The sequence below is a fragment of the Puniceibacterium sp. IMCC21224 genome (assembly GCF_001038505.1).
Lineage (GTDB): Bacteria > Pseudomonadota > Alphaproteobacteria > Rhodobacterales > Rhodobacteraceae > Puniceibacterium.
Map to the genome: position 1 here is coordinate 1 of NZ_LDPY01000004.1, position 54,865 is coordinate 54,865.

At 59.2% G+C, this 54,865-nt stretch carries 64 protein-coding genes (1 of these 64 cut by a window edge); 26 read left to right on the forward strand and 38 right to left on the reverse strand.

The window, feature by feature from the left end; genetic code table 11:
• Positions 1 to 1,149 (reverse strand): adenylosuccinate synthetase (locus tag IMCC21224_RS22955; RefSeq protein WP_047998119.1); only part of this gene is annotated, 1,149 nt, incomplete at its 3' end.
• 147 nt (positions 1,150 to 1,296) lie between these two features.
• Between IMCC21224_RS22955 and IMCC21224_RS22960 the strand changes: the two genes are divergently transcribed.
• The gene (locus IMCC21224_RS22960; protein WP_197089313.1) at positions 1,297 to 1,860 is read left to right on the forward strand and encodes a hypothetical protein; all 564 of its coding nucleotides are present in this window, start codon (positions 1,297 to 1,299) and stop codon (positions 1,858 to 1,860) included.
• 289 nt (positions 1,861 to 2,149) lie between these two features.
• Here the strand turns inward: IMCC21224_RS22960 and IMCC21224_RS22965 are convergent, their stop codons facing one another.
• Together IMCC21224_RS22965 and IMCC21224_RS22970 are read right to left on the reverse strand one after the other, a co-directional pair.
• Positions 2,150 to 2,437: a DUF3892 domain-containing protein gene (locus tag IMCC21224_RS22965; RefSeq protein WP_047997947.1), complete on the reverse strand. Its 288-nt coding sequence runs from the start codon at positions 2,435 to 2,437 to the stop codon at positions 2,150 to 2,152.
• Between the two features lie 102 nt (positions 2,438 to 2,539).
• Positions 2,540 to 2,803 (reverse strand): DUF3892 domain-containing protein, encoded by a 264-nt coding sequence (locus IMCC21224_RS22970; RefSeq protein ID WP_047997948.1) that lies wholly within the window; start codon positions 2,801 to 2,803, stop codon positions 2,540 to 2,542.
• Positions 2,804 to 2,922: 119 nt separating this feature from the next.
• Between IMCC21224_RS22970 and IMCC21224_RS28045 the strand changes: the two genes are divergently transcribed.
• From IMCC21224_RS28045 to IMCC21224_RS22985, 3 genes are all read left to right on the forward strand, one after another.
• Entirely contained in the window at positions 2,923 to 3,102 is a 180-nt protein-coding gene (locus IMCC21224_RS28045) for a hypothetical protein (RefSeq protein ID WP_156178416.1), read from the forward strand.
• 122 nt (positions 3,103 to 3,224) lie between these two features.
• Positions 3,225 to 3,566 (forward strand): helix-turn-helix domain-containing protein, encoded by a 342-nt coding sequence (locus tag IMCC21224_RS22980; RefSeq protein ID WP_047997950.1) that lies wholly within the window; start codon positions 3,225 to 3,227, stop codon positions 3,564 to 3,566.
• On the forward strand, positions 3,563 to 4,447 hold the full coding sequence (locus IMCC21224_RS22985; protein ID WP_053079180.1) for an ImmA/IrrE family metallo-endopeptidase: 885 nt from the start codon (positions 3,563 to 3,565) through the stop codon (positions 4,445 to 4,447). Before IMCC21224_RS22980 ends, IMCC21224_RS22985 begins: the two co-directional genes overlap by 4 nt.
• A 328-nt stretch (positions 4,448 to 4,775) precedes the next feature.
• Here the strand turns inward: IMCC21224_RS22985 and IMCC21224_RS22990 are convergent, their stop codons facing one another.
• The 15 genes from IMCC21224_RS22990 to IMCC21224_RS23055 all read right to left on the reverse strand — a co-directional run bounded on the left by IMCC21224_RS22990 (position 4,776) and on the right by IMCC21224_RS23055 (position 16,361).
• Positions 4,776 to 5,855, reverse strand: a complete 1,080-nt coding sequence (locus IMCC21224_RS22990) for a type IV secretion system protein (protein WP_047997951.1) — start codon at positions 5,853 to 5,855, stop codon at positions 4,776 to 4,778.
• Between the two features lie 6 nt (positions 5,856 to 5,861).
• Positions 5,862 to 6,266, reverse strand: coding sequence for a hypothetical protein (locus IMCC21224_RS22995; RefSeq protein ID WP_047997952.1), 405 nt, complete (start codon positions 6,264 to 6,266; stop codon positions 5,862 to 5,864).
• A complete protein-coding gene (locus IMCC21224_RS23000) occupies positions 6,263 to 6,451 on the reverse strand; it encodes a hypothetical protein (RefSeq protein WP_047997953.1) in 189 nt (62 codons plus the stop codon). The genes IMCC21224_RS22995 and IMCC21224_RS23000 overlap by 4 nt, the downstream gene beginning before the upstream one ends.
• Complete coding sequence (locus tag IMCC21224_RS23005) at positions 6,448 to 7,434, reverse strand: ATPase, T2SS/T4P/T4SS family (RefSeq protein ID WP_047997954.1); 987 nt, start codon at positions 7,432 to 7,434, stop codon at positions 6,448 to 6,450. Before IMCC21224_RS23005 ends, IMCC21224_RS23000 begins: the two co-directional genes overlap by 4 nt.
• A gap of 4 nt (positions 7,435 to 7,438) precedes the next feature.
• On the reverse strand, positions 7,439 to 8,818 hold the full coding sequence (locus IMCC21224_RS23010; RefSeq protein ID WP_047997955.1) for a TrbI/VirB10 family protein: 1,380 nt from the start codon (positions 8,816 to 8,818) through the stop codon (positions 7,439 to 7,441).
• Entirely contained in the window at positions 8,815 to 9,510 is a 696-nt protein-coding gene (locus IMCC21224_RS23015) for a TrbG/VirB9 family P-type conjugative transfer protein (RefSeq protein ID WP_047997956.1), read from the reverse strand. Before IMCC21224_RS23015 ends, IMCC21224_RS23010 begins: the two co-directional genes overlap by 4 nt.
• A 2-nt stretch (positions 9,511 to 9,512) precedes the next feature.
• Positions 9,513 to 10,169: a virB8 family protein gene (locus tag IMCC21224_RS23020; protein WP_047997957.1), complete on the reverse strand. Its 657-nt coding sequence runs from the start codon at positions 10,167 to 10,169 to the stop codon at positions 9,513 to 9,515.
• A 14-nt stretch (positions 10,170 to 10,183) separates the two neighbouring features.
• A complete protein-coding gene (locus IMCC21224_RS23025) occupies positions 10,184 to 10,993 on the reverse strand; it encodes a type IV secretion system protein (protein WP_047998122.1) in 810 nt (269 codons plus the stop codon).
• On the reverse strand, positions 10,993 to 12,147 hold the full coding sequence (locus tag IMCC21224_RS23030) for a lytic transglycosylase domain-containing protein (RefSeq protein ID WP_197089314.1): 1,155 nt from the start codon (positions 12,145 to 12,147) through the stop codon (positions 10,993 to 10,995). The genes IMCC21224_RS23025 and IMCC21224_RS23030 overlap by 1 nt, the downstream gene beginning before the upstream one ends.
• The gene (locus IMCC21224_RS28310) at positions 12,137 to 12,304 is read right to left on the reverse strand and encodes a hypothetical protein (protein WP_009815545.1); all 168 of its coding nucleotides are present in this window, start codon (positions 12,302 to 12,304) and stop codon (positions 12,137 to 12,139) included. Before IMCC21224_RS28310 ends, IMCC21224_RS23030 begins: the two co-directional genes overlap by 11 nt.
• Complete coding sequence (locus IMCC21224_RS23035; protein WP_047997958.1) at positions 12,301 to 14,676, reverse strand: type IV secretion system DNA-binding domain-containing protein; 2,376 nt, start codon at positions 14,674 to 14,676, stop codon at positions 12,301 to 12,303. Before IMCC21224_RS23035 ends, IMCC21224_RS28310 begins: the two co-directional genes overlap by 4 nt.
• A complete protein-coding gene (locus IMCC21224_RS23040) occupies positions 14,666 to 14,944 on the reverse strand; it encodes a type IV secretion system protein VirB3 (RefSeq protein ID WP_008282962.1) in 279 nt (92 codons plus the stop codon). The genes IMCC21224_RS23035 and IMCC21224_RS23040 overlap by 11 nt, the downstream gene beginning before the upstream one ends.
• Positions 14,937 to 15,221: a TrbC/VirB2 family protein gene (locus IMCC21224_RS23045; protein WP_047998124.1), complete on the reverse strand. Its 285-nt coding sequence runs from the start codon at positions 15,219 to 15,221 to the stop codon at positions 14,937 to 14,939. Before IMCC21224_RS23045 ends, IMCC21224_RS23040 begins: the two co-directional genes overlap by 8 nt.
• Before the next feature lie 107 nt (positions 15,222 to 15,328).
• Positions 15,329 to 15,949: a lytic transglycosylase domain-containing protein gene (locus tag IMCC21224_RS23050; RefSeq protein ID WP_047997959.1), complete on the reverse strand. Its 621-nt coding sequence runs from the start codon at positions 15,947 to 15,949 to the stop codon at positions 15,329 to 15,331.
• A 43-nt stretch (positions 15,950 to 15,992) separates the two neighbouring features.
• Positions 15,993 to 16,361, reverse strand: coding sequence for a hypothetical protein (locus IMCC21224_RS23055; RefSeq protein WP_047997960.1), 369 nt, complete (start codon positions 16,359 to 16,361; stop codon positions 15,993 to 15,995).
• A 201-nt stretch (positions 16,362 to 16,562) separates the two neighbouring features.
• On the opposite strand from IMCC21224_RS23055, the gene IMCC21224_RS28665 reads away from it, so the two are divergent.
• From IMCC21224_RS28665 to IMCC21224_RS29055, 3 genes are all read left to right on the forward strand, one after another.
• Entirely contained in the window at positions 16,563 to 16,823 is a 261-nt protein-coding gene (locus IMCC21224_RS28665) for a hypothetical protein (protein WP_047998125.1), read from the forward strand.
• Positions 16,824 to 16,947: 124 nt separating this feature from the next.
• On the forward strand, positions 16,948 to 17,205 hold the full coding sequence (locus tag IMCC21224_RS23065) for a helix-turn-helix transcriptional regulator (RefSeq protein ID WP_047997961.1): 258 nt from the start codon (positions 16,948 to 16,950) through the stop codon (positions 17,203 to 17,205).
• Between the two features lie 169 nt (positions 17,206 to 17,374).
• Positions 17,375 to 17,602, forward strand: coding sequence for a hypothetical protein (locus IMCC21224_RS29055; RefSeq protein WP_047997962.1), 228 nt, complete (start codon positions 17,375 to 17,377; stop codon positions 17,600 to 17,602).
• A 120-nt stretch (positions 17,603 to 17,722) separates the two neighbouring features.
• Here the strand turns inward: IMCC21224_RS29055 and IMCC21224_RS27475 are convergent, their stop codons facing one another.
• Positions 17,723 to 18,478: a hypothetical protein gene (locus IMCC21224_RS27475; protein WP_231582197.1), complete on the reverse strand. Its 756-nt coding sequence runs from the start codon at positions 18,476 to 18,478 to the stop codon at positions 17,723 to 17,725.
• 280 nt (positions 18,479 to 18,758) lie between these two features.
• Between IMCC21224_RS27475 and IMCC21224_RS23080 the strand changes: the two genes are divergently transcribed.
• Positions 18,759 to 19,424 (forward strand): L,D-transpeptidase, encoded by a 666-nt coding sequence (locus IMCC21224_RS23080; RefSeq protein WP_047997964.1) that lies wholly within the window; start codon positions 18,759 to 18,761, stop codon positions 19,422 to 19,424.
• A gap of 370 nt (positions 19,425 to 19,794) precedes the next feature.
• On the opposite strand, the gene IMCC21224_RS23085 is transcribed toward IMCC21224_RS23080, so the two are convergent.
• The 7 genes from IMCC21224_RS23085 to IMCC21224_RS23115 all read right to left on the reverse strand — a co-directional run bounded on the left by IMCC21224_RS23085 (position 19,795) and on the right by IMCC21224_RS23115 (position 24,281).
• Positions 19,795 to 20,385, reverse strand: a complete 591-nt coding sequence (locus IMCC21224_RS23085) for a L,D-transpeptidase (protein ID WP_047998126.1) — start codon at positions 20,383 to 20,385, stop codon at positions 19,795 to 19,797.
• Positions 20,386 to 20,493: 108 nt separating this feature from the next.
• The gene (locus IMCC21224_RS23090; protein ID WP_047997965.1) at positions 20,494 to 21,051 is read right to left on the reverse strand and encodes an isoprenylcysteine carboxylmethyltransferase family protein; all 558 of its coding nucleotides are present in this window, start codon (positions 21,049 to 21,051) and stop codon (positions 20,494 to 20,496) included.
• Positions 21,044 to 21,952 (reverse strand): cation diffusion facilitator family transporter, encoded by a 909-nt coding sequence (locus tag IMCC21224_RS23095; protein WP_047997966.1) that lies wholly within the window; start codon positions 21,950 to 21,952, stop codon positions 21,044 to 21,046. Before IMCC21224_RS23095 ends, IMCC21224_RS23090 begins: the two co-directional genes overlap by 8 nt.
• Positions 21,942 to 22,712 (reverse strand): transglutaminase family protein, encoded by a 771-nt coding sequence (locus IMCC21224_RS23100; protein ID WP_047997967.1) that lies wholly within the window; start codon positions 22,710 to 22,712, stop codon positions 21,942 to 21,944. Before IMCC21224_RS23100 ends, IMCC21224_RS23095 begins: the two co-directional genes overlap by 11 nt.
• Positions 22,713 to 22,798: 86 nt before the next feature.
• Complete coding sequence (locus IMCC21224_RS23105) at positions 22,799 to 23,416, reverse strand: cation transporter (protein WP_047997968.1); 618 nt, start codon at positions 23,414 to 23,416, stop codon at positions 22,799 to 22,801.
• A gap of 113 nt (positions 23,417 to 23,529) precedes the next feature.
• Complete coding sequence (locus IMCC21224_RS23110) at positions 23,530 to 23,886, reverse strand: YnfA family protein (protein ID WP_047997969.1); 357 nt, start codon at positions 23,884 to 23,886, stop codon at positions 23,530 to 23,532.
• Entirely contained in the window at positions 23,853 to 24,281 is a 429-nt protein-coding gene (locus IMCC21224_RS23115) for a helix-turn-helix domain-containing protein (protein WP_024099356.1), read from the reverse strand. The genes IMCC21224_RS23110 and IMCC21224_RS23115 overlap by 34 nt, the downstream gene beginning before the upstream one ends.
• Before the next feature lie 178 nt (positions 24,282 to 24,459).
• Here IMCC21224_RS23115 and IMCC21224_RS23120 point away from each other — a divergent pair, with 178 nt between their 5' ends.
• The 11 genes from IMCC21224_RS23120 (at position 24,460) to IMCC21224_RS28315 (ending at position 32,096) form a co-directional block, all read left to right on the forward strand.
• On the forward strand, positions 24,460 to 25,068 hold the full coding sequence (locus IMCC21224_RS23120; protein ID WP_053079181.1) for an SCO family protein: 609 nt from the start codon (positions 24,460 to 24,462) through the stop codon (positions 25,066 to 25,068).
• Entirely contained in the window at positions 25,065 to 25,508 is a 444-nt protein-coding gene (locus IMCC21224_RS23125; RefSeq protein ID WP_047997970.1) for a disulfide bond formation protein B, read from the forward strand. Before IMCC21224_RS23120 ends, IMCC21224_RS23125 begins: the two co-directional genes overlap by 4 nt.
• Entirely contained in the window at positions 25,505 to 26,167 is a 663-nt protein-coding gene (locus IMCC21224_RS23130; protein WP_047997971.1) for a thioredoxin domain-containing protein, read from the forward strand. Before IMCC21224_RS23125 ends, IMCC21224_RS23130 begins: the two co-directional genes overlap by 4 nt.
• Before the next feature lie 70 nt (positions 26,168 to 26,237).
• A complete protein-coding gene (locus IMCC21224_RS23135; protein ID WP_043939878.1) occupies positions 26,238 to 26,669 on the forward strand; it encodes a copper chaperone PCu(A)C in 432 nt (143 codons plus the stop codon).
• Between the two features lie 8 nt (positions 26,670 to 26,677).
• Positions 26,678 to 27,301: an SCO family protein gene (locus tag IMCC21224_RS23140; protein WP_047997972.1), complete on the forward strand. Its 624-nt coding sequence runs from the start codon at positions 26,678 to 26,680 to the stop codon at positions 27,299 to 27,301.
• Positions 27,298 to 28,647: a M23 family metallopeptidase gene (locus IMCC21224_RS23145; RefSeq protein WP_047997973.1), complete on the forward strand. Its 1,350-nt coding sequence runs from the start codon at positions 27,298 to 27,300 to the stop codon at positions 28,645 to 28,647. Before IMCC21224_RS23140 ends, IMCC21224_RS23145 begins: the two co-directional genes overlap by 4 nt.
• Positions 28,648 to 28,667: 20 nt before the next feature.
• Positions 28,668 to 29,120: a DUF411 domain-containing protein gene (locus IMCC21224_RS23150; RefSeq protein WP_047997974.1), complete on the forward strand. Its 453-nt coding sequence runs from the start codon at positions 28,668 to 28,670 to the stop codon at positions 29,118 to 29,120.
• Positions 29,121 to 29,187: 67 nt separating this feature from the next.
• Entirely contained in the window at positions 29,188 to 29,913 is a 726-nt protein-coding gene (locus IMCC21224_RS23155) for a ZIP family metal transporter (RefSeq protein WP_043939879.1), read from the forward strand.
• A 3-nt stretch (positions 29,914 to 29,916) separates the two neighbouring features.
• Positions 29,917 to 30,393, forward strand: coding sequence for a signal peptidase II (gene lspA / locus IMCC21224_RS23160; protein ID WP_047997975.1), 477 nt, complete (start codon positions 29,917 to 29,919; stop codon positions 30,391 to 30,393).
• Between the two features lie 6 nt (positions 30,394 to 30,399).
• Positions 30,400 to 31,935: an apolipoprotein N-acyltransferase gene (gene lnt, locus IMCC21224_RS23165; protein WP_053079182.1), complete on the forward strand. Its 1,536-nt coding sequence runs from the start codon at positions 30,400 to 30,402 to the stop codon at positions 31,933 to 31,935.
• The gene (locus tag IMCC21224_RS28315) at positions 31,932 to 32,096 is read left to right on the forward strand and encodes a hypothetical protein (RefSeq protein ID WP_047997977.1); all 165 of its coding nucleotides are present in this window, start codon (positions 31,932 to 31,934) and stop codon (positions 32,094 to 32,096) included. Before lnt ends, IMCC21224_RS28315 begins: the two co-directional genes overlap by 4 nt.
• 25 nt (positions 32,097 to 32,121) lie before the next feature.
• Here the strand turns inward: IMCC21224_RS28315 and IMCC21224_RS23175 are convergent, their stop codons facing one another.
• Both IMCC21224_RS23175 and IMCC21224_RS23180 read right to left on the reverse strand, forming a co-directional pair.
• Positions 32,122 to 32,622: a murein L,D-transpeptidase family protein gene (locus tag IMCC21224_RS23175; RefSeq protein WP_047998128.1), complete on the reverse strand. Its 501-nt coding sequence runs from the start codon at positions 32,620 to 32,622 to the stop codon at positions 32,122 to 32,124.
• A gap of 61 nt (positions 32,623 to 32,683) precedes the next feature.
• A complete protein-coding gene (locus IMCC21224_RS23180) occupies positions 32,684 to 35,035 on the reverse strand; it encodes a cation-translocating P-type ATPase (protein ID WP_231582198.1) in 2,352 nt (783 codons plus the stop codon).
• Between the two features lie 216 nt (positions 35,036 to 35,251).
• Here IMCC21224_RS23180 and IMCC21224_RS23185 point away from each other — a divergent pair, with 216 nt between their 5' ends.
• From IMCC21224_RS23185 to IMCC21224_RS23200, 4 genes are all read left to right on the forward strand, one after another.
• Positions 35,252 to 37,579 carry a heavy metal translocating P-type ATPase gene (locus IMCC21224_RS23185; RefSeq protein WP_047997978.1) on the forward strand — a complete coding sequence of 776 codons (2,328 nt, stop codon included), beginning with the start codon at positions 35,252 to 35,254 and terminating at the stop codon, positions 37,577 to 37,579.
• Positions 37,580 to 38,105: 526 nt separating this feature from the next.
• Positions 38,106 to 38,504 carry a FixH family protein gene (locus IMCC21224_RS23190; protein WP_007120878.1) on the forward strand — a complete coding sequence of 133 codons (399 nt, stop codon included), beginning with the start codon at positions 38,106 to 38,108 and terminating at the stop codon, positions 38,502 to 38,504.
• Positions 38,501 to 39,937: an efflux RND transporter periplasmic adaptor subunit gene (locus IMCC21224_RS23195; RefSeq protein ID WP_047997979.1), complete on the forward strand. Its 1,437-nt coding sequence runs from the start codon at positions 38,501 to 38,503 to the stop codon at positions 39,935 to 39,937. The genes IMCC21224_RS23190 and IMCC21224_RS23195 overlap by 4 nt, the downstream gene beginning before the upstream one ends.
• Complete coding sequence (locus IMCC21224_RS23200; RefSeq protein WP_047997980.1) at positions 39,934 to 43,083, forward strand: efflux RND transporter permease subunit; 3,150 nt, start codon at positions 39,934 to 39,936, stop codon at positions 43,081 to 43,083. Before IMCC21224_RS23195 ends, IMCC21224_RS23200 begins: the two co-directional genes overlap by 4 nt.
• Positions 43,084 to 43,133: 50 nt before the next feature.
• Here IMCC21224_RS23200 and IMCC21224_RS23205 read toward each other — a convergent pair whose 3' ends face one another.
• The 10 genes from IMCC21224_RS23205 to IMCC21224_RS23250 form a co-directional block, all read right to left on the reverse strand.
• Complete coding sequence (locus tag IMCC21224_RS23205; protein WP_047997981.1) at positions 43,134 to 44,375, reverse strand: sialidase family protein; 1,242 nt, start codon at positions 44,373 to 44,375, stop codon at positions 43,134 to 43,136.
• A gap of 94 nt (positions 44,376 to 44,469) precedes the next feature.
• Positions 44,470 to 44,928, reverse strand: coding sequence for a cytochrome c (locus tag IMCC21224_RS23210; RefSeq protein ID WP_047997982.1), 459 nt, complete (start codon positions 44,926 to 44,928; stop codon positions 44,470 to 44,472).
• Complete coding sequence (locus IMCC21224_RS23215) at positions 44,925 to 46,229, reverse strand: ABC transporter transmembrane domain-containing protein (protein ID WP_007120883.1); 1,305 nt, start codon at positions 46,227 to 46,229, stop codon at positions 44,925 to 44,927. Before IMCC21224_RS23215 ends, IMCC21224_RS23210 begins: the two co-directional genes overlap by 4 nt.
• 8 nt (positions 46,230 to 46,237) lie before the next feature.
• Positions 46,238 to 46,771, reverse strand: a complete 534-nt coding sequence (locus IMCC21224_RS23220; RefSeq protein WP_047997983.1) for a plastocyanin/azurin family copper-binding protein — start codon at positions 46,769 to 46,771, stop codon at positions 46,238 to 46,240.
• 107 nt (positions 46,772 to 46,878) lie between these two features.
• The gene (locus tag IMCC21224_RS23225) at positions 46,879 to 47,595 is read right to left on the reverse strand and encodes a copper-binding protein (RefSeq protein WP_045685165.1); all 717 of its coding nucleotides are present in this window, start codon (positions 47,593 to 47,595) and stop codon (positions 46,879 to 46,881) included.
• Between the two features lie 46 nt (positions 47,596 to 47,641).
• Positions 47,642 to 49,000 carry a multicopper oxidase family protein gene (locus tag IMCC21224_RS23230; protein WP_112303191.1) on the reverse strand — a complete coding sequence of 453 codons (1,359 nt, stop codon included), beginning with the start codon at positions 48,998 to 49,000 and terminating at the stop codon, positions 47,642 to 47,644.
• 11 nt (positions 49,001 to 49,011) lie between these two features.
• Positions 49,012 to 50,475: a TolC family protein gene (locus IMCC21224_RS23235; RefSeq protein ID WP_009820147.1), complete on the reverse strand. Its 1,464-nt coding sequence runs from the start codon at positions 50,473 to 50,475 to the stop codon at positions 49,012 to 49,014.
• Positions 50,475 to 50,696: a hypothetical protein gene (locus IMCC21224_RS23240; protein ID WP_226892491.1), complete on the reverse strand. Its 222-nt coding sequence runs from the start codon at positions 50,694 to 50,696 to the stop codon at positions 50,475 to 50,477. Before IMCC21224_RS23240 ends, IMCC21224_RS23235 begins: the two co-directional genes overlap by 1 nt.
• A gap of 73 nt (positions 50,697 to 50,769) precedes the next feature.
• Complete coding sequence (locus tag IMCC21224_RS23245; protein WP_047997984.1) at positions 50,770 to 51,084, reverse strand: hypothetical protein; 315 nt, start codon at positions 51,082 to 51,084, stop codon at positions 50,770 to 50,772.
• 280 nt (positions 51,085 to 51,364) lie between these two features.
• On the reverse strand, positions 51,365 to 51,574 hold the full coding sequence (locus tag IMCC21224_RS23250; protein WP_045685143.1) for a heavy-metal-associated domain-containing protein: 210 nt from the start codon (positions 51,572 to 51,574) through the stop codon (positions 51,365 to 51,367).
• A 138-nt stretch (positions 51,575 to 51,712) separates the two neighbouring features.
• On the opposite strand from IMCC21224_RS23250, the gene IMCC21224_RS23255 reads away from it, so the two are divergent.
• From IMCC21224_RS23255 to IMCC21224_RS23265, 3 genes are all read left to right on the forward strand, one after another.
• On the forward strand, positions 51,713 to 54,220 hold the full coding sequence (locus IMCC21224_RS23255; RefSeq protein ID WP_047997985.1) for a heavy metal translocating P-type ATPase: 2,508 nt from the start codon (positions 51,713 to 51,715) through the stop codon (positions 54,218 to 54,220).
• Positions 54,221 to 54,239: 19 nt separating this feature from the next.
• Positions 54,240 to 54,659, forward strand: a complete 420-nt coding sequence (cueR, locus tag IMCC21224_RS23260) for a Cu(I)-responsive transcriptional regulator (protein WP_037929540.1) — start codon at positions 54,240 to 54,242, stop codon at positions 54,657 to 54,659.
• A gap of 107 nt (positions 54,660 to 54,766) precedes the next feature.
• On the forward strand, positions 54,767 to 54,865 hold the start of the coding sequence (locus tag IMCC21224_RS23265) for a DUF305 domain-containing protein (RefSeq protein WP_045685131.1). It continues 771 nt past the right edge of the window; only the first 99 of its 870 coding nucleotides appear in the window; it begins with the start codon at positions 54,767 to 54,769; its stop codon lies beyond the right edge, outside the window.

Genomic DNA, 54,865 nt, shown 5'->3' on the forward strand with positions numbered 1-54,865 from the left:
TGAAGTCTCACGAGACGTTACGTGAGGGTAAAGCCCGTGATGAATACTCAGCATCGTCCCCTGAGTTCCCTCGATTAGAATACGTCCCCCTCTCTCAAGGATTTTTTCAATCCGTAGGCGAACGTTTCTTACGTATTCTTTCAGTTCGCTAACTTCACCTGCCAGCCTTACAGCCGGGCCAAAGGTTTCGTTGTCACGGTTTAGGATTTTCCGTGAACTTGCGGCACCAACACCCTGGCCAGTAGTCGAAATTTTTTGCAATCCCTTTTGCTCTATCTCACGGTCCCAGTCATTGATGATCATCGCACGCGGATCGATAGATAAGCGTTCCCCATCAAGTTTTTGGTCCAAAATCTCCTTGAGAAGCTTTGGCAATGAAATGGTTGAACCTGCACCGATCATAATCTCTGCATCGGGAGTCGAGCCGGTGCCGGAAGGGAGTTGAACGAAAGTGTATTCCGGAACTGCAACTTTATGACCAGCGTTCGGTCCGCCGATCCGAACAAGCGCGGCGTAATCTGTAGCAATGGCGGCGCAGACATTACCTTTTCCTTCGCTACCGTACTGGCCGCCGACAATGACATCGACCAATTGTTCAGGATCATATGGTTTCGAAGAAAATCCGCGCCAGGCCAATGCTGCCGTTGCCAAGCTTTCAGCATCGACATGATCAGTATTGAGGCACAAGTCCGCAACGGAGGCAAGATCCTTGACGCCTCGCTCGGTGCCATGACTGGCAGCCTCTTGGTAGGTAAGATATTCTTTAAGCTCTTGTTTTCGTAACTTGTAGCGGCGTTCCAGCTCTTCATCTGCCGCGGTCAAATGAATATGAAAGACTGCCCCGCCAAACCGGTTCCGGAGTTCGGTTACCTGGCTCTCAATTCTTGCAGAATCTACGAGGAAAATCTCGACTGAACTGTCATTGTTGATGGCGTTCTCGACGGCGTCAGCGACCCATTTTCCATCGCTCTCCACGTCGAGTTTATCTCCTGCCCGCTGGAGTGCGCCTCGCTCATTCTCACATTTCATGGCTTCAAGAATATGCTTGCGTGTCGAAACACGCTTGACCTTGGGTCGCTTCTCAATTTCAGCTGAAAATAGTGATTTTCCGACGCCGATCGGCCCGGATGTGACTATAATATGTTTCAAAATGATACTCCATATCGTGCCGAAGGGTTACGGCCCTACTAAATGTTGCGCGCTATCCAAAAAAATGCAACACAGCATTAGGAAATACGTGCTACACAACACTAGGCAGTGTGGCTCAACCTTAGAGTGATTTTGGGGGCTTACAATATGAATATGATCAGCTCAGTGGTCGGGGTCCGTGTTGCAACGGGCCCAACAATAATGTTGGCGAGCGGCAAGTGGTTTGACTTTCTTGATCCACATGGGAGCGACTTTGACATTCTTGATATTGCTAATGGACTATCGAAAGTCTGCCGTTATGCGGGGCAATGCAAGGAGTTTTACTCAGTTGCTGAACACAGCATGATCGTTAGTGAACAGGTCGATGACTACGCCTTCGAAGCCTTGATGCACGACGCGGCAGAGGCCTTCATGGGCGATATCACTCGCCCACTCAAACAGTTGGTTCCCGAGTTCAAACGGTTAGAGGCGGCGATAGAGGATGCTATTTCAGAACGTTTCAATTTGCGTCCGGATTATCGAAGCGTTGTAAAGCAGGCTGACCTCCGTGTCTTAGCTGCCGAACAAATGCAGATCATGGCAGAGGGGTGCGCTGATTGGGCTAAAGAAGCAGGTATCGAACCTGCTCCCATTAGGGTCAATAATCTAACGCCTGAGAGAGCAAAGGAAGCATTTCTTTCGAGATTTTATGATCTTGCCGGGGCTCGTTAGCGTCGCAATATATCCCTTTTTGAACAGTGTTGATCAGGACTGGGGTCAGAATAAATGCGCCGGTTCGTTTGAATAACAGGCGCGTGGAGTGCCCATGGCCCGCTACCAGCTTTCCCTAAGGCGACCAAACGCAAGGGCGGGCGGCTCTGCCACGACGGCGGCCTATCTTGTCAGTGAGGGCATCGAATGCCAGGCTCGGACCCTATGATCGGAGGCCGCCTACACATACCAAGGCCGTGACGCTGTGACCGTCACTCTTGGACGGAAACGAAGAATTGTGTTTCTCCACCTAGTTACAGCGCGGCAAACTCAAGAGGTTATTCGGTTCGGCTCCATCGGCCTCGGTTTTCAGGTATTTTCTTCCGTTCCGCGTAGCGATGATGACCCAAACCGAGTTGCCATTTACGCTGGTCCAGAAGCGCCAAGTGCCGTCTTCGATACCTTTGATGGCAGCATCGAGCTTAATGCACCAAGGACCACCACTCTTGGAACCAGTAGCTCCGCCGATGCTGTCAATACGCCGGTCAGAGTCCGCGCCGTCTGGAATAATGCAGGTGATCTGATGATCCTGTGGCATGAGGTAGTGTCCTTCTTTTTAAGATATTCGGGGATGTTAGGTTGAGATGGACCCGCAGAGGTAGATGCTATCTGCGAGCCCTGATTATGTTGGGTCATAGGCTTAGCAATCAGGGAGATTGTCCAAGTTGTTGCTCGAAGATTTATCGGCGGTCGAGCGAAGGTATTTGCCGGTCGTTCCGTTCACCACGGTTATGTCGACACGAGACGTGCCAGCCTGCTGGACGTAGTAGGTATGCGTGCCGTTTTCGATATCGCGGATCGCGTCAGCCTTCTGCCGTGGGGACCATGCCTCGCCTGATTTGCAAAGCTTGGTGATGTCGCCGTCCTTGTCTTTTCCTGATGCAGTTACTTTTCTGTCAGCCATCCGAGGCACTCCTTGAAAATAAAAAGTTCAGTATGGCTTGTGCCATCCCTGTTTGGAGGGGTGCCGGGTATCATCCGGCACCCCCAATGTTTCAGAGTCATTTTTTGTTCGGACGCTGCGTGAGCGCAGAAGCCGCCGCTGTCTTTGCCGCCGGGCTGGACTTTGGATTTCTGAGCACTTTTGATGCTGCTGATGCAGCCTTCGCGCTCGTTACTTCGCTGTTCGATTTTGCCATGTTGTTCACCTCCTTCCTTTTCTCATGTCTCTGGACTTTGCCGAAATGGTCGATTCTCTCTTGACCAAAAATCCAGTACGTTATAGTTTTTGTGACGAAAACGTAGGATCGCCCGCCAAAGAAAAAGGCCAGATGGCCCAGTAAAAAGTCCTACGATATCGTCATAATACAGGAGTTATAGGCGTAGTGTCAACTGCCGATGAAACTGATGGTATTTTTGCTGTCCGATTGCGTACCGCGCGCGAGCAACGGGAGCTAAACCAGACAGAACTTGCAAAGTTAACTGGCCTGCAGCCTGCTGCTATTGGTCACTTTGAAGCGAACCGCCGGAAGCCGTCCTTTGCTAACATTCGCGCGCTGGCCAAAGCACTTGAGGTGTCATCCGACTACCTCTTGGGCAGGGCAGACACCATCAAGGGGGCTACGACAGCATTTAGGAATGAAGAGAGCCTGAATCATGCTGATCGTGAAAGCATTCAACTGATGATCGACACACTTGCAAGGCGGCGGGAGGATCGCGAGAAGTGAGTAAGTTCAGACTCAAAATGTCTCGACTGAAAGGTGAACAAGTCGCAAGCCAGTTTGGGTTTGAGGCGCTTCCTGTCGACCCTATTAAGATTGCGGAAGACGAGGCCATCGTTGTTGAAGCCAAAGATCCCGAACGTGAAGGGATGAGTGGATGCATTGTCTTTCATGGCGATGACGTTGGCATTATCTACGCTACACACATTCGCAACAAAGGGTTTCAGCGTTTCACGGTTGCGCATGAACTTGGACACTACTTTCTTGAAGGACATCCCGAAGAGATCCAGAAGACTGCGCCGGTTCACTTTTCCAAGGCGGGTTTCACGCAGGGACACAATTCCATTGAGATAGAAGCTGATCATTTTGCATCAGGATTGCTTATGCCTACACGACTTACACGCGAAGCCCTTTATGGTGCGCCGGTTGGTCTTGAAGGAATTCAGCACTTGGCAGGGGAAGCTGAAACGTCGCTTACATCGGCAGCAATTCGAGCTGCCGAGTGCGCGCCATATCCTATGGCTGTTGTCGTGAGCCAAGGCGCTCAGATTGCTTACGGGTTTATGTCAGAAAGCTTCAAGCGACTGGATCGCCTGCGTTTTCTTAGGAAGGGTGATCTCCTTCCCTACACTGCGACGCGAAGTTTCAATTCCGAGGAAGAAAACATCTCAAGTCGAAAGTCCATCTATGGTTCAACGCGCTTGGCCGAATGGTTTGGTGGAGAGAAGACGATTGCGCTTGAGGAAGAGATCGTAGGCCTGGGAAGTTATGGCTATACGTTGACAGTCCTATCGAGTGACATGCTTCCCGATGATCCAGATGAATTTGAGGATGAGGAAGAAAAGCTTGTAGCAAGCTGGACGCCTAGATTTGCGTATGGCCGGTAGTTTTGATTTTCGTCGTTTAAGTCAGCTTCATTTTACAGAAATGAAGTAGCTATAGAAATCCCGCAACCCCGACGTCTATGCCGAGTTCGCTTTGAGCATAGGTAGGGCAGGGGATCGACGGGCTGACGCCGGCCCACCCCTACCTTGACATTTTCCCTATCATGTTGATCCGCCTGCGGTCCTGTCAGGTCCGAGAAAACCGACCGCCGCAATCACACGATGTCGTTTCTGGCCGCTCGCCATGAATCGCGAAGGATCAAGCGGTTAGCTATGACAAAAGCCCCAGGTAAACCCTTTGCTGTTTTGACAAGTTTTTAGCACCGGTCTGTCACCGCTTGCCCAATCTACCAAGTCTTGAAAGCTGTGCCAGCATTCGGGCGCCTGTTCCGGTTGCGTCACCCGGACGAGCCGCAGTTGGCCCTCCAGCAGTATTTGGCCGGCTCGGCAAGGCTTGCACGCCGAAGAATTGTCGCGCTCGAAGGGCTGCGTATTCAGCCCCAGTTGCGCCACCGATGGCATAGCGATTGTAAACTTGTTGGCTACCTGCAAGCCCTCTGGCGAAGGCATAGCTTCCCCCGAACCCGGCCGAGAGTGCTGGCATCATGATGTTTCCAGAAATCGCCCGGACCAAGAAAGGCGTTGCTATGATGAAACCCTTTGCCATCAGCACCATCATGAAAAATGGGATAAGGGCCCCTATGTTCGAGGCCCCCTCTGGGTCGCCAAGCTCGGCAAGAAGCGCCCGAGAGACCCCCGTGATCGTCGCGAACACGCCGGCGACGACGATCGGATACATCGCGAATGAAATTAGCGCGGATAACCAGCGTGCGAAGTAGTCTTTGGTCACTTCGAAAAGGGTCAGGAAGATCATGATCGGTGCAATCCCGATCAGTAGAGCGATCATGAGCCGAGACGCGACGACGATGAACGCCGCCAGGCCACCCAGTATGGAGAGTAGCAGGACGCCAAGAGTGTCCAACAGAGCACCGGCCATCCAGTTCAGCTCAGACCCCGCGGCATTCAGGTAGTCCCCGAGTGCTGCAATCAGTTCGTCAAATTCCTCTGCAAAGGTACCGGAAGGACCTGGTGATCCGCCGCCGACAGAAGCCACAAGGGCCCCGGCAATGCTGTCGATTCCGTTAAGTATTGCTGAGGCAAGCGCATTGAACTGGACCCAGTTGGACGCGAAGATCCCTATCAGTCCGACCTTCACGGCCAGCCAAAAGGCAGTTCGGCCGTCCATGGCGCGATACTGGTAGATCATGTTGATGAAGACCAAAATGACAACCAGTGTCGTTCCCAGAACCAGTAGCGTGCCAACCGTTGCAGCGACCGCGCCAAACTGGGTCTCGGCAGCGGTTTCCAGATAGCCTTCAGCCGTTTCCACGAAGTAGGTGACGACGCTCATGGATTGCTACCAGTTGCCAGCTGCTTCGCAGATAGGCATTGCGGCGCTGCGCAGTTCATTTGCCTGCCGCCGGTATTTGGACGTCGCTTCGACAACGTCCCAGTATTCAGATGAAGCATAGCGCTCGGTGTAGAAGCGTACGGCGTCCTCCCAAGTTGGATACCGTGTGGGACAGTTGCAGTTTTGCGAGTCTACGACGCGCTCCATGCTTTGAGCCCGATATATCTGTTGGATCAAAAGGCGCTTATAGGATTCGCGCACATTGATGTTCTGCATCCATTCCGGCTCGGGTGGTTGGTCTGGACAAACATTTGGGTGGTTGTCGAGCGTCGGGATCAGGGTCCGCTCTGCTACGCCAGCAGTTGTGCCAAAGATCAAGAGCAGGCCAGCGACTGCAATAGTCTGTGTCATTCCGATGCCGCCTTCATTGTACCAGTCTCACGCTTCAAGAAAGTGGTGTAGCCGTAATCGCCGGCTTCGGCGGTGATGACCTCCCATCCTTCCGCGCCGCGCTGATTCAAGGCGTTTCGCATCGCGTCGTAGTCCTGTTGTTTTTTCACCTCAAAGAACAAGATATCGTATTCAAATGTCTTCATGGGGAAGTTCCAATCTCAGTTGCGCCGGGGAGATAGAATTCTGTGATGCCGCGTTTGCCGTCATGGCGACCGGCCTGGATGATCACATCGATGGAGTTCTCGATGTACTGGATCATGTCGGCATAGGTCATTGGGATCTCTGTCTTCAGTGCTGCGATCGCAAGCCGCTGCACGGCCAATTGCGGGGTTTCGGCATGCAGCGTGGTCATCGAGCCGCCATGGCCGGTGTTGATGGCTTCCAGAAAGGTCATGGCCTCCTTGCCGCGCACCTCGCCCAGGATGATCCGGTCGGGACGCATGCGCAGCGTGGCGGTGAGAAGCACATCGGCGGCCTGGAATTCCGCGTCGCGATTGGCGATGAGGGTCACGGCATTTGGCTGGGTCGGCAGAAGCTCGGCCGCTTCTTCGATGGTGACGATGCGTTCCTCGGCCGGTACGTGCGAGAGGATCTTGCGCGCGGCCACGGTCTTGCCGGTGGAGGTGCCGCCCGAGACGATCATGTTGAGTTTGTTCTCGACGCAAAAGGCCAGCGCATCATCGATCACGCCCGCGGCCACCACGGCGCGCAAGGCGCGCTTCTTTTCCACGCGCAGGTCTTCGAGCTTGCGCTCTTTTCCGTAGAGGAAATCGAGTGCGATGCCCTCGAGTGGTAGGCTCGAGAAGAACCGCAGGCTGATCGACATGGCCGAGAGCACGGCGGGCGGGGTGATGACCTGTGCGCGGATCGGGCGACCCTTGTAGGTGATCGAGACCGAGACGATGGGCCGGTCCTTGCTCATGGTGGTGTTGGCGGAGGAGGCGATCTGGTTGCCGAGATCCTTCACTTCTGTCGCGGTCAGCGTTTGATCCAGCGCCCGCATGAAATGATCGCCCTGGAATTCGCCCCAACAGGTCCCGTCGGGGTTGATGCAGATCTCGATGACATCGTCGCGGGCGGCGGCGTCGATCCGGTCGAGGGAGGTTTCGAGATAGCTCAGCGACATGGGCTCAGAATATCTCCAGATCGCGGTCGACCATGACCGTGACGCGGGCGCCCTGGTCGACATAGATGACGGGGCCTATGGAGAGGTAATCGCCAATGACGCTGTCCGTGGCATCTGCCAGATCATCGCCAACGTCTTCGAGAACGTCGGCGGCAGTCTCATCCTGGACCTCGGAGGCGGCGGCACTTGGCGCGGCCGAGATCAGCGAGATCAGGGCGGCCGATCCGAAACGTTCGGCGAAGCGCGTGTCCACGAAGCCGGTGACACCGGAGCGGCCCAGTTCATCGCCCCCGAAGGAGCTGATCTGGACGGTCTGGCCCGCGGGCAGGATAATCCGGTCCCAGGCGATGGTGACGCGGCGCTGCGCGATATCGACGCCAGCGCGGTAGCGCCCGACGAGACGGGATCCGCGCGGGATTAGGAGGCGCGCGCCATCGACGCTGTAGATATCCTCGGACACCACGGCACGAGTCTGGCCGGGCAGGGAGCTGTCAAGGGCGGTTTCCATGACGGCCTGGATCATGGTGCCCTGGATGATCGTGTTGGAGGGATTGGCGATCACCTCGGCCTGCGTCACGGTTGAGGGCAACGCACCGTTCAGCACGAAATCCGTCACCTCGCCAAAAGTGCGTTCGGTCAGAGCCGTTTCATTCGCTCCGGAGGCACCGCCAAAAGCGATGGTGGGCGAGGCGATGCGCCGCTCCTGGAAGGCGCGTTCCTCCGTGGCGCGGCGCTCCAGCTCGGCCATGCGCCGGGCTTCTTCCTCGCGGCGCAGTCGCTCTTCTTCGCGCGCGCGCAGCTCATCTTCCGTGGGGCCCGCTGGAGCGGGTTGGGGTCGGCTGGCCTCGAGTTGGGCCAGTTCCAGATCCATGCGTAATTGCTCAAGGCTGCGATCCCGCGCCGTCAGTTCGTCCTGGAACCGTTGCTGTGCTGCTTCCGAGGCGGCTTGCAGCGCCGCGATCTGAGCAGTCAGCGCGTCGATCGCCTCTGCGGCGGCGGTGTCTTCCTCGACGACCGGTTCGGGGGCGTTGCGCAATTCCTCGATCTGAGCCTGCAGGGCGGTGATCTGCGCCAGAAGCTCCGCGTTGGGCTCGACGGGGTCTGGTCCGACGAACACAACCTCGGGCTCGGGCGGGGGCAGGGTCTCGATAGCGCCAAAGCCGTCCCCTTCGTTTTGGAAGACGTCCGGGGTGGCCGTCGGCAAGGCTTCCTCTTCGTCGGGCTGCGAGAGGAGATAAAGCAGGGCACCACCTGCGCCGATGACGAGGATCACGATCAGCGCGAGAAGGGGCGACCGGCGCTGCGCCGCCGTGGGGGCGCGGGCACTGCCTTTCTCAAGGGCGGCGAGGCGTTTTTCCAGCTCGGTGTTTCCGGTATCGCTCATGAGGCGGCCTCCGCGGGCGGGATGGCCTCGATGCAGACCACCTCTTCGCCAAGTCGCAGAACCCATTGGCGGTTCACGCCGCTGACGCGGATCACGCCGTCTTCAGGAGTTTGCGTGTTGACCGTGCGCTCGCGGCCGCCCGCATAGCGGAAGATCGCGGGCACAGGCGCGTTTCTTGGAAACGCGAAATACGTGAACGTCCCGTCATCCCAGATGCGCGTTGGCGTGAACTCGGTCCGCGCGCTGGCGCCGTAATTGTAGTTCGGCGCTTGGGCGGCGATGGCCCGGGTCGGGCGCGCATCGTCCTCCGGATAGCGGAACTGCACCACGTAGAAGGTCGGGCTGCGGACCTCCTCGACGTTGAAGTAGTAGCTCCGGCGGTTCGTATAGACTGTCACATTGGTATGCACCCCGCGCGCCACAGGCTTGATCGCGAAGGCCTGACCGCCCGGGACGCCGTCGATCTCAAACCCTTCCGTGTCACCCGCGATGATCGAGCGGATGCTCTCGCCTTCGCCGAACTCGATGGTGGTCACATGGGTGAGCGACACGCTGAGACGGTAGACCTGACCCTCCTGATAGGTGGCCAAGCGCACCCGGCTGTCGTTGGGACCGCCACGCGGGATGGCTTCGGCAGAGGCGAGGCCGGGCAACAGGGCAATGACAAAAATAAGCGATCTTATAAACAACAACGTCAGTTCTCCAATCTGTCGGAGCGGATGGAATATTCGAGGACGGTGAAGCCGAATGGATTGGTCCAGACCTCATCGATGGAGCGGCGGGTCTCCGGGCGGAACTCGAAGAGAAGCGTCGCAGTGAAGAGGCCGGTCTGGGTGCCGTTAATGGACGTCAGGCGCTTGCGCAGGCGGACCGTCGCGCGGTTGGTTCCGATCCGGTTGATGCTGAGGATTTCCACGTCGAGCCGAGCATTGGGGCCATAGACCGTCGGCGGGTAATTCTCGTTGGCGCTGTTCCAGATCTGGCGCAGCCCGCTCTCGGCAGCTCCGTCCGAGCGGCGCAGGACGCTGCGGATGCGCAGATCGTTGTCGAGCTGGTTATAGACCTCCCGGTCGGCCACATAGCGGAACACCTCCGCCTCGATGATCGCCTGGTTGGCGGTCACCGAGGAGGCGCCCACCGAGGCTTCGGGGAGTGCAAAGCCGGTGGCGGGATCATAGGGGACAACGACGGGGGGCGGGTCGACATCGAGGATCGAGACAGCCGCGGCACTCAGACAGCCGATGATACCGAAGACAAGGCCCATCAGGCCAAGGCGTTGCCAGAGCCGTTCGCGGCGCAGGGCACCGTAGACCAGTTCTTCCTCGATGATTTCTTGTTCAGTCGCCACCATTCATGCCTCCGCGATTACTCGGCCCGCAGGTCCGGCAAGGTGAAATCCATGAAGCGCTGTTCTTCGGCGATGGTGGCGGCATCGATCACGCCGCCGGTGCCATCGCCCACGGTCTGGATGGCTTCGAGTTGCCACATGGCGACCAGCGCAATGGCGAGCTCCGCGGTCACGCGCGTGTTGAGATCGATGCTTTCCTTTAGTTCGTCCATGTCGTCGATGAGTCCGACAAGGCGGTCGACCCGCTCGAGAGATTGGCCGGCATCCTCATAGCTGTTCTGGGCCGCCGCCGAGACGAGCGCGCCGGTGGTGGCCTGCGTGGCCACACGGTTGGCCCCGGGATTGCCGCTGGTGGCCATTTCCGAGAGCGTGTCTTCATCGAAGCCGAGATCGGCCAGCACCCGGTCCATCTGGGTTTCGATTTCGCCTGCGCCGGAGCCCGAGAGGCCCGAGAAATCCCCAGTCTTGATCGCCTCAATAGTAGCGAGGATGTCCCCGAACTCCTGGTCGAGCAGACCGTTCAACTCGTCTTCCATTTCCGTCCGGATGATTTCGGGAAGCTCGGCAAGTCGGGTGAGCGCTTCATAGGTTCTTTGCAGCTCCGCGAGTTGATCCGTGAGAAGGCCGAGCTGTTCGCGGAGCTGCGTCAGCTGCTCGTTTTGCAGGATCTCGTCTTCGATCATCTGCCGCAGCTGCTGGATGTTTTGCGCGATGTTCTGGGTGTCGACGACAGGCACGCCTTGCGCGAGGGCAGGGGATAGAGCGCCAAGATGCAGACCGATCCCAAGTGTCGTGGCCAAGGTCGTCCTCACGAGCAAATGTCCCATCATTCAATCTCCCTGATCGTAAAATCCATGAACGCGCCTTCGGCCATGCGAGCGCTGGCCTGGGCCAGCTCCTCGGCAGAAAGGACGCGGGTGCGTGCCGCCTGAAGCCGGATGCGTGCAGCGACGAGGCGCACGAGTTCGGCGCGGGCATAGGTGTTGAGTGCGATGCTTTCCTGCACGTCTTCAGTCTCGGAAATCCGTTCGACGATGTCGCGGATGCGCAGGCCGGCTTGGCGGATCGCGGCTGGTGAATTGCTGCCATAAAAGGCTGCCCCATGACCCGTAAGCGAGAGGTTGGCATTGGCGAGAAGCGCCGGATCGATCGTGCCAAGCGCATCGATCCCGCCGATACGGCTTAGATAGAGATTGTAGCGTTCAGGGATGACCGACACGTAGTGCTGGGTCTCGCGGAAGGGTGGGACCCCGCCATACTCGAAAACCCGGCCGGGTCCGGCGTTATAGGCTGCGAGGGCGTTGATGATGTTGCCATCGAATGTGTTGAGCTGGGTTGCGAGATAGCGCGCGCCGCCATGCACCTGCAGATAGGGGCTGTCATAGTATTCCGGGTTGATGCCGAGATCGCTGGCGGTGCCCGGCATGATCTGGGTGAGGCCATAGGCGCCGACGGGAGACCGTGCCCCAATCGTAAACCGGCTTTCCTGCCAGATCAGCGCCTGTAGAAGCGCTCGCCACTGGACGGGGGAGAGGCCTGCGCGGCCAACACCCGCAAAGCCGCTGGTTTCCTGGGCGACGCGGATGATGAGCTGCTCGATGTTATCGGCGGCGTCGCCGAACATCTGCACACCGCCGGGATTGGGGTCGATGTCGGCATTGCCATAGGCCGCCTCGACTGACCGGGCCGGATCCCCGCTGCCGCTTTCCAGCCCCGAGACCATGGCAGGCAGGCCCTGACCGCCGAAGCTGGTCTGGGCATCGAGGATGCGTCGGAGGGTTTCCAGCTGCTCCCGTTCGATCTCGGCGATGAGTTCGCGCACGGCAAGCTTGTCGGCCTGAACAGCCAAGTCTGCCTCGCGATCGCCGGTCTCGACGATGTCACGCGCGGTCAGCCCACTGTCATTGGTCGGCACGCCTTGAGACAAGGCGAGACCGGGCAGCAGGCAAAACGCGAGGATATGAGGCAGGCTAGACTTCAACGTCGCCCTCCGGCGCGCCGAGCGGTGCGAAGTGGCAATCCTGGGCTGTCGCTGCCGTCGAGGCGAGAAAGGAAAAGCAATTGGCCTGCGGCTCCCGATACTGGGTGCAGGAGGCCAGCGCGCCGAGCGCAGCCAAAGCGATAAGAATACGGATCATGAAAGCCTCCAAAAATCTGGGCGGTCGCGGTAATCGGCGCCGACAAGCGCTTCTCCCTTTTCCATGCCGCCGAGGATGGTGAGATTGGGCCCAAGGGCGCTCAGATCGGCATCGACGACGATTGAGCCCTGATCGTCGCGGATCAGTGCGAGGCGGCTGTTGCTGCCCGTGTTGAGAAGGACGTCGAGCTCCTTCTCCGTGAGGTTCAGCATGGCGTAGTCCGAGGCATTGGCGCGAATATTGGGCAGCAGGATCTGCGTCGGAACGGCTTCGACGATGGTCTTGCCGGTCCGGGTGCGCTCGAGCTGGCTTGCGTATTGCGTCATCATCACGGCAACCGTGTTCTGCTTGCGCGCTGTCACCAGCCAGTTCGACAGCCGCTCGGCGAAATATGCGTTGTCGAGCGCCTTCCAGGCCTCGTCGATCACGATGATGGTGGGGCGGCGGTCCTCGATCTCGCGCTCGACCCGGCGGAAAAGATAGGAGAGAACCGCCATCCGTTCCTTGTCGGCCTCGCTGTCGAGAATGCCGGTCAGATCGAAGCCCACCACATCGCCTTTGAGCGAGAACGTGTCCTCGAGGCTCTGCCCGAAGATCCAGCCATAGCGGCCGTCTTCGGTCCACTCGAGCAGGCGCTGGTGCAGATCGCCGCCGTCATCCGTAGACACAAAAAGCGATGCGAAATCCCGCCAGTTCCGCAGGGCCGGATTGGAGGCCTGGGCATTCTGGCGCACGACTTCCTGGATGCGGTTGGTCTGTGCGGGCGTCAGGGGCTTGTCAGCGCGGTAGAGCAGGGTGGCAAGCCAGTCCGAGAGCCAGGCGGTGCCGCGGGCATCGGTCTCTGTCCAGAGCGGGTTGAGGCCCGTGGGCTGACCGGCGTTCAGGGAGGCGTAGCGCCCGCCATTGGCGCGTACCGCCATCTCCATGCCAAGACGGTAATCGAAGACGAAGATCCGCGCCCCTGCGCGACGGGCCTGGGTCATCAGAAAGGCTGACAGCACCGATTTGCCGGACCCGGGCCGCCCCATAATCAGGGTATGGCCGCTGGTCGGTTCTTTGTCGGGCGATCCCTGCTCGTGATAGGAAAACCGGTAGGCGCTCTGCTCCGGCGTGGGCAAATATGTGACGACCCGGCCCCAAGGGGTAAGCGCTGCAGGTTTGCCGAGCTGTGTCCGGTGGAAGGCCGCAAAATCCGCGAAGTTGCGATTGGTGACGGCGCTGGCACGCACGCGCTTTGGCTGGTTGCCGGGATGCTGGCTGAGGTAATGCGCCTTTGCGGCGACCCGCTCACCGATCATCTTCACGCCCTCGGTCGCGGCGGCATTCACGATCTCTGCGCTGAGGGTCTGCAGCTCTTCGAGCGTTTCGCAGAAGAGCGTCACGACCATGTGGTGCTCGCCAAAGCTCTGGCGCTTGGCCTCGAGATCATCGGCGGCGATGTCGAGCGCTTCCAGGAGCGAGAGGGCCGCATCCTGGCTGGCCTGCATCTGGCGCTTTTGCCGCTTGATGCGGCCCGCCATGAGGTTCGAATTGATCGGCGTGAAAGAGTGGGTCACGATCATGTCGACCGGCAGGTTCAGCATGTCGAACATGGTGCAGGAGGTGCCTTCCGAGTATTCTCCGATGGTGAAGCTCTTGCCGTAGCGGTGGCCCACGACGCCCTCGGAAAGCTCGAAATGGTCGCCGTGAAACGTCACGCGGGTATTGGCGACGTTGAAGGACAAAAAGCCGTAGGTGTTTGCCGGGTAGAGCGGCAGCTCGGTGCCTGTGTTCAGAGCGCCCAGAAACCCCACCAACTCCCCCGACGCGGCTGACAGCAGGCGCGGTTTGAGCTCGGTGAGCCCCGAGAGGAAGACGTTCACGGCCTCGCCCAGCCGCTGCAGGCGCTTGCGGGTCTCCTCCTTCAGTCGGTCCGGCGCGCTGCGGCTCAGGAACGGCAGGAGGCTTTTCGGAGGCGGGCGGTGAATTACGGTGAGCGTCAGCGTCTTGTCGCGCAGCCCGCTTGTTGCGAGTTTCGCACGCCAGCGCCGGTCCACCTCGCCCGCGAAGCTGTCCTCACGGATGGGGTCGAGATCAGGTTTGATGCCCTTGGAGACCTTGTGGACGTAATAGCTGAATTCCGGCCCAAGTTGCGCGACGATGCGGGCAAAAAGCGCCGTCACCTTATCGAGATAGGCGTCATCGGTCGTGTAGCTGTTGATCCCCTCGAGCCGGATGCAGCGGAAGAGTTCGTTCACCCGGGTCCGCACGGTCTGGTCGTCGACGAGGCTCACATAGGGCAGCATATGCGCGAGGCGGGTCTCGCGCGCATACCAGTCTGGCGTCATTGTGCGGGCATCGAGCGCAGCATCACGGGCGTCATCACGGGGCATAGCTGTCCCCGCCATGGATGCTGCGGTTTCGCGTGGGCGGTGTCTCCTGCAGGGCCGTCATCATCACGTCGATGAAACGTGGGTCCCAATCCGCGGCCTTCCACAGCACCGGATAGAGCAGGGCGGCGAAACCCAGCACCGCGATGTGCTGGACCCAGACGAACAAGAGCACCGAACCGAAGAGCCAGACCATCGCATACATGATGGGCAGGCCCAGAAGCTTGGGCGGGCGCACGAGGCCGAGAAAGAGAGGCGAGCGCTCAGCCACCGGCAAAGACCGCAGCAACGATCGTCGGGGCAGCCGCGACACCGGCGATGCCGACAAGCACCCAAAGCGCTTGGCGCAGATCGATGATGTTGAAGAACCAGCTCAAGAAAACGCCGAGGACCGCGAGTGTGGCGATGACCACACCAAGGGGTCCGGTCAGCGCATCGACAATGCCCTGCAACAGGCTTTGGATCGGGGAGAGATCGATGCTCTGTGCAAGTGCGGGCTCGGCAATGAGCAGGGATAGTGCCAGCGAGACGACAAAGAGGTTTGAAATCCAACTTGTTTGGAAAAAGCGGTATCGCCAATGCACTGCCGCGCTGCGCGCTCTCGTGACATTGCCGATAAGTGTTTTGAGGAATGATTTCCAAAAAGGTTGGGACATCATGAATTTGATCCTTCCAATCGGGCCACGACGGCCATGACGCGGGCCACGTGGTTCTGGGTTTCTCTGTAAGGGGGAATGCCACCGTACTGGCGTACGGCGTCCGGCCCGGCGTTGTAGGCTGCCAGCGCCAAATGCGGATCGCCGAAGCTTTCCAGCATCATTGTAAGGTAGCGGGCGGAGCCGTCGAGGTTCTGCAGCGCGTCATGAGGATCCACACCGAGATCTCGGGCAGTAGCAGGCATCAATTGGCCCAGACCAATGGCGCCCGCGCTCGAGACGGCATTCTGCCTGTAGGCGCTTTCCACCTCGATATTCGCCCGGTAGAGAGCCAGCCAATCCGTGACGGACAGTCCCGCGCGGCGCAGGCCGGGATGGCCGACATAGCGCAGGGCTGTTGCCTCGATGCCCAAGAGAACGTCTGCGCGGGGCAGGGGTGCTGGCTGGGCGAGTGCCGCAAACCTCAGCGAGTCAAGTTCGGAAGCTGCTTCAGTCTCACCAAGAATGGCCAAACCATCGGACGCCGATCCCAGACCAACGCCGTCATTGTAGTTTCGAGCAAAACCGCTCTGAGACCGCGACGGGGTCAGAGAGCCGTCGCTCTCCATGATCAGGACCATTTGCGCTGAGGCAGGTGCTGCGACCAGACAGAGACAGACGAGGTTAGTTGCCAGTGCCCAAGTCTGATGGGGCTTTGTCTGGCGGGGCGAGTTTATGCGTGCGGCTTGTACCCGCCTCAAGCGGCAGGTCGACATGCGCAAAGCCAAGGCCAATGAAGAAAGACACCACGCCGGAGATCGTCTTGAACTCGCGGATCTTGATATCGTTGTAGGTCGTCCGCGTGCGGGCGGTGACGAGGAGCTTTTCCACGCCGTCATCAGAGACAACGCGCATGATCCAGACCCCGTAATAGCTGGGGCCTTTCTTATGTGCCGACTCCTGGCACAGGATTTCTGCGCTATAGCCGCTTTCCACGAGCTCGCGGAACCTGGCTTCCGTAACCACATTTGGTGCTTCGATGTCCCAGTTCATGGCCCGGCTCACGCTTTCTCCAATGGCGCGACCCTGGGCATTCCCACTTGAAGCCCAGAGTTACGATAGTATACTATCAACCGCAATATGTAATATCGTGCTTTAGCTGTAGTTTGGTTACGCAAACACTAGTCACGGCCAGTGTCCGCGATCAAGGAGATAACAGGTTTGAGAAACCTCAGGTTGAGAGGCCTACACCTATTGCGGGCTGTACCGATACTCCTGGTTGTCCCTGGCGCGGGTTTCGCAGAATCCTGCTTCGCCCCGGCCCGTCCATTCCTGCCAAGCGATTCGCAGGCGGCGCGGGACTATGCGGACATCATCCGTGGCGACTTCGAAGATTACATCCAGGATATCCAAAACTACTTCCGTTGCCTCGACGGTGAACGGGCCCGTGCCTTCGAAGAAGCGCGGGAAGTCAGCGAGGACTATGGTCGGTTTCTGCAATTGGTAGGGGATTGATGGGCAACCTCGGGAGCATCAGACTTGCAGCCCATGGAAACCAGACGCCGATAACACCCTCAAATATCTACTTGTTAGATAACAGATTTCATCCGCTAGCGACGTCACAAAAGGTATGTGACGCGTGGCAAAGACAATCAGAAGCACGGGACAGGTGGCACTCTGCCAAGCATTGGTCGACGCCCGTGTCAAAGCGGGCCTTGGTCAGAAAGACTTGGCGGACAGGCTCAGATGCCACCAATCCCTTATTGCCCGTCTTGAAAGCGGCCAGCGCCGGGTCGACGTCGTCGAACTGGTCGTTTTGGCCCGCGCCATCGGCTTTGACCCGTTCGAAGTTCTGGCGATCGTTGAAGCCGCCACGGAGCCCGACCACAGGATTTGAAGCCAATGAATTGTTGAGAACACGGAAACCCATTTTCCCGGTCTGATGAGCACTCCCTCATCTAGAACCAGTTAGCCAAAATCAACGAAGTCCGGCGCGCGGTCGTAGTGAACGCTCTGCAACCCCACGCCGCAATTCGCAGCGCCACAGTGCAGGAAGTCAGTAAACAGTGAACGATGATAAGGGTGAGGGCGTCGCGATCGCCAATCTGATCGGGACCGATGGGTGCAGTGTTGTTGGTTGGGTTTATCGCTGGAGTACAGGCTCACATGCGGTGATGTGGGACGTCCAAGGGCCCCAGCCAGTATCGGAAACCCGGCCGGATATAAGTGACGAACAGAAGCAAGAAATCGACTTCGATGCACTCACGCGAATGCGAAGTGGCGACGGCGGTTGAGGAGTGCGAACCTGCGGTATTTGCCGAAACGCCAAACAGCATGTGGACCGCGACGCGTACGCGGTGCGGCCGTACACGTCAAAGAAGCCGTCTTCCGAGACCAATCTACGTGGCGGCAGGTCAGTAGTTCACCTGCTCGAACCCGTAGTTATCCTCATAGTCACGCCAATCGACGAAGACGGATCGGTGATAAATGCCAGGGCAATGCTCGCCCCAGCGCTCAAGGCCTACGTGAGCCGAAGGAAGGGCAGTGACGGAAGACCTCTGCCAAGTGAAATCGCCTTGGGTCCCGTAAGTGCCGAGGACCACGGTCGCGCTTCGGTTACAGTCCCCATCGCGCCCGGACTCGTGCTGTCGCGCATACCGTACATCAAAGACGCGAATGGATCGGACAAAATTGAACTCTGGACCGCTGATATCAATGTCCGCCCGATCCTGGACGAGGCGAAGCACGAAGTCTGCTGGAATGCCGCCCGTTCCGGTTTCTGGAGAGCGCCAAACGGCATTTGTTGATTTTGTTTGGACGGCAACATCATCGCCTGGAAACGATTGGTGGGGCGAATAGTCCTTGGCGTGAAACAAGGCTTCGAAGATTCGGTCTACATTGCTCGGATGCCGTTCGGTCTCATAAGATGCGCCCATGGGACAGCGCCAAATCTGCAGTGGTGGTTCCACAGGCCAAGGCGTGATGCGACGGATAAACTCGGCACGGGCACGGCTGCAGGGCACGGAAGCGGGCCAACCGCCGGACAGGCAGAGAAGGATTGCGCAGTCGATTGGATAGGTTTGTGCTTTTGTGGTGCTCGGCAGCACACCGGTTGCCAAAGCGGTTACAGCGGTTAGGCATAGAGACAGTCGTCTAAGTTGAAAGCGCATGGTAGGGGACCCTTTGTCGGGAACCACCTTACCTTTAATAATATACTATTGCAACGCAAAGTGTATTACGCGCATAATCATGGTTATGTAAAATACGACTGTAAATTTACATTAAGTGTTCGAATAATCGCCATCGACTACGCGACAAGATGTAGAAGCCGAGCAATCAAACTGTGTCAAAAGAAACTCCTTGAAGCTCTAGTTGGTAGAGGTTCTATCGTACATCAACCGCCGTTTCTCGTGTCACGGCATTCGCCAGACAAAGCTGGAAGAGTATAGTATGCTGACTAGACGACATTTCGTGATGACCACCGCCGCCCTCTTTTCTGCCCCGGTTGCCAGCCCGGTGCTGGCAAATACCTGGCCGACCGAAGCGCAGAAGGTTGCCTGGGACGCACAGGTGACGCCGCCCGGCTTTGACCCGGCAACCTCGAACCCCTGGGGCTTACATCCGCGGTTTCTCCCGACCCGGGTGGCCGCGAAAGACGGGCTGACACCGGGCGACATTCATGTCGATGCGGTTGCGCGCTACCTTTATCACATCGAGGAGGGCGGGACTGCCATGCGCTATGGCGTCGCCATTGCTCGTGGTGATCTGTACGAACCAGGTACATACACGATCAAGCGCAAAGTCAGATGGCCGCATTGGCAGCCGACGCAGAACATGATCGACCGCGACCCAGAACTCTACGCTGATATCGCCGACGGTATGGAGCCCGGACCTAAGAATGCGCTTGGGTCGCGAGCTCTCTATCTCTTTCTGGGCGACCGGGATACTTATCTCCGCATTCACGGTACGCCACAGCCGAGAAGCATTGGCGGTCGTGCGAGTTCCGGCTGCGTCAGAATGGTCATGGCGCACATAAACGAGCTTTATCCCAACGTCGATATTGGTTCGACGGCTTTCCTCTACTCGGCCGAGGACAGTGTCACTGCGGGAAGCTGAGGCCGTGTACTAAAGCACCATCGGTCAGGGAAAGTGACGGGAGTTTATCCTAGCCGGGGAGCACTTCGGATTACTGAACCCCGCTAGGCCGCTGGCGCGGTACAAATCGGATTTCCGCGAGGGGTTCGGAGCGGCACCAGGGTCGCTTCCACGGGACCGTTGTGCAGATACCAGTAGCAGCCGTCTTCCGGCAAAAGGCGCGCGGACTGAAGATCCTGACCCGTTGCGGCCATAGCGACGACTGCCTCCGGCAGTGGTCTGTTTTGTGCAGTGTCGGGCCCGCCAGGAATAGAAGCGGAACACGCTCCCAACAAAAACGCTGCTGGGAGAAGTAAGCCAAGATGAATTCGCATATTTAAAATTTCCGCCTTTAGAACAACTTAACCTGAGTACCGACCTCTGCCAAGCCAAACAACTCTTCTATATGTTCATTGTAGAGGCCGATGCAGCCGTTCGACGATTGTCGACCGATCTTGCGCGTGTCACCTGTGCCGTGAACGCGGTAGTACTGCCATGACAGATAAAGGGCGTGTGTTCCAAGGGGATTGTCGGGGCCAGGGCCAACGAAATCCGGCCATTCGGGATTGCGCTCCTTCATCGACGGCGTAGGTCGCCAGCTCGGGCCATCCACCTTGCGAACGATTTCGGTGTAACCGCGCCGCGTCAACTCCTCCGTAAGAGGGACGCTGGAGGGGTAAAGCTTGTAGACGTTTTCGTCTTCCGACCAGAACTGCACCGCGCGGGAGTCAATGTCGCAGAGAATCGCGCCATTCCGCAGGTTGTCAAAATGATCTTGCCAGGACGCAACCCTAAACCCGGAAATATTGCTTCGCACCGCCGGTGTCGCCAGACCCTCGTTTGTCTGTGCCACAACCCTGCCGGTTCCGAGAACCAAGCCGCTTGCGGCGGCCCCCAGGAGCGCAGCCCTGCGCGTGACTGACATGTCGTTCGCTCGTTTCATCATGAAAACCTCAAATTTTATCTGTTTGCACTATTTTGGGACCTCCACCCACTAGAGCTTCAACAGGCTGCCACTCACAAAGCCGTGAGATCAGCTGTCCTTATGCTGTCAGAGAAACCTGCGGGTTGTGCGGAGGTAGGCTCGGTAAGCGTCCCCGTAGCGATCAATCAACCAGCGCTCTTCAGCGAAGGGCGCGAGTGCCAATGCAGTAACGCCGGTGATAATCACTGGCCACGCGAGGATCGAGGCGGAGAGCAGTCCGATCCCGATGAGGATCGCCATGTCAGCCACATACTGAGGATTGCGGGAGAACCGGTAAAGGCCACGGGTCCGCAGAACGCCTTCATCACCACTCGTCGCCGCCATCCCAAGTTGCATCACACCGGACCAGACAACGGCATTGCCCAGAACGATCAGACAAAGCCCTAGACCCCAACGTATGATCCATGGGAAGTCGAGCTCACCCCATTCTAGCAGAGCCAAAACGATGGCAGATCCGAAGCCGACGCACGTAAGTCCCCAGACGACAATCTTGTGGGCTCCTGTAGAGTGAATCGGCGGCCAGACACGTCGCTCCGGTTGGAACATGGACCAGAGTATACCCGCGACCAGCAACAGATTGGCCGCACAACCCAGCACGAGAACCACGGTTTTGAGGTCACCCATGACCATACCTGTCGGCGTCCCGATGTTTGGTTGCTGAGCGTTCAAACTCCAGCGTTGAGTGGTCGATCCCGAATTCCTCGTCGAGGCGGGTCTTGATTGCCGTCTTGATGTTTTCGAGGTCATCCCAGCGGTCCTCGGCGATTACGACGTGGGTATCGAGCGCCGCACGATGCTCCTGCATCTGCCAGAAATGTGCGTTATGAACTTCCTCGACTCCGTCCACGTCCTCCACGGCCGCGATAACCTTGTCCGTGTCGATATCGGGCGGGCTTCCCAACATCAGGGTGCGGATCGGGCCACCGATCTCGCTGAAGGCGAGCCAGAGGATATAGGCGGCAATCCCGATGGTGATCGCCGGATCAACCCAGCGGACATCGTAGAGAAGGATTAGAACGCCACCGACGATCACGGCCACAGACGCCAGCGCATCGCTGAGGTTGTGGAGGAACAGCGCCCGGATGTTCACGCTGCCTTTCTGCATCGAATAGGTCAGCCACGCGGTGAGGGTATCGATGAACAGCGCCACACTGCCCAGGATAACCACGGTCCAACCCGCGACTTCGGGCGGATCAACAAACCGCATCGCGCCCTCATAGACCAGATAAAGGCCGATGATGATCAGCGAGGTATAATTGATAAGCGCGGCGACGATCTCGACCCTGCCATATCCGAAGGTCATTTTCGCATCGGCCGGGCGGCGCGCGATCTTGCGCGCGCCGAATGCGATGACGAGCGACGCCATGTCGGAGAAGTTGTGGATGGCATCCGCGATCAGCGCGAGGCTGCCGGATAGTATCCCGCCGACAATCTGCGCGACCGTCAGGAGGCCGTTTGCCCAGATGGCAATGGCAACCCGCCGGTCGCCTTCTTTAGGCTCCATATGGGCATGATCATGCGGCACGAGAAGCCTCCTCATGGCCGTGGTTTGGCCGGCTCAGCCCTAGAACGCTTGGCAAACGACCAGCGCGGATCGCCCTGACGCGGGCATTCATCCAATGGCGAATGAGGTGCCGATAGATGCAGTCGCGCAGGGGGCCAAACGCCTGACGATGGTGCTCATAAAACATGTCAGGATTATCGAATGTTCCAAAATCGCGGGCGATGCCGGTCTTCTGGATATATGTACTCTCCCCCGTCCATCCGACTGGCGGTGCGCTCAAGCAGTCGGTCCCGGCACCGTAGCCGCATAGGGACCGTGTCTCGGGAAACGACCGCTGCAGGGCCAACAGGAAGGGTGTGTCGAGGATGAAGCCCTCAAGATCGACCCATCCTGCCTCGGTCTCGACCTCGATCCATGAGTGGAGGATTTCTGCGGGTGCGATCGGATAGATCAGTTCAGGCACGACGCCCCGTTGCAACGCTTTGTGGATTGTGAAGCCGTGCAAGCGGCATCTTACGCCGACAGCGCGTAGAAGCGCCATCAGCAGCGTTCCCTTCGTGTTGCATTGTCCATACCTGTCGTCGAGTACTTCAGAGGCAGGAATGTCGTCGGCGCGGTTATAGCCAAAGTCGATCTCGTTTCGCACGAAGTCGTAGATTGCACCAATTCGATCATGCAACGGCAAGGTTCCCCACCCCCGGTCGGCGATCAGAGCGGCAAGTGAAGGATGCCTGAAATCCAAGAGTGGCGTCGACGAAAGCAGCGGGTCAACAGGGGTCATGAGCGTTTCCTAGAATCAACTATACAGAGATGATAGTTTCTACAGTCACTGTAGCTTCAACCTTTATCTTGTCGCGACGCGAGAGACTATTCTGGTTGGTGATTGTGAACTGCCTTGTGATGCTCGTCATGCGCGTCCCGCAGGATGCCTATGCCGCCCCACGCCGCGATGCCAGCCACCGCGACCCCGACAACGAGGTCGGGCCAGTTGCTGCCCAACCACCAAACGAGACTGCCCGCGATCAGGATGCCGCCGTTCGATGCGAAATCGTTGAGGCTGAAGGTGTTGGCGGCCCGGATGTTCACGTCCGGTTCCTTCAGTCGCCCGAGCAGCCAGATGCAGGCGAGGTTGACGACCGCAGCTATCAGCGACATTGCGATCATCAGAGTTCCGAGCGGTTCGGAACCGCCGACATAGCGCCGCCAAGCGTCAATCAGAATGCCAACCGCAAAGATCAGAAGCAATCCGCCGGATACGTTCGCGGCACCCCGCTTCCACTTCGACGACCGGGACAAGGCCAGAAGGCTGATGCCATAGACGAGGCTGTCGGATGTGTTGTCGAGACCATTGGCGATCAGGGCGCTGGAATCGCCGATAGCTCCCGTGGCGAAGAACCCCGCAGCGATTGCGAGATTGAGACCGAGAACAATCCAGAGCGTCTGGCGCTCTTTTTCATTCTTCCCGCTGAATTCGCTTTCGACCATCGAACTGGCAAACCTTCCGATTTCTAAGAAAGGGGGCAGAAACGCCCTCTTCGGATGCAGCTGTCAATAAGATATATAGAACCTCTAGCGACTGTAGATCCAAAATAGCTTATTTACGTCCCTCTGGGCACCGAAAGAATAATCGCGGCACCGATCAAACAGATGGACGTCCCTATGAAGTCCCATCTGTCAGGTCGCTCGCCCTCGGCGAACCACATCCAGAGCATGGAGGCCCCGATGTAGATGCCGCCATAGGCTGCGAAAGCGCGGCCCGCTGCGCTGGTTTCGACCTGCGCCAGCAACCAGCCGAAAAGCGCGAGCGCGATTATGCCGGGTGCGAGCCAGAGCGGTGATGCCCCAAGACGCCACCACGCCCAGATGGCGAAACACCCGCTGATCTCCGCGACAGCAGCCAGCGGATAGGCAATTGCGGCGTTCAAGCCCCAATCTCGTCGTGCTCGGTGAGACATTCCGCATGGTCTCGAAGGACCTCCAGAACCTTGCACTCCGCAACGCTGTCACCGTCGCACTCGGCGACCATGCGTTTTAATTCCTTCTTAAGCGCTTGCAGACGCTTGATCCGCTGTTCGACTTGGTGGAGTTGCCGACGCGCGATCGAATCCGCCTCCGCGCAGGATTGGGACGGGTTGTCCGAGAGGTCCAGCAGCTCCCGGATGGAGTCGAGCGAAAATCCGAGCTGGCGTGAGTGCCGGATGAAAGCCAGCCGGTCGAGGTCCTTTTCAAAGTACCGGCGCTGGCCGCCTGCGGTCCTTCCGGCCTCGTTCATCAAACCGATTTCTTCGTAGTAGCGGATCGTCTGAACCTTGGTTCCGGTTCTCCGCGAGAGTGTTCCAATTGCCAGCATGTGCGATCCTTCAATCTACAAAGACTGTAGCTTACTGAAGAGCCAACTCCATTGAAAAGACAAAGGTTTCACTTTGGTGTGACTTCGGACAACAAAAAGTAACTTTTCGCTTGAACCTCTATCTGCTGTAGCTTGTATCCCGCGCACAGACAAATTGAACAGGTGGGTAGCGCAAGCAATGAAGAAGGTCCGGATAGTTCTCTGGTCGGCAGTGGTTATCGCTGCGGCGGTGTCAGCCACGCTTTGGATGACTGAACGCAATCAGGGACCGGTCGCCGCGCGTGTTGATCCTGAGGCCGAGAGTTTCACTGCGGATTTTGAGCTGACGGACCATACCGGTATGGTGCAGACCGACGAGGATTTCCGAGGGCGCTGGATGCTCGTCTTTTTCGGATTTGCGAACTGCCCCGACGTGTGTCCCATGGGGCTCGCAACCATCGCGCAGGTCATGGACGAGCTCGGCACCCAAGGTTCCGCCGTCCAGCCCCTGTTCATCACGGTCGACCCTGAAAGGGATACGCCAAGCGCTCTGGCCAACTACGTTCCCCAGTTTGGTCAGGGAATCCTTGGGTTGAGCGGACCGCCGGACCAAATCGAACGCACTGCCGAGACCTTCAAGATCTACTACCAGAAGATCGAGGAAGCCTCGGCGCCCGACGGCTATACGATGGGGCATACGTCGTCCTTCCTTCTCTTCGATCCGGAAGGCGAATTTGTCCGCATCTACGAATACGACGAGGAACCCAGACTGATCGTTACTGATCTTCGCGAAAGGATCGGCGCGTGACAGCTGGCCCAGACGCAACGCCACGCGCCGCGAGCCCGGTAGCTTTCCTCTTCGCGGCATGGTTCGTCGCCTTGTCCGCGTCGCTTGCCGTGCTCTTCATCGGAGAGGTTCTGGGGCAGACCCCCTGCAATCTGTGCTGGTTCCAGCGTGCCTTCATGTTCCCGCTCGCGGTCATCCTCGGGGTGGCGGCTTGGCGCGCCGACCTCTCGATCTGGCGCTATGCCGCGCCGCTCGCGGTTCTGGGTGGTGCCGTCGCCCTTTACCATTCCCTGCTTTACGCAGGGATCGTGCCGGCGCCGATCGTCCCCTGCACGGCGTCCGGGCCATCCTGCACCGATGACGCGATGCTGATCCTTGGCCTGCCAATCCCTCTGCTCTCCCTGCTGACCTTCGGGGCGATCCTTGCCCTTCTCATTCAACTTCGACGGATATCAATATGAACCGACAGACTCTTCTGCTCGCGATACTCACTCTGGTACTGGCCGTTTTCGTGGCTGGTGCCTGGTTCGTATCGCGCCCCGATCCGACCCCGGTGGCGACAGCCGCTCCGCTGGAACAACAGGATCGTCTTGTTCGGTCCTATTCTCCCATACTCGGGCGCGAGGATGCGCCAGTGACCATCGTGGAGTTCTTCGACCCAGCCTGCGAGGCCTGCCGCGCCTTCCATCCCATCGTGAAGCAGATACTGGCGCAATACCCCGACGATGTGCGCGTCGTCATGCGCTACACGCCGTTCCACGGCGATGGGTCCGAGCTGGCAATCAAGGTGCTGGAAGCGGCTCGGTTGCAGGACGTTTTTGTTCCCGTGCTGGAAGCGCTGCTTGAAAATCAGCCCGCCTGGGCCTCTCACGGCGCTCCGGCAGCTGAGCGCATCATGGAGATCGCCGGAGCGGCGGGCTTGGACACAGACGCCGCCGCAAATCAGATCATGTCACCCAGCATCGTCGGCGTCCTCAATCAAGACCGGGCAGACGTCGAAGCTGTCGGAATCCAAGGCACACCGACGTTCTTCGTCAACGGTAAGCCTTTGCCAGAGTTCGGTGCGGAGCAGCTCTTGTCGCTCGTCCAAGCCGAAGTCGAGGCTGCGGCAACAAACTAGAACGAACAGGAGACCCAACGTGTTCAAAACCTTCGCAAAGGCAATCCAGAGCCTGTCTGTCGCTCTTCTGATGGGCTTGCCAATGGCATCCTCAGCGCAGCAGTTGTCAGAGAACGCATCGATTGTGGTCGAGAGCCCCTGGGCGCGCGCGAGCCTTGGAATGTCGCGGCCCGGCGGGGCCTATCTGACCGTTCGGAACGAGGGCAGCGATCAGATCTCCCTTATCGGTCTTCGCGCGGAGATCTCCGGCATGGCTTCGATCCACGAAACCAGAACCAATTCTGACGGCGTCAGCAGCATGGCTCCGGCGGACGATATCGTGATCCCGCCCGGGGGTATGTTCGCCCTTGAACCCGGCGGATATCACGCCATGCTGATGCAACTGCAATCTCCGCTCGTCGAGGGGGAGACCTTTCCGCTGACCCTGCTTTTTTCCGATGGAACAGAGCTTGAAATCACCGTCCCGGTCCTTGGCATCGGCGCACGCGGCCCCGAAGGCTGATCCGGCTGATGATGAGTGTAGCCAAAATCGCAGCGATCGGCGTGGCGGCAGTCTTTGCCGCCCTATTCGTCGGCTGGTGGCAGGTCGATGGACCTGGCGCTGATCCCGTTCCGGGCAAGCGGCCCGTGCCGCTAACGACGATGGATTTCAGACTGACCAATCAGGATGGTCGGGATGTCGGCCCGGAAACCCTCATCGGCGAGCCGAGTCTGGTCTTCTTCGGATTCACCTACTGCCCCGACGTTTGCCCGACGACCCTCTCGGACATATCCGGATGGCTCGACGAGCTTGGGCCGGACGCCGAAGACCTGAATACCGTTTTCATCACCGTAGATCCGGACCGCGACACGGTCGAGACCATGGCCGAGTATGTCTCGTATTTCCATCCGCAGATTCAAGGATGGACGGGCTCGCCAGACCAGATCGCGGCCTTCGCCGAAGGTTTCCGTGCCACCTATGAGAAGGTTGAGGGCGAAAACGGCGAATATACGATGAACCACACGGCGGGTGTTTTCCTGTTCGGTGCGACAGGCCGCTTCGTCACCACCATCGACTATCACGAACCACGCGAATTCGCCGTGCCGAAGATAAGGCGCGCGATGCAGAACAGAACCGAGGGGGCAGAATCTTGAAACTGAGACATATCGTTCTGGGAACGACAATGGCCGCGGCAGCGGTCAGCACGATAGCGAGCCGGGCTTTGATCCTGGAGGCGCCGCCCGAGTACATCTTTTCCGAGGCTCCGGAAGCCTTGGACAGTCCACCCGAACCTCTCGATGGACCAGGCGTCAACGCATCTGGCGAGACGATGCCGAATATGCTTCCGGCCGCTTTTCAGCCGCCTGAGTTTCCCGCACTCGAACGGGCCGAGCCAGATAATCTGATGGCGCTTGTTCAGGCCCTCGCCACGCCGCCTTGGGAGGCGACGGTCGAGGCGGGTGACACATTGGACGTGCTTCTCTCTCTCGCGGACATGGATGCGCAAACACGGACCGAAGTCGCACTGGCACTGACGGTTGAATACGACCTGCGCCGCCTTCGACCGGGCCATCGTCTCAGCGTCGACTTTCGCCCGGACGGCACGCCATCCGTTGTGACGTTGGCTGTCGATGACGGCGTGCGGATCGAAGTCACCCTGGACGACACCATTGCGAGTCGGACGGTAACGCCGAGCGCGTTGACAGTCGAGCGTGCGAGCCAGTTGCTGGTGAACGGGTCGATCTACGCTTCGCTGGATCGAGCAGGCGTCCCGGCCCGTTTTGCCGTCGATCTCGCACAAATCCTCGGGGAAACGGTCGACTTTCGCAGGGATCTTCAAGGCGGAGAGACCCTGAATATCCTTTGGGGTCAGACCGTCCTTCGCGATGGTTCAGAGGTCGGTCAACCGTCAATCTCCTATGCGGCCCTCGATCTGGCCGACGACCGCTTCGAAATCCTCTGGTCAGCCGAAGACAGCGGGCGGGCAACGGTCTATTTGAATGGTGAAATCCTGCGGACGGTCGCGCCGCCGGTGGAAGGCGCACGACTGTCGTCGGTCTTCGGGCAGCGCAAGCATCCGATCTATGGCAGTATGCGGATGCACACAGGTGTCGATTATGCCGCCGCTGCGGGGACACCGATTGCAGCGACCGCACCCGGACGGGTCTCCTTCATCGGATGGCGGAGCGGATATGGCCGGGTGGTCGAGATCGCGCACGGGTCAGACACAATGACCCGCTATGCGCACCTCAGCGCTGTGCCGGAGGGTCTGGCCGTCGGAAACCGCGTGGTCGCGGGCGAAACGATTGGCCAGGTCGGTGAGACAGGCACGGCGACAGCTCCGAACCTTCACTACGAAGTGCGCGTGGACGGCCGACCTATCGATCCGCTCGGGGAGGAATTGCTCGCCTCTGCGGAAAATTTCGACACTGCGGATGCCACTGAAATCCTTGAAGAGACGCGCACACGGTTCGCGACCTTTCTTCGCGAAGACACATGACTGATTTGAAAGGAATTCCGATGAAAAACAGGTTTCAAACCTTGGCCGCTGCGACCCTCATGATTGCTGCCGCGACGGCAGTGACCGCGCAGACCGCTATCCACGTCGGAAAGACGCGCGGCTGCGGTTGTTGCCTTGCCTGGATGGAAAAGCTGTCCGAGGCCGGGTTCGCTCCTGAAGGTGAGAATATGGGCGGCGCGCTGATCCGTCTGAAGATGGATAGGGGTATCCCTGTCGACATGTTCTCGTGCCACACGGCGACTGTCGAAGGCTACACCATCGAGGGCCACGTTCCGCCAGCCGACATCGCCCGGCTGCTTGAGGAACGTCCCGACGCCATCGGTCTTGCCGTGCCCGGCATGCCCATCGGCTCGCCCGGCATGGATTTCGGCGACGATGCCGAAGCCTACGACGTCTTTCTGGTGAAACCGGACGGCACTACCGAAGTCTTCTCGTCCTATCCGGCGAGCTGAAGTGGAGCAGGTCGCAACACTTTCGCCTGTCGCACTCGGCTTTCTGGGCAGTCTCGCCGCCGGTCTGATGACCGCCGTCGGAGCGACGCCCGTCCTTTTGGGCAAGACCCCCTCGCGCAAATGGCGCGATATCTCGCTCGGTTTTGCTGCTGGGGTCATGCTTGCCGCATCGTTCTTCTCGCTCATCATCCCCGCCCTCGACGCGGCAGAGGGGCGATACGGAGACGGTGCGATACCTGCACTGATCGTCTGCATCGCAATCCTGATGGGCATGGGTGCGGTCGCCCTGATGAACGAAATGATACCGCACGAGCATTTCAGCAGCGGTCGTGAGGGCCCGGAGGCCGTCTCGCTACGACGTGTGTGGCTCTTCATCATTGCCATCACGATCCACAATGCGCCGGAGGGTTTGGCCGTCGGCGTTGCGTTCGGAGCTGATGGTTTTACAGGCGGATTTCCCGTCGCTCTCGGGATCGGATTGCAGAATGCGCCTGAAGGGCTGGCTGTTGCAGTCGCCCTACTGGGCGAGCGATACTCGGCGGGCCGTGCGTTCGGCATCGCAGCACTGACTGGTTTGGTCGAACCCGTCACGGGCTTTCTTGGTGCCGCGGTGATCGTCGTGGCGCAGCCTCTCTTGCCCTGGGGTCTGGCTTTTGCGGCGGGCGCGATGCTCTATGTCATCAGCCACGAGATCATCCCGGAAACCCATCGCAGCGGCCACCAGAAGCAGGCGACGACCGGGCTCGCGATCGGCCTCGTCGTCATGCTGTTCCTAGATGTCTGGTTGGGGTGATTCATGGCAATTCGCTCCATTGGCATTTGCACAGCTGTCCCGGCGCTCGCCGCCGATCAGGCATCGAAGGCGTTCGTGCTCGCGAATGCGGAAACGCTCGCCCCCGGCGTCGCTGTGTTCCCCGGCTTCAACCTGATCTTCCACCGCAACTACGGCGTGACCTTCGGGTTCTTTCAGAATGTGCCGTGGTGGCTCCTTGCATTGGTCGCCACCACCATCGTCCTGTTTCTTGCCGTCTCGCTAATCCGGGCAACGCGGGCAGCCGAGGCGGTTGCCTACGGCATGGTGATCGGCGGCGCTCTTGGGAATATCGTCGATCGTCTTCGCTTTGAAGGGGTGACCGATTTTCTGGATTTCTATCTCGGAACGGCGCATTGGCCAGCGTTCAACCTCGCGGATGTCTTCGTGGTCTGCGGCGTCGGGATTTTGCTGATCTTCTCGGGGCGCGAAAAGGTCGCTGCGTCCGAAACCTCAAGATAGATCTCGGTGATTTCAATCGGCATCACTGTTCTCCGCATTTCCGGAATGTCAGGTATCATCCTCACATTCTGTGCATTCGGCCTCGGCGCTTTGGCGGTTCTCGCTCTGCCACCATTCTCGATGCCGGTGCTTTTGCCCGTCGCGTTTGGCGCGCTGTATCTGCTCACGGTCGGAGAGAGCCGCATGCGGGCCGGACTTGCCGGATGGGCGTTCGGCGTTGGCTTCTTCCTGTTCGGATTGTCCTGGATCGCGGAGAGCTTTTTCGTCGACGCGGAGCGGTTCGCCTGGATGGCCGTTCCTGCGGTGGCTGGACTGGCCGCCGGCCTTGCGCTGTTCCCGGCGGCGGCAATGGCAGCGTTCGCATGGAGCAGGACGAAAGGTGTCTCCGGCGCATTGATCTTCGCGGTCTGCTGGTCGGTTTCGGAATGGCTGCGCGGCACCATGCTGACAGGCTTCCCCTGGAACCTGATCGCCTACACGTGGGCCGACTACGATATTCCACGCCAAATGGCCGCATGGGTTGGCAGCTACGGACTGGGCCTCCTCACAGTTCTGCTGTCGGTCCTGCCCGTAACGCTCCTCATGCGGAATCGTTGGCAAAATGCGTTCGCCACATTTGTTTTCATGTCGGTGGTGGCGGGTGCCGGAACCCTGGGCACGGTTCGCCTTATGGCCACCACACCGCCAACAGACACAACCGTCAGGATCGTTCAGGGAAACATTCCTCAGACGGAGAAATGGGACCCCGCGTTCCGCGAACGGAACATATCCCGCTATCTGGATCTGTCCGCGCAGTCTGGCAGGTTCGACGTCCTTCTTTGGCCCGAAAGCGCATTTCCCGGCTATCTCGACGAGGATCCTGAAATGTTGGGTCGAATTGCCGAACGTCTGCCTGAGGGCCGCGTTCTTCTGACCGGTGCACAGACGCGCGAGTCGGACGGCACTGGCACACGCTACAGAAATTCGATCCTCGCAGTCGATCAGACCGGACAGATCGTCACGCGATACGCCAAGCATCACCTCGTGCCGTTCGGGGAATACGTTCCCCTGCGGAGTTTTCTTCCGATCCAGCGATTGACCGCAGGGCTTGGGGACTTCACGCCCGGTACCGGCCCCCAGACCGTTGAGCTACCCGGTTTATCTCCGGTCGGCCTTTCGATCTGCTACGAGGCCATTTTTCCGGGACGTGTCGTAGACGCCGCTTCGCGTCCGGACTGGATATTCAACGCCACCAATGACGCTTGGTTCGGTGCGTCTCTCGGTCCCCGGCAACATCTGGCCTCTGCCAGGATGCGCGCGGTCGAAGAGGGGCTGCCTTTGGTTCGCGCGGCCAACACGGGCATTTCAGCAGTTATCGATGGGTACGGCCGGATCGTCGCCCGCCTCGGGCTCGATGAGACCGGCGTGCTGGACGCCCGCTTGCCAGTTGCGCTCCCGGCCACGCCATTCGCGAAATACGGGCAGATGATGTTCCTGCTCGTTTTGGCAGCGTGCATCGCGGGTGCCATTGGGGTGACTATTGGAAAGGAAAAGGCACCATGATCGTGATCTTCGGAGCATTGGTCGGCGCCGCATGGGGCGGATATCTCGCCAAGAAGCGTGGCGGCAACAGGCTGGACATCGCCCAGTACGCGGCAAGTTCCGCGATCGCATTCGGACTCCTGGCGTTGTTCGCCTCGATCGTTCTTGCACGGGTTCTATGAACCGCCGTCCAAGGCCGGATAGGCGCTAGGCGAATATGTCGATCGGCGTCCCGTCCCGCACCATCGCGTAGATATCCTCAATTTCGCGGTCCGACACCGCGATGCAACCCGCCGTCCAGTCTGGCTTGATCGCGTCGATCCCGGGTCGTGGCCCGCCATGGATGAAAATGTCGCCGCCTGGCTCACGGCCCTGTGCAGCGGCGAAGGCGATATCGGCCTCGTTCGGATAAGAGATTCCGATGGAGAGATGGAACAGACTGTCGGGATTGCGTCGGTCGACGGTATAAGCCCCTTCGGGCGTTTTCCCGTCACCCTCGAACTGCTTGGGCCCCTCGGGCGCGAAACCGAGGTCTATCCTGTAGGCTTTCAGGACCGAGGTATTGTTGAACAGGAACAGGTTCCGGTCACCTTTGAACATCTGCAACCGGGTGACCTCGGGCCCATCGTAGGTTCGGAATTTGCTGGCGCACCCTGCAAGGCCAAGTGCAAGTCCGCCCAAGAGTGCCGTTCGTCGTGTCGTTTTCATCATGTCGTCCGCTCGATCTTTTTACCTGTCCACTCATATCGGTATCGGTATGCTTGATCAATCAATGGCCGTGCGCCAGGGCTCCCTGCGCCATCTTCTCTCCCACTTTCTCTCCCCCGGACCCGTCTGGCCGGTCCTTCTTGGCCCGGAGCAGCCTGAGCGCGTTGGCGACAACCAGCAGCGAAACGCCGACATCCGCAGCGATGGCACCCCACATTGTTGCCATGCCGAACGCTGTCAGCCCGACGAACAGCGCCTTCGTCGCAAGCGCAATAGCGATGTTCTGATGGATGACGTTCATGGTGCGGCGGGAATGGCCTATCAGCCATGGCACCTTGGCGATGTCGTCCGTCATCAGGGCGATATCGGCGGTCTCAATGGCGGCATCCGATCCGACCGCACCCATGGCGATGGCGAAATGCGCCCGCGCCATGGCAGGTGCGTCATTCACACCATCTCCGATCATTGCCACGACATCGTAACTGGCAACCAGTTCTTCGATTGCCGCCACCTTGTCTTCTGGCAGCAGTTCTGCGCGAACCTCATCGATGCCGACTTCCGCCGCCACGGCGCGCGCCGTGCGTTCATTGTCGCCGGTCAGCATGATGATCTTTTGCACGCCTTGGGCATGCAGACGCGCCACGACCCCCTTCGCATCCGGGCGGATACGGTCGCGCAGTTCGATCAGGCCCAGCAGGCGGCTTCCGGAGCCTACGGCCACGAGTGTGCTGCCAGCCCCTTCGATCCGTTCCAGCAGGTCGCGGGGGATCGCTTCGCCAAGCCCCTTCTCGGTCGCAAATCGATCCGAACCGAGCCAGACGGGCTGACCCTCCCAGGTTCCCTCGACACCGCGGCCCGGCACCGTTTGGGTGTCGGTAGCCGCCGACTGCTTCAGCCCATCGCGTTCGCCGCGCACCAGGATGGCCCGCGCGAGAGGATGCGAAGAGCGGGCTTCCAGCGCGACAGCGGCGCTCAGAAGGTCGCGCTCGGCCGTGCCGCCCAAGGGATGCAGACCCGCGACCTCCGGTTCTCCCATGGTGATCGTCCCGGTCTTGTCCATTGCCAGAGCTGTCAGGCGTGACGGCGCCTCCACATAGGCACCGCCCTTGATCAGCACGCCATTGCGTGCCGAGGCCGCGAGCGAAGCGACGATGGAGACCGGCGTAGAAATCACGAGCGCACAGGGGCAAGCGATTACCAGGAGAACCAGTGCATTGTAGAACCAATAATTCCATGCCCCCGCGAACAGCAGCGGTGGAACGACGGCGATTAGAACCGCCAGCACCATGACAATAGGCGTGTAGATGCGGGCGAACTTTGTGACCCACTGTTCAACCTCGGCGCGGCGCGAATGAGCGTCGCCTACCATACGGATGATTTTCGAGAGCACGGTATCGCCTGCGGCCTTGGTGGCCCTGACCGTCAGTGTGCCGTCGCCGTTGATCGTTCCGGCATACACTTCATCGCCAGTTTCCTTTGCCACAAGAGCACTTTCCCCGGTAATCGGAGCCTGATCAACATCGCCGCGACCCTCGGTCACCTCTCCGTCGAGCGGGATACGGTCTCCGCCGCGCACCACGAAGCGGTCACCGATCGCAACCTGAGCCGCAGGAACATCGGTCTCCGATCCGTCGTCACGAATGACGCGCGCCGTGGGTGGTGCTAGGTCCAACAGGGCCGAGACCGCGTTGCGCGCACGCCCCACGCTCCAGGATTCGAGAGCGAGGGACAGAGCAAAGAAGAATGCGACCGTTGCCGCCTCGAAAAACTCGCCCAGACCGATCGCCCCGGCCACGGCGACGATCATCAGCAAATTCATGTCAGGCGAAAATCTACGCGCGGCGGACCATGCTTTGGGGGCGACCAGCCAGGCTCCGAACACCACCGCCAGCATGAACAGCCCCATCTCGACCAGAGGCATAGACGTCTCGCCATGACCGGAGAAGAGCCGCAGCGCGCCGCCCGCCCCCGTCTCGACGATGTGGTAAAGGAACCCCGCGGCCCAGAAGCCGCCGCTGAGCCCGGTGAAGAGGCGTTGACGTGCGAAATGGGCCGCCTGGTCCGCTTCGGCGCTTTCAGCATCCCACATCTTCGCGCTCATCCCAGTCGACCCGACGATCTTGATGATCTTATCGTCGCTGAGCGGTTTGGCGCTTTTGAGGATGGTCATGCGCCCGTTGATCACATCGAAGGCCAGATGCTCGCTGCCGCCGACTTCCGGCCCGACGACCTTGTTCAGGATCGCGACCTCTTCCGCACAATCCAGCCCGTTAACGCGAAAACTGCGTCCGGAGGATGGTGGAGGTGCTGCCACCTGCGCGGTGTCTTCGGCCGTCTGGCCGCAGCAAGCCTTTGTGTCTTTGCGATCATCCTGATGACCGTGCGGATGCGTGTCTGGACCGTGGTGGGACATGGGAAACCTCTGAGAATAAGCGTTGAGCCAAAGATAGGAGCTTCAGTTGCTAGAGGTTCAAGAAGTTTCTTGGGATGTTCTGTGCTTAAGGCCATCACAATCAGCACTGTACCTCCTCTGAACTGTTCGGGCGCGACAGCGAGGCGATTGGACTTGACCTTCCATCTACGGGAAGCACTATTTGCGGACCCAGTGTAGTTTTTGAAAGGCTGGGAAATGGATCAGATAGTAGGCAAGGATGCGTCAGAGCGGTCGTCGGATCATGCCGTGGATCCGGTGTGCGGCATGTCCGTCACAATTTCTCCGGACGCACGCCGTGCAGACTATGACGGTGAAATTTTCTATTTCTGCTCCGACAGGTGCCACACCAAGTTCAAGGCTGATCCAGTTTACTACGCCTCTGGCAAGGCATCGGATCGTCGCATGACCTCACAAGCAGGCGCGCAGTATACATGCCCGATGCACCCTGAAATCGTACGTGATGAACCCGGATCTTGCCCGATCTGTGGCATGGCGCTTGAACCGATGTTACCGTCGGATGAACCCAGTGAGGAACTGACCGACTTCACCCGCCGCATGTGGATCAGTGCCGCCGCGGCCGTTCCCCTGGTCATCCTAACCATGGGTGAGTTGGTCGGTCTGCCCGTCCGAGACTGGATCGGGCATCAACTGGCGACCTATGTCGAGTTCGCGTTGGCGACACCAATCGTCCTATGGGCGGCGAAACCCTTCTTCGAGCGGGGATGGGCGTCGATCGTGAACCGCTCGCCCAACATGTGGACACTGATCTCCATCGGTGTCGGTGCGGCCTACATCTATTCGCTGGTGGCTACGTTCCTTCCGGGCGTGTTTCCGGAGGTCTACCGGATGGGCGCGGGGGTCGGCACCTACTTTGAGGCCGCCGTTGTCATCATCACCCTGATTTTTGTTGGGCAGGTTCTGGAGCTGAGGGCGCGGGAACGGACCGGCGATGCCATTCGGGCACTACTCGACCTGGCCCCGAAAACTGCGCGACGTATCCTGCCCGACGGCACAGAGTATGACGCGCCGCTGGAAAACATCGTTGAGGGGGATCGTCTGCGGGTCCGCCCAGGCGACGCGATCCCCGTCGACGCCACGGTCATGGACGGTACGTCGTCCATCGACGAGAGCATGATCACCGGCGAACCCCTGCCGGTCGAAAAAGGTCCCGGCGATACCGTCACCGGCGGCACGATCAACAAGAACGGATCCCTTGTCATCGAGGCCGCGCGCGTGGGTGCCGACACGATGCTGAGCCAGATCGTCGAGATGGTTTCGAACGCGCGTAGGTCCCGCGCGCCGATTCAGGGTCTTGCCGACAAGGTCTCATCCTACTTCGTGCCGACCGTTGTCCTGATCGCGCTGCTCGCATTCGTCGCGTGGCTGAGCTTCGGACCCGAACCTGCTCTGGTCTTTGCCATTGCCTCGGCGGTGTCGGTGCTGATCATCGCCTGCCCCTGTGCTCTGGGTCTGGCGACCCCGATTTCGATCACGACGGCCGCGGGGCGCGGTGCACAGGCGGGTGTGCTGATCAAGGACGCCGAAGCTCTGGAACGCATGGCCAAGGTCGATACGCTGATCGTGGACAAGACGGGTACCCTGACCGAGGGGAAGCCGAAGCTGACCGATGTGGCCGCTCTGGGCGACGAAAGCGAGGAAACCATTCTAACCCTAGCTGCCGCCCTGGAAAAAGGCTCGGAGCACCCGTTGGCGGAGGCCATCGTGGAGGGTGCGATGGAGAAGGGCATCAAGGTCGGCAATGCCGAAAACTTCGAGGCGGTGACCGGAAAAGGCGTGCGCGGAACTGTCTTGGGGCGGGCTGTCGCACTTGGAAATACCGCAATGATGCGCGACATGTCTCTCGACACATCTACGGCGGAGGAAGCGGCAGATGTTCTACGGGCCGAGGGTAAGACCGCCATGTTCGTAGCCATTGAAGGTAAGCTGTCCGGCATCGTCGCAGTGGCCGACCCGATCAAGGAGTCGACTGCCGAAGCCATCAAGGTACTGCACGAGGCAGGTCTGCGGATCATCATGGCGACAGGTGACAACGAACGCACCGCCAGCGCCGTGGCGCAGCGGCTTGGAATCGACGAGGTTCGGGCCGGCGTTCTGCCGGAAGATAAGAAGGCGCTGGTCGACGAGCTGCACGCCGAAGGCAGAAAGGTCGCGATGGCGGGTGATGGTGTCAACGACGCGCCAGCCCTGGCCGCAGCGGACGTCGGCCTTGCCATGGGTACGGGCGCGGACGTGGCGGTTGAAAGTGCGGGCATCACGCTGTTGCGCGGGGATCTGAACGGCATCGTCAAGGCGCGGACACTGGCGGTGGCGACGATCCGCAACATTCGCCAGAACCTGTTCTGGGCGTTTGCCTATAACACGCTCGGTGTTCCAATCGCGGCAGGGGTCCTCTACCCGGTCTTCGGCCTATTAATGTCACCAATGATCGCCGCAGCCGCGATGAGCCTTTCTTCAGTCTCGGTCATCGCAAACGCTCTCAGGCTGAGGCGATTGAAGCTTTAGCGGGTCCGCGTTTTGAACGTGAAGTAGGTCAATTATCCATTTCAGCAAAACGTGTATTGCTGGTCTGTCAGAAATCCAACATAGCTGACCGATGATACTCAAAACGCGCCTTTTTGTGCTTACTCTTTTGATTGGCGTTGTTCTGGCGCAAATCAGTCATGCGTCCATTTCAAGCGTGGATTCAGGGTCTTCGATGGTCATGCAAAGCGATTGCTGTCCAGATGACTGCCCGGACATGCCGGAATGCGATGCTGCTTGCATTTCGACGATGCAATGTCGGGTAGCCCCGATTGTGCTGGGGCTGGAACGAGCAACTCTAGCGAGCTTGCCGAGCCCCGGAAACGCAGAGTTCTCACGGGCCGAGGCGGCAGCGCACCGACAACATGCGGACATTGAGCTTCAAAGACCGCCCAAGGCATGACGGGTCAGGTGTCTTTCGCACCAAAATCCACGCGCCGATGTAACGTATAGACTCAGGGTCGATACGATGGCTGGCGTTCCCGTTGCCCGTCAAAATAGGCGTATCATGCTCCGTTATATCCCCACCTTTCTTGCGACCCTCGTGGTTGCGACCCAGCTCTCCGTGCCGATAGCACAGGCGGCTGCATCTGATTACAACCTTGTTCTCGTCGAAACGACCTATCCCTTCGGAGACGGCGCGGTTCTGGAGCTTCGTCTGATTGATACCCGCACCAATGCGCCCGTCGAAGGCGCCGTCATCTTTGCCACAAGGCTGGATATGGAGCCGGACGGCATGGAGACGATGACTTCGACGGTCTTGGCGTTGCCCGGCGAAGAGCCGGGTCTCTATCGCTTTTCCGCCGATCTGACGATGGACGGAAACTGGCGGTTTTCCGTTGCGGCCAAGGTGCAGGGCGAACCTGAAACTGTTCAGGCGCAAATCGTGCTCGAGGTGCTGCCATGAGCGTCTTTGGCAAATTGGTGCTTATCGGCGTGGTTGGCGGCGCGGCTGGATGGGCGGGCCTCGCGGCAGGCGTCAAGGGTTGGACGCCTGCTATGCTGGCAAATGTGGCGCAGACGCAATTCACCGCGCGGATGGGACGGCAAGCTGAAGCAATGCCAGCCGCAACCCGAACGCCGACAGGCCCGGTCATCTACTACCGACACCCTGACGGTCTCGCCGAATGGTCCGCCGCGTCGACCGAGACTGCCGATGGAAAGTCCTTTTTGCCGGTCCTGGCGAACGAAGACGTATCGTTTGATCCAGAGGCGATCACGCCTCTAGAGGCAGAGAGTGGCGAACGAACCCTACTCTACTACCGCCACCCGATGGGCCTGCCTGATACGTCGCCGGTGCCAAAGCTGGATTCCATGGGGATGGACTACCTGCCCGTCTATGCCGACGAGGTAAGCGATGCCGGATCAGTGACCGTATCGCCCGGCAAGCTGCAACGCACGGGCGTGCGTACGTCAATTGCAGTGTTTGATCCCATGGCAACAACAGTGCGTGCGCCGGGGATCGTCGCGCTGGACGACCGTAGAGTCAGCGTCATTTCATTGCGTGCGGATGCGTTCATCGAAGAAGTTGAGGATGTAACGACCGGATCAATCGTTGAAGCGGGCGAACCGCTGGCGATGCTCTATTCCCCAGAGGTCGTCGCCGCTGCGGCGCAATATGTTTCCGATCTTCGGGGCGGTGAAGGGAGGGTCGAAGGCAGCCGCCAAAGGCTGGCAAATCTGGGCGTCCCAGCAGCCGTCATCGACAAGATCGCGGCGGAAAGGCGTACGCCGGTGCAAATCACTCTGATGGCACCGCGGTCGGGCGTGGTACTCGAACGGATGGCCGTCGAAGGCATGATGTCAGAGGCTGGAGAAACGCTGTTTCGTATTGCCGATACATCGGTTGTCTGGGTCATGGCGGACGTGCCGGAATCTGCGCTCGCGGGCCTTTCGGATGGAAACGCTGCGACGATCACCTTCCCAGGCCTGCCGGGCGAGACCTTCAGCGGCTTGATCGACAAGATATACCCTGAAGTCGATATGCAGACCCGGACTGCACGCGTCCGCATCGATCTGTCCAACCCCGAGGGTCGCTTGCTGGTCAACATGTTCGCGGATGTGGTTTTGGCGACGGGCGACGGTGCGCCCGTGGTGCAGGTGCCGGAAACGGCGGTGATCGACACCGGCGATCGCCAGGTGGTGATCCGCGATATGGGAGAGGGGAAATTTGTGCCGCAGGATGTGGTGCTGGGGCGGCAGGCCGCCGGGATGGTGGAAGTCCGCGAAGGTATTGCCGAGGGCGACCGGATCGTCACCACCTCGACCTTTCTGATCGACGCGGAGAGCAACCTGAACGCAGCCCTGGCTGCGCTGACCGCCCCGGAGGCAGTCGAATGATCGCGCGTGTCATCGAATGGTCCGCCCGCAACCTTGTTCTGGTGTTCTTTGCCACGGCCCTGATCATCGCCGCAGGGGTCTGGTCACTGCGCAACTTGCCGATCGACGCTATTCCCGACCTGTCTGACGTGCAGGTGATCGTGCTGACCGATTATCCGGGCCAGGCTCCGCAGGTCGTCGAGGATCAGGTCACCTATCCGCTGACTTCGGCGATGCTGACGGTGCCGCGATCCCGCGTCGTGCGGGGGTTTTCGTTCTTCGGCATTTCCTTTGTCTACATTATCTTCGAGGACGGCGTAGACCCCTATTGGGCACGGTCTCGCGTTCTGGAATACCTGAACGCCGCGGCAGCCCGCCTGCCGGACGGCGTGACGCCCACGCTCGGTCCCGATGCGACCGGGGTCGGATGGGTTTACCAATACGCGATCACCGGAGAAAATCTGTCGCTGGCCGAATTGCGGTCGTTGCAGGATTGGGTCGTCCGCTTTGGTGCAAGCCGTGCCGAGGGCGTGTCCGAAGTGGCCAGCGTCGGCGGCTTCGTCAAGCAATACTCGGTCACGGTGGATCCGGTGCGGATGCGGGCGCAGGGGTTCACGCTGTCCGACATCGGCAAGGCCATCTCTGAAAGCAACATGGACACCGGCGGGCGCACGGTAGAGCTTTCCGAGTTCGAATTCATGGTACGCGGACGGGGCTATCTGTCGGGGACCGAGGATATCGGCAACATCACCCTGCGCAGTATCGGCGGCGTCCCGATCAGCCTGCGCGACGTGGCGCGGGTCGAAATCGTCCCCAATGAACGCCGCGGCATCGCCGAGTTGAACGGTGAGGGCGAGGTGGCCAGCGGCATCGTGCTGCAACGGGTGGGCGCCAATGCACTGGACGTGATCGAAAACGCCAAGTCAGAACTGGATGTGGTTGCTCAAAGCCTGCCGGACGGGGTCGACATCGTGCCGGTCTATGACAGGTCCAACCTGATCCTGTCGGCAATAGAGACGCTGAAAACAACGCTTCTCGAAGAAAGTCTCGTTGTGGCCGGGGTCACGATCATTTTTCTGTTGCACGTCCGGTCGGCCCTCGTAGCGATCATCATGCTGCCTATCGGATTGCTCATGGCTTTCACCGCGATGAAATTCCTCGGGATCGGGGCCAATATCATGAGCCTCGGCGGCATTGCCATCGCCATCGGCGCAATGATCGACGCCGCCATCGTGATGATCGAGAACGCGCACAAGCATCTGGAACGTGCTGCCCCCGACAAGCCCCGCATCGAGGTGCTGATCGAAGCCGCAAGCGAGGTCGGCCCGGCACTGTTCTTCAGCCTGCTGATCATCACCGTATCGTTCCTGCCGATCTTTGCACTGGAAGGACAGGAGGGACGCATGTTCGGCCCGCTGGCCTATACCAAGACGTTTTCGATGGCGGCGGCGGCGTTCCTGTCGGTGACGCTGGTGCCTGCGCTGATGGTGGTCTTCGTGCGCGGCCGGATCATCCCTGAACACAGGAATCCGGTGAATCGGGCACTCATCGCCGTTTACCGCCCAATCATCCGCGCCGTGCTGAAGGCCAAAAGTCTCACGATCATAGTGGCTCTCGCCGCACTGGTGGTCACGATCTGGCCCGCGCGGCAGTTGGGGTCAGAGTTCATGCCCGTCCTGAACGAGGGCACGCTGATGTATATGCCGACCACTTTGCCCGGTCTGTCAGTCACCAAGGCCGCCGAGTTGATGCAGACGCAAGACCGCATCATCAAGACCTTTCCCGAGGTCCTGACCGTCTTCGGCAAGGCGGGCCGCGCCCTGACCGCGACCGATCCCGCGCCGACCGAGATGTTTGAGACGATCATCCAGCTCCGCCCGGAAGACGAATGGCGGCCCGGTGTGACGACCGAAAGCCTGCGGCAGGAAATGGATGCCGCCCTGCAATTTCCCGGCGTATCGAACGCTTGGACTATGCCGATCCGCGCCCGGATCGACATGCTGTCCACCGGTATCCGCACGCCGGTCGGTATCAAGGTTTATGGCACGAGTCTGACCGAGATGGAGAAAGTGGCTCGTGAGGTCGAAGCCGTGGTACGCACGGTGCCGGGAACGACCAGCGCCTATGCCGAACGGGTGATCGGCGGCTATTACCTCGACATCACCCCAGACCGTACAGTGCTTGGCCGCTACGGTCTGTCGGTGCAGGATGTGCAAGAGGTAATCGGCATGGCGTTGGGGGCCAAGGCCATCACGCAGACCGTCGAGGGGCGCGAGCGCTACGACGTCGCAGTGCGCTATCCGGCGACACTGCGGTCTGATCCGGAGACGATTGGGCGCGAGGTTCAGGTTGCACTACCGGGCGGTGGCACCATTCCGCTGGGGGACGTGGCCACCATTGAACGCACCCGCGGAGCTACGTCGATCCGCACCGAGAACGGACAGCTTGCCGTATATATCTTTGTCGATATCGTCGGACGCGATCTGGGCGGCTATGTGGCCGAAGCTCAGGCGGCGGTCGCGGCCTCCGTCACTCTGCCACCCGGCTATTCTTTGGGCTGGAGCGGTCAGTTCGAATACCTTGAACGCGCGAAACAGCGGCTGGCCACTGTTGTGCCGCTGACGCTGGCGCTGATCTTTCTGCTGCTTTACCTAAACTTCCGCCGCCTGACGGAAACCTTGATCGTGATGCTGTCGCTGCCTTTCGCTCTGGTCGGTGGCATTTGGCTCATGTGGTTCATGGGCTTCAACATGTCGGTTGCGGTGGCCGTCGGGTTTATCGCGCTGGCCGGGGTGGCGGCTGAAACCGGAGTGATCATGTTGATCTATCTCGATCAGGCGTTGAATGAAGCGCGTGCCCGCGCGGGCGACAGGGACCTGACCCGCGACGAGCTCCACGCCGCGATCATGGTGGGTGCAGTAGACCGCGTGCGCCCCAAGATGATGACAGTTGTCGCAATCATGGCCGGCCTGATGCCGATCCTTTGGGCGCATGGCACCGGGTCCGAGATCATGCAGCGCATCGCAGTGCCCATGATCGGGGGAATGGTGTCGTCAACCTTGCTGACCCTGATCGTCATTCCGGCGGTTTATGCCATCATCAAAGGGTGGAGCCTGAAGCAAGCCGGTACAGTGCCTGATTTGGCCCTCGGGCGGGCCGCAGAATAAGGGCAACGGCGTCAAGCAAGCAATAGGATATTGAGATGTATGCTCGAAACCTATGGAGTCACCGCGACTTCGACCATGCGGATTGTAGTGTCCCCATCCCCGCCGCCGGTCGGCTGCGTCCAGGCCACAAACGTACCGGCGTCTCCGCGCGCCATTCGGGGAAAACCGATCGATCCGCCGCCCCGATTGATATGGAGCGCCTGAGGCGCTGCGCATCCGGTACTTCGCGATATGTGGCACATGACGATCGCTTCACCGCCTCCCACATATTCAATCCAGAGCGCCAATGCGCTTCCATCCGGCATTTGCAGAACATCCACCCGTCCCGCGGCTGTGCCGAGGTCAATGCGGAGCGGTTCGTCAAACTGCGCGCCGCCATCGTCCGAAAACGCGATATAAACCTCCGGTTTATTCTCAGCTGCAGTGAACCAGATGACGGACACTTTGTCGTCCATCGTATCAACAGCTGGGCCATTTACGGGGCAGCCGGCAATTTCCCATCCGTCGTCGTGAACAGTGAGGGGTTGCGTCCAGTCCCCTCCGGTAGATCGAACAATCGAAATGTCGCGGATTTCATCGGCGGTTCGATCACGATAGACCGCCACGATATCGCCCGAAGCGGTCCGCGCTGCGGACGTCTGACAACAAGTACAAGCGCGCGCGTCCAACAGGCTTTCTGGCTTCATCGTTCCGTCAGAGTTGATCTGTCGTGCGCGCAGCTGCATCGCATTCTCGAAGTTTTCGCCTTCTGTTTGACTGTCATACTCCCGGCCATCCAGCCACAGCGCCGTCAACCCGCCAAACTGATCGGGAACCAACGAAACAAAACCGTGCTCGCGTTGTGATCTGTCATCATGGGGAACAAGCGGTTCCGTCCAGCTTCTGCCTTCATCTTTAGAAAAAGCGATATTGACGTCATATTGGTAATCACCCTCCCCATTCAGTTTAAGCCATTGTGCCGCCAGGCCGCCATCAGCCAGCACCGCTACCGATGGAAAATCGGCCCAGTTGATGTAAATCTTTGACGATTTATGAATTGTGCGAGCGTCCGACCACTCGCTGCCATCAAGGATGGCCATGCGAACTTCCGCTTCGGCTCCGTTTTCTTCTGTCCAACTCAATACGACCCGGCCATCCGGCAAGGTTGCAAGTGATGGCTCACGGGCACCGATGCCGACCGGGGCTGCGCGGTCGGTCAATCTGAAGAGGTCGGTTTCCTCGGCATATGTTGCGGTGAAAGAACTGAAAAATGCACCAATACTCAATATGGACGCAAAAAGACATTTACTCATGAAAACGTTCTTCCGCCAGTTGTGGCCATGTCGCGGCGAACCTAGTAGTCGTTGACCGCGAACCAAACTCCACCCTCTTATCTGTCGAAACGGCTTAATTGATCCCATTGGCACGCTGCAATGCTCGAATATACGTCACGATAGCAAGGATCTCTGATCGCGTCACGCCTTCAACCGCTGGCATGTTTCCAAATTTCCAATGATGCGCCCGCACTCCATTTTGCGCCGCGAGGACAAACGCCATGTCGCTGTGATGGCTCGGTTCGTAAATCTTGTGAACAAGCGGTGGAGCAACGCCATCCCGGCCTTGCCCGTTCAGGCCGTGGCACACGGCACAGACCGCATCATAAGCGCCTGCGCCGATTTGCTCCTGCTCTGTAAAACTTGCTGGTAGCGCGACAGTTACAAGCGCGCCTGCGGGAAGCGCGACGCCCTCATCCGTCTGCGTACCCGTTTGAGAGTAATCCGGCTGCATGATGTACCAGCCTGCTGAAGCAACGGCGATCAAAGCAAAGAATATCGCTGCCCATTTCATCCCATCAAACTCCTTCATGATGTTGCTATGGCCCCCTGCCCTACCAAAGACAGAGCTGGGTATCTCTGCTTGGATCGCTCGAATTGGCCAGCCTCTTGTGGCGCAGTGTTGTCTGGCTGAGCATGCCCCAATGGCTGAATCGATTTGTTTAAAAAGGCCATGATTTCCTGATACCGGATCCGCGTGTCTTCCAGCGTCTGATAGTAATTGAAGAGCTCTTTCAGCGGTGCCGAGAAGTCCTTGTGTGCTGCCAGGACGGCCACCAGCGCGCCGAGTGTAATGCGACCTTCGATGACAAAATATCCACCCAAAGAGTAGAACAGGAATGGCGTCAGCGCGGTCAGAAAATTGTTGAGGGCCTTGATGAAGAACTTCAGACGGAAAATCTTCCTGCGCACGCGCTCAAGCTCTCTAAAACTTGTACTCACTGGCAGCAGCCCGGCCGGATTGACCTGTCGTTCGCGCAACTGATCGCTGAGCTGCCTGCCAAGTTGTCGGACTTCCCTGATCCTTGTGCGTGAAAGGGCGTTGACCCGGCGTTGTAGCTTGGGCAGCAGCACGAGTTGAATTGGCAGCACCGTCAGTGCGGCGGCACCCAACACAGGGTCCTGAACGAACATGAAAGACAGGATCGTCAGAAGCGTACCGCCTTGCAGGATTGGTAGCGCAAGGACATCTGCAGCAAAGCCACCTATGGGCTCAACTTCCTGTGCGAGAATAGGGATGATTTCGCTCTGGTTTCGAGCGTCTGGATCGCTGCGCCAGTGCCGATAGACCAGCAGGCGGAAGCGCCGCAGAAAACGCTCAGCGACATACCCTTTGAAGACATTAAGGCCATATTTGTTTAGCCCGTTCAGGATGATCGCCAGAAGGTAAAGACCGCAAAGCAGCATGAGGAAAACGACCTGATCGAGGTCTTGTCCCAAAATGGCAATCGGGAAACGGCCTGAATCCAGAGCGTTGTTTACGATCTGTTTTGGCAGTTCTAAAGTCAGATAGAGTATAGGCATTGCGATGAGGCTAACCAATATCATCAATGCCTGCTGACTTCTGGAGTAGCGCAAGACAGTCTTGAAAAGACTTTTTTCAAGCCCTCGTATGGGCTCTGTGTGTAACGCCGGCGTGCTGCGGTACTTCCAAAGCTTCAGAATGCCGCGAATAGCAAGATATGAGCCAACGGTGATCAGCAGCGCGGGGGCCAAGACCAGTATGAGATGAATGAACGGATGCACCCAGTCTGGCGTGGCATCGTTGTAGTCGTACCCAAAGGCGGCAGCTACGTCGTGTACAAGCAGGTGATACCTGTCCAAGAGTGACATTGAAAAGTCTAGCCCTTGGATTTCGGCGCAAGGTGATCGTGCACGATGATGACGCCCCACATGCCCGCTTCCCGGTGGCCGGGGATCAAGCATACGAACTCCAGGTTGGTCATATCGGAGAACTCCCAGATCAACTCGGCATTTTGTCCACTAGGGATCGAAACTGAATTGGCGTTGTCATGTTGCATATCGGGATGTTCGCGCATCCACTGCTGGTGTTCTGCAACCTCGTTAAAGGAGCCGAGAAAAAACTCGTGATCCAGTCCGCCCAGATTGCTGATCAAAAAGCGGATAACTGAACCGCTCTCGATGTGGAGTGCGTCCGGCTCGAAAAGCATGTAGCCGCTTTCTGTCTCCCTGATGGACAATTCAATCGTCGTGTCGATTGAGGAGCCATCACCGGGTTTCCCGATCGGATCATGGCCAGGCACTTCGAAGGCTCGCGCGTGAGGCTGCTGGCCCTTGCCACTGGAAGCGCCCACTGAAAAAGCCGGAAGGACGAGCGCAAGGGCCATGGTGCAGGTTCTCAGGAAATTTTTCATGCTCGGCTACCTCCGTAGCGCTTGATTTTTTGGGATCTTCTTGCTTGCTCGGGCCAAGCCTCAAATCCATGGGGCCAAGGCGTTTGCCCTGGCCCCATGGATTTTCATCACTTGATCTGTGTGACAGTGAGTTTGCCCTTGACCCGGTCAGCGACGAATTCGATGTCCTGACCTTCCGACATGTTCGCGATCATCGTCTCGTCCGCGCGAAACACCATGGTCATGGCGGGCATGTCGAGCGTGACCAACGGCCCGTGGATGATTGTAACCTTGCCGGCCTTGGCGTCGATTTTTTTGATGGTGCCGCTCGTGTATTCGACGTCAGCCTGAGCCATCTGGTCACCTACTGCGACCTCACGGTGCATGCCGGATTCGTAGTGGCCGGCGATCAAGCATGCCGCTTCGAATGTGCCAGAATTTGCGAAAGTCCAGACAACCTCGCCCGAAGCGCCCGCATCGAGACGGATACGGTTCGGATCGTCATGTTCCATGTCCATCTTGGCCATTTCGATCTTATGCTCGGCATTACGCTCTACCGTGTCGAGGACGAATTCATGCTCCAGCTCACCCTTGTTGGTGATGTTGAAGCGGATGGTTTCGCCCTCCTTGATATCCATCGGCTCACTCTCGATCAGCATCTGGCCCTCATCGTTTTCGAGCAAAGTGACGTCGATTGTGCGATCCACCTTGGCGGCGTCACCCGGCATGCCGACCATCATGGCGGCAGGCTTGGTCTCCCCATGCCCGCCGTCGTGTGTACCTGCAGCAAAGGCCGGTGCGGATAGCGCGATCGCGAAGCTTGTCGTCAAAAGAAGATTTCTCATTTTATTGTCCTGTAGGTTGGTTCGGTTGGAGATGACGAAGGGCCGCTCAGCCCTTCGAGGTTGGTTTCGGTGTGAGAATGGTCTTGGGGCTGTTGTTGGAGGCAAAGTCGGGTAATTCGCCGGTCCATTCGTAGGCCATCTCGCCCGGAGGGTTCTCGTACCAGCCGGGATCGGAGTAATCGTCCGCGTCGATGCCGTCCCGCACCTTCACGACCGAAAACATGCCGCCCATCTCGATGGGTCCGTACGGGCCCCAACCCGTCATCATCGGGATGGTATTGTCGGGTAGCGGCATTTCCATTTTTGCCATGTCGCCCATGCCGGACATGCCCATTGGCATGTATTCCGGCTGGAATTGACGGATCTTCTGGGTCAGCGGCTTCTTGTTCACCCCGATGAACGTCGGCACGTCATGGCCCATGGCGTTCATCGTATGGTGCGATTTGTGGCAATGGATCGCCCAATCTCCCAGATGATCGGCGACGAATTCGTAGGCGCGCATCGCACCTACGGGAATGTCGATGCTGACCTCCGGCCACTGTGCTTCAGGCGGCACCCAGCCGCCATCCGTGCAGGTGACCTTGAAGTCATAGCCGTGCATATGGATCGGGTGGTTCGTCATCGTAAGGTTCCCAACCCGTACTCGCACCAGGTCGCCCTTGTTCACGACCAGCGGATCGATGTCGGGGAAGATCCGGCTGTTCCAGGTCCAAAGGTTGAAATCCGTCATCGTCATGATGCGGGGTACATAGGTCCCCGGATCGATGTCGAAAGCATTCAGCATGATCAGGAAATCACGATCCACCGGCATGAATGTGGGATCCTTGGGGTGGACCACGAACATGCCCATCATCCCCATCGCCATCTGGGTCATTTCATCGCCGTGGGGGTGGTACATGAACGTTCCGGACTTCACCAAGTCGAATTCGTAGACGAAGGTTTTGCCCGGCGGGATGCTTGGATGGCTCAACCCGGAGACCCCATCCATGCCTGAAGGAAGAATGAGCCCGTGCCAGTGCACCGTTGTGCCTTCCGGCAGCTTATTGGTGACATAGATGCGCACCCGGTCGCCTTCGACAGCTTCGATCGTCGGGCCGGTGGATTGGCCGTTGTAGCCCCACAAATGGGCGATCATGCCGTCGGCAAGCTCGCGTTCTACCGGTTCGGCCACGAGGTGAAATTCTTTCACCCCGTTGTTCATCCGGTGCGGCAGGGTCCACCCGTTCAATGTGACCACAGGTGTGTAGTCCGGCCCGGAATTGGGACGCGCCGTGATCGCCGTTGCTGCGCTATCCATTTGGGCAGCTTCGGGCAGGCCCATGTTCAGGGTTTGACCCCAGGCTTTCGAAGAGACCAGCGTTGCACCTGCCGCGCCGGCTCCGAGTAATTGACGTCTATTTAGCATGTCAGTTCCTTTCAGTGTCCTGCGCCGCCACCGGCGGCAAGTGTCGCGCCTTCTCCACCAGCACCGCCACCGCCTTCGCCGCCGCCATAAATCGCAGCGGTCAGATCAGCCTGTGCCATGTAGAATTCGCGTTTTGCGTTTGCCGCTTCCAGTGATGCGCCCAGTTTCTCGCGCACGTCTGTCAGCAGCTCGAAAGTGTTGGTGATCATGCCGTTATAAGACAGCAGCCCCTCTTCTTCGACGGTCGTGCGTAGCGGCACCAGAACGTCGCGATAGTGGCGGGCGATCTTATACGCGGCGTGATAGGAGGCTTCAGCACCACGCGCTTCGGACCGGACGTTGACGGCTCTTTCTGCCAGCACGTTGGCTGCTTGCAGGTACGACAATTCCGCCTTGCGCATCCGTGCCTTCCCGGTGTCGTAGATCGGGATTGCGAACTCCACCTCCACCTGAGGGGTGGTCACGGTCTCCGTTTCTCCGTCCTCAATTTCCCGCTCCGCTTCGAACCCGGCAATGAATTCGAGATCGCTGATAATGCGAGTCTGATCAGTCAGACCAAACGCCTTGGCCTGTGCTTCCAGGCCAAGTTTGGCAACGCGCAGATCAACCCGATTTCGCAATGCTTTCGCTTCGATGTCAGTCACACGGCCGACGGAACGCGGCAGCGCAGGAAGGGCATCGGGCACATAATAGTCGACTTCGGTGCCCCACAGCCCCATGAGCCTGGTCAGCTGCTCTTTGGACCGGGTAGCATTCAAGCGTGCCTGGGCAAGTTGTCCGGCGAGTTCGGCATTGAATGCCTGTTCACGGGCCTGCCCGGCTGTGTTAAGCGCGCCGGTCTCGCCCAGTCTCATCGCCAATTCCGATCCGGCGTCAGACGTCGCTTTCGCACGGCGGAGATAACTCACAGCCTCGAAGGCGGCTACGGCATCGACCCATGCCTTCCGCGTCTGATTGGCCAGTGCGAGTGTGTCGTTCACGGCGCTCAGTTGAGCCTGCCGGAAGTTTGCGTCTGCAATGGCCGTACGCTGCTTGCGAGTGGTGGCATCGAGCACGTTCGACCGGATCAGTCCCTCGATCGCCCTATAAGCCCCCAGTTCGGGCGCACCGATGCCCAGTATACCAATCGACACGATCGGGTTTTCCGGCGTCGATTGCTGCCAGGCCTCTGCGGCCGATAGGCCAACGTTCGCATAGGACGCCTGCAACCCCTTGTTGTTCAGAAGCGCGACCTGAACGGCGGTGTCCGCCGAAATGGTCTTGCGGTGCACCATTGCGTGCACCTGCTTCTTCAAGGCCTCGTTTTCGGCCTGGGTTTCGGCGAAGGCTGTCCGTTTGCCGATGGCTGGTGTGACCTGGCTGGAAATGTTGGCGAAGCCAGCTTTTGGTTCCGTGTAGATGCCCGGTACAGCTGCAGCACAGGCACCCAAGATTAGCGGAAAGCCGAAAACCAGCGGAAACTTCGATACCCGCATCAGTTGCCCTCCGTCTGTTCTTGATTGACGGAACGCCAGTCGCGGGGACCTGTAGGGCCGCGATAGGTGTAGCCCGCCAAGGGGTCCTGATAGCTGATCGGCGATGAAACTGCCGTGTTGACGACGGCCTGTTGGGTCGCGACGGACGGCAACGGGGTGGGCTCATAGGCGCATGCGCCAAGCCCGAGGGCCGAAGCCCCCATAAGTAGATGAATTTTCATGAAAGTAACCTGATTGGTGAACGTTGTCTCACGCAGACTCTGCGCAAGGCTCACACCCGATTTGGGCGCCGGTTCAGGTCAGGGATCGAGGGGGCCGCAGGAACCCTGCTGTTTCTACCGAATACGTTTGACCGTCCAGAATGACATATTCACTTGTACCAACTGGCTCTGCTCTGATCTTGGTGTCTTCGATGAAGACGACAGAAATACAGATGCCATTGCAACACTCTTGGGATTGTTGCTCTTTGCCATCCTTGTCTGACGCTGCCATGCCGATGTCGCTTGCGACCTTAAGCGTCTCATGCGCGTGATGCGCATCGCTTCCGGTGTCATGAGTCATGGCAGCACCAACGACACCAACAGACTTGGCTTGATGTCCGTCATGCATGCCGGACGCCGCGTGAGCGGCAGAAGGTGGTGACAATACCAATGCCAGCGCAAACGCAATGCACGTAAACGCCCTTGACCAGCTTAATATGAAAACTCGAAAGCTCATGCCGCGAACATCGGATACCGACGCAATACAGTCAATCCGTCCTGCGCAGGAAGGTTTGTCGCTTTTTTTGGAACAGGCGAGTTTTGGCCGCTGCTGTCAGAGAGTGTTGCATATCAGCGACATAGAGAGAGCCACTATCTCCGTCCAGCGGAGCGTTGCTGACGCATCTTGGCTACTGAACCTCTGCCAGCTTCTCAGACCTGTAGCCCGCATCGCTGATCGCTGCGGCCAATGCAGTTTCATCCAGAGTGCTGTCGACGTCGACAATACGTGCAGTCAGATCGCACGAAACCGTTGCATCTGGGTCGGCCGCCATAATGGCCCTTTGGATGGAAGCGGTACAATGGCCGCAACTCATGTTCGGTACGCTGAATCTGAACATCGCAATCTCCTTTGACGACATGCATGTAAGGCGTTCCGGCGCGGGAAGGTCAATGGCCAGAATTTTATTCTACATGCCTGTTGACCTTCCAGTAACTGGAGGCCCTATCTGCAGGAGTATCAGAACAAGGAGATTCTCATGTCGGATCCGCGCACCCTTCGGCTTTCCCTGCAAAACATGTCCTGCGCTTCCTGCGTCGGCCGCGTGGAACGTGGCCTCACGCGTCTGCCGGGGGTCAGCGATATCCGTGTCAATCTCGCCAACGAGACCGCCCAGGCGCAGATCGACGCACCGGAGCGCATCGCCGAAATCGCCACGACCCTTCAGGAGATCGGCTATCCGGCCCGTACCGGGAGCGTACGTCTGAACATTTCATCCATGTCCTGTGCCTCGTGCGTCGGTCGGGTGGACAAGGCACTGGCAGTGCTGCCGGGCGTGCTGGACGTGAACGTCAACCTGGCCTCGGAAACCGCTACGGTCACCTATCTGGAGGGCGCGGTCTCGGTGGTCGACCTCATCAGGGCGGCCAGCGACGCAGGTTACCCCGCCACTCAGGCCGAAGATAGTTCATCGCAAGACACAGGAGCCCGTAGGAACGAAGAGGCGCGGGTTCTGGCACGACGGACTGTCGTGGCAGCGACCCTCGCCCTGCCGGTGTTTCTACTTGAGATGGGCGCACATCTGATCCCCGGCATGCACGGTCTGATCGGTAACACCATCGGCCACTGGACCAGCTGGATGATCCAGTTCGTGTTGACCACGGCAGTCCTGCTCTGGCCAGGACGTACTTTTTACACACGCGGTTTCCCAGCACTGTTGAAAGGCGCGCCGGACATGAACAGCCTTGTCGCGGTTGGCACATCGGCGGCCTACATCTATTCACTTGTGGCGCTTTTCGCACCGACGCTGCTGCCCGCGGGATCGCGCGCGGTCTATTTCGAGGCGGCGGCGGTCATCGTGGTGTTGATCCTTCTAGGCCGCTGGCTGGAGGCCCGCGCCAAGGGCCGGACCGGGGCTGCGATCCAGAAGCTGATGGGCCTTCAGGCAAAGACGGCCCGTGTGCTGGTTGACGGGGAGCCGCAGGATGTGGCCATCGACCGCATCGTCGCTGGCGACATTCTGATCGTGCGCCCTGGCGAGCGGATCGCAGTGGATGGTGAACTGACCGAAGGCAGTGCCCGTGTGGATGAGAGTATGATCACCGGCGAACCGGTGCCGGTCGCCAAATCCGTGGGCGATCCCGTCACAGGCGGCACCGTCAACGGCAGCGGTGCCTTCCACTTCCGCGCGACGCGTGTGGGCGCCGACACGACGCTGGCCCAGATCATCCGGATGGTCGAAGAGGCGCAGGGCGCCAAGCTACCGATTCAAGGGCTGGTGGACCGGATCACGCTCTGGTTCGTGCCCGCTGTCATGGCATTGGCGCTTTTGACGGTGATTGTCTGGCTGTTGGTCGGTCCTTCGCCCGCGCTGTCCTTTGCTTTGGTGGCCGGTGTATCTGTGCTGATCATCGCCTGCCCCTGCGCGATGGGGCTCGCCACGCCGACGTCGATCATGGTCGGCACGGGACGTGCCGCCGAGATGGGCGTGCTCTTCCGCAAGGGCGACGCGTTGCAACAGCTATCCAGCGTGGATGTGGTGGCGCTGGACAAGACCGGAACGGTTACCCAGGGCCGCCCGGAACTGACCGATCTCGTGCTTGCGGACAGCTTTGACCGCACCGAGGTGCTGGCGCTTGTCGCCGCTGTCGAGGCGCAATCGGAACACCCGATCGCCGAGGCAATCGTGCGCGCGGCAAAGGTCGAGGGCGTCGCGCGGCATGACGCCAAGGATTTTGAATCCATCACCGGCCACGGCGTGCGGGCAAAAGTGGCGGGCCGCGAGGTGCTTGTCGGGGCCGACCGCCTGATGACCCGCGAGGGGCTGGAGATTGGCGATCTGGCCGATGAGGAGCGCCGTCTGGCCGAACAGGGCCGCACCGCACTTTTCGCTGCAATTGACGGTCGTGTCGCCGCCGTCATTGCAGTAGCCGATCCCGTGAAGCCGTCCAGCGCCGCTGCAATCCGCGCCTTGCACGCACAGGGACTGAAGGTTGCCATGATCACCGGTGACAAGCGCGAAACGGCAGAGGCTATCGCCCGCGAAATCGGCATCGACCATGTGATCGCCGGCGTTCTGCCCGACGGCAAGGTGGCCGCGCTGGACGATCTGCGCGGCGCGGGCCAACGCATCGCGTTCGTTGGCGACGGGATCAACGACGCACCCGCGCTTGCCCATTCGGACGTTGGGATCGCCATCGGCACCGGCACCGACGTGGCCATCGAATCCGCCGACGTGGTGCTGATGTCCGGCGATCTGCGTGGCGTCGTGAACGCCCTCGAAGTGTCGCGAAGCACCATGCGCAACATCCGCCAGAACCTGTTCTGGGCTTTCGGATATAACGTCGCCCTGATCCCGGTGGCGGCGGGCGTGCTTTATCCGGTGTCGGGGCTTTTGCTTTCACCGGTTCTGGCTGCCGGTGCGATGGCGCTCAGCTCTGTCTTCGTGCTGACGAATGCGCTGCGGCTGCGCCGCGTGCGCCCGGCGATGGACGAAACGGCGCGCCCCGTCTCCGAAGCCTCGGCATCCCCGATTCCAGCTGAATGAACTCAAGGAGGAAACGATTATGAACATCGGAGATGTGGCCGACCTTTCCGGCCTTCCCGCCAAAACGATCCGCTACTACGAAGACATCGGTCTTGTCGAACCGCTGCGCAGTTCAAATGGCTATCGCAGCTTTCGGCAAAGCGACGTGCACAAGCTGGCCTTTCTCGCCCGGGCACGGGCCCTTGGATTCACCATCGAGGATTGCCGGAGCCTGCTGAAGCTTTATGCCGATACTGACCGCGCCAGTGCCGAGGTGAAGCAGATTGCCGAAGAGCATCTTGATCGGATTGACAGCAAGATCGCTGAACTAACCGAAATGCGCGCGACGCTGTCGCATCTTGTGGATGCATGCGCGGGTGATCACCGCCCCGATTGCCCCATCTTGGCCGATCTGGCGATGGAACAAAAGGCGGGCAGTATCAGCAAGGCGTCCGGATAGCTCTGACGTCTGCAAAAGCCGAACTTTCCCGAAAACTACGGAACATTCCAGCGCAGCAATGTTGTTCCTTCTATAGGACATCAATTTTTCGAGACTGGAGGTTTCCAATGACATACATACGCTTTTTCGCGATGATCGCCACATCCACGGTGGTGATGTTCATCCTGATGTATCTCAACACCTATCTGCTGAGCCATATCTTCTGG

Coding starts and splice junctions, on each gene's coding strand:
- IMCC21224_RS23225 (WP_045685165.1), bottom strand. CDS start 47,595: ATGAGAAATCTTCTTTTGACGACAAGCTTCGCGATCGCGCTATCCGCA.
- IMCC21224_RS23130 (WP_047997971.1), top strand. CDS start 25,505: ATGAACCGACAGACTCTTCTGCTCGCGATACTCACTCTGGTACTGGCC.
- IMCC21224_RS27475 (WP_231582197.1), bottom strand. CDS start 18,478: ATGCGCTTTCAACTTAGACGACTGTCTCTATGCCTAACCGCTGTAACC.
- IMCC21224_RS28315 (WP_047997977.1), top strand. CDS start 31,932: ATGATCGTGATCTTCGGAGCATTGGTCGGCGCCGCATGGGGCGGATAT.
- IMCC21224_RS23110 (WP_047997969.1), bottom strand. CDS start 23,886: ATGTCTCACCGAGCACGACGAGATTGGGGCTTGAACGCCGCAATTGCC.
- IMCC21224_RS23250 (WP_045685143.1), bottom strand. CDS start 51,574: ATGTTCAGATTCAGCGTACCGAACATGAGTTGCGGCCATTGTACCGCT.
- IMCC21224_RS23150 (WP_047997974.1), top strand. CDS start 28,668: ATGAAAAACAGGTTTCAAACCTTGGCCGCTGCGACCCTCATGATTGCT.
- IMCC21224_RS23180 (WP_231582198.1), bottom strand. CDS start 35,035: ATGTCCCACCACGGTCCAGACACGCATCCGCACGGTCATCAGGATGAT.
- IMCC21224_RS23195 (WP_047997979.1), top strand. CDS start 38,501: ATGAGCGTCTTTGGCAAATTGGTGCTTATCGGCGTGGTTGGCGGCGCG.
- IMCC21224_RS22995 (WP_047997952.1), bottom strand. CDS start 6,266: ATGACACAGACTATTGCAGTCGCTGGCCTGCTCTTGATCTTTGGCACA.
- IMCC21224_RS22990 (WP_047997951.1), bottom strand. CDS start 5,855: ATGAGCGTCGTCACCTACTTCGTGGAAACGGCTGAAGGCTATCTGGAA.
- cueR (WP_037929540.1), top strand. CDS start 54,240: ATGAACATCGGAGATGTGGCCGACCTTTCCGGCCTTCCCGCCAAAACG.
- IMCC21224_RS23220 (WP_047997983.1), bottom strand. CDS start 46,771: ATGAAAAATTTCCTGAGAACCTGCACCATGGCCCTTGCGCTCGTCCTT.
- IMCC21224_RS23185 (WP_047997978.1), top strand. CDS start 35,252: ATGGATCAGATAGTAGGCAAGGATGCGTCAGAGCGGTCGTCGGATCAT.
- IMCC21224_RS22965 (WP_047997947.1), bottom strand. CDS start 2,437: ATGCCACAGGATCATCAGATCACCTGCATTATTCCAGACGGCGCGGAC.
- IMCC21224_RS23080 (WP_047997964.1), top strand. CDS start 18,759: ATGCTGACTAGACGACATTTCGTGATGACCACCGCCGCCCTCTTTTCT.
- IMCC21224_RS23025 (WP_047998122.1), bottom strand. CDS start 10,993: ATGGGACATTTGCTCGTGAGGACGACCTTGGCCACGACACTTGGGATC.
- IMCC21224_RS23200 (WP_047997980.1), top strand. CDS start 39,934: ATGATCGCGCGTGTCATCGAATGGTCCGCCCGCAACCTTGTTCTGGTG.
- IMCC21224_RS23140 (WP_047997972.1), top strand. CDS start 26,678: ATGATGAGTGTAGCCAAAATCGCAGCGATCGGCGTGGCGGCAGTCTTT.
- IMCC21224_RS23050 (WP_047997959.1), bottom strand. CDS start 15,949: ATGGTCCTGATCATGGAGAGCGACGGCTCTCTGACCCCGTCGCGGTCT.
- lspA (WP_047997975.1), top strand. CDS start 29,917: ATGGCAATTCGCTCCATTGGCATTTGCACAGCTGTCCCGGCGCTCGCC.
- IMCC21224_RS23035 (WP_047997958.1), bottom strand. CDS start 14,676: ATGCCCCGTGATGACGCCCGTGATGCTGCGCTCGATGCCCGCACAATG.
- IMCC21224_RS23245 (WP_047997984.1), bottom strand. CDS start 51,084: ATGCATGACGGACATCAAGCCAAGTCTGTTGGTGTCGTTGGTGCTGCC.
- IMCC21224_RS23190 (WP_007120878.1), top strand. CDS start 38,106: ATGCTCCGTTATATCCCCACCTTTCTTGCGACCCTCGTGGTTGCGACC.
- IMCC21224_RS23155 (WP_043939879.1), top strand. CDS start 29,188: ATGACCGCCGTCGGAGCGACGCCCGTCCTTTTGGGCAAGACCCCCTCG.
- IMCC21224_RS23085 (WP_047998126.1), bottom strand. CDS start 20,385: ATGAAACGAGCGAACGACATGTCAGTCACGCGCAGGGCTGCGCTCCTG.
- IMCC21224_RS23115 (WP_024099356.1), bottom strand. CDS start 24,281: ATGCTGGCAATTGGAACACTCTCGCGGAGAACCGGAACCAAGGTTCAG.
- IMCC21224_RS23090 (WP_047997965.1), bottom strand. CDS start 21,051: ATGGGTGACCTCAAAACCGTGGTTCTCGTGCTGGGTTGTGCGGCCAAT.
- IMCC21224_RS23235 (WP_009820147.1), bottom strand. CDS start 50,475: ATGCGGGTATCGAAGTTTCCGCTGGTTTTCGGCTTTCCGCTAATCTTG.
- IMCC21224_RS23175 (WP_047998128.1), bottom strand. CDS start 32,622: ATGAAAACGACACGACGAACGGCACTCTTGGGCGGACTTGCACTTGGC.
- IMCC21224_RS23205 (WP_047997981.1), bottom strand. CDS start 44,375: ATGAGTAAATGTCTTTTTGCGTCCATATTGAGTATTGGTGCATTTTTC.
- IMCC21224_RS23210 (WP_047997982.1), bottom strand. CDS start 44,928: ATGAAGGAGTTTGATGGGATGAAATGGGCAGCGATATTCTTTGCTTTG.
- IMCC21224_RS22960 (WP_197089313.1), top strand. CDS start 1,297: ATGAATATGATCAGCTCAGTGGTCGGGGTCCGTGTTGCAACGGGCCCA.
- IMCC21224_RS23120 (WP_053079181.1), top strand. CDS start 24,460: ATGAAGAAGGTCCGGATAGTTCTCTGGTCGGCAGTGGTTATCGCTGCG.
- IMCC21224_RS28310 (WP_009815545.1), bottom strand. CDS start 12,304: ATGATCCGTATTCTTATCGCTTTGGCTGCGCTCGGCGCGCTGGCCTCC.
- IMCC21224_RS23105 (WP_047997968.1), bottom strand. CDS start 23,416: ATGGTCGAAAGCGAATTCAGCGGGAAGAATGAAAAAGAGCGCCAGACG.
- IMCC21224_RS23055 (WP_047997960.1), bottom strand. CDS start 16,361: ATGAACTGGGACATCGAAGCACCAAATGTGGTTACGGAAGCCAGGTTC.
- IMCC21224_RS23230 (WP_112303191.1), bottom strand. CDS start 49,000: ATGCTAAATAGACGTCAATTACTCGGAGCCGGCGCGGCAGGTGCAACG.
- IMCC21224_RS23240 (WP_226892491.1), bottom strand. CDS start 50,696: ATGAAAATTCATCTACTTATGGGGGCTTCGGCCCTCGGGCTTGGCGCA.
- IMCC21224_RS23005 (WP_047997954.1), bottom strand. CDS start 7,434: ATGTCGCTGAGCTATCTCGAAACCTCCCTCGACCGGATCGACGCCGCC.
- IMCC21224_RS23135 (WP_043939878.1), top strand. CDS start 26,238: ATGGGCTTGCCAATGGCATCCTCAGCGCAGCAGTTGTCAGAGAACGCA.
- IMCC21224_RS22970 (WP_047997948.1), bottom strand. CDS start 2,803: ATGGCTGACAGAAAAGTAACTGCATCAGGAAAAGACAAGGACGGCGAC.
- IMCC21224_RS23215 (WP_007120883.1), bottom strand. CDS start 46,229: ATGTCACTCTTGGACAGGTATCACCTGCTTGTACACGACGTAGCTGCC.
- IMCC21224_RS23100 (WP_047997967.1), bottom strand. CDS start 22,712: ATGACCCCTGTTGACCCGCTGCTTTCGTCGACGCCACTCTTGGATTTC.
- IMCC21224_RS23020 (WP_047997957.1), bottom strand. CDS start 10,169: ATGGTGGCGACTGAACAAGAAATCATCGAGGAAGAACTGGTCTACGGT.
- IMCC21224_RS23255 (WP_047997985.1), top strand. CDS start 51,713: ATGTCGGATCCGCGCACCCTTCGGCTTTCCCTGCAAAACATGTCCTGC.
- IMCC21224_RS23000 (WP_047997953.1), bottom strand. CDS start 6,451: ATGAAGACATTTGAATACGATATCTTGTTCTTTGAGGTGAAAAAACAA.
- IMCC21224_RS23010 (WP_047997955.1), bottom strand. CDS start 8,818: ATGAGCGATACCGGAAACACCGAGCTGGAAAAACGCCTCGCCGCCCTT.